We start from the raw sequence: 56599 nt of genomic DNA, 5'->3' as shown, positions 1-56599 counted from the left end.
AAGAACATCCCGATGTGGATATCTATGTAGCGGTTCTTGATGATCATCTTAACGAAAAAGGATATATTGTTCCCGGTCTGGGCGACGCGGGCGACAGAATCTTCGGCACTAAATAAAAAAGCTGCGCAAGCAGCTTTTTTATTTTACTTTATGTGAAATCAAAAGCTTTGCCGGGCAATGTATACTTATTAAAAATAATTTTGCGAGACGATATCAAAAAGGTAAAGGACTGTGGTATAATGAAAAATCATAAAACGAGGAGGTCCACCATAATGGCGGAGCGGACATTAGCGCAGTTGCGCCCGGGAGAAACGGGCGAGATTACACGTGTCGAGGGGCGCGGTAATGTGCAGCATCGATTGATTGATATGGGAGTTGTACGAGGGGCTCGGGCAACGGTGATGAAAGAGGCACCCCTGGGCGATCCGATCGAAATTAAAGTCAAAGGTTTTAACTTATCTTTACGCAAGGCAGAAGCCGAGATGATTTACGTAAAGACGCAGGAGGAACAAGATGAAAGCGATTAAAATTGCGTTGGCGGGCAATCCAAACTGCGGCAAAACGACGGTTTTCAATAATCTCACCGGGGCGCGTCAACATGTGGGCAACTATCCCGGTGTCACGGTGGAACGCAAAGAGGGCCATAAACGTTTTGCAGGCATTGACATGCTGTTTTTGGATTTGCCGGGCACGTACAGTTTGACCGCCCGTTCTTTGGACGAAGTGGTAGCTCGTAACACCATTATTAACGAACGTCCCGATGTGATCGTCAATGTCCAGGATGCTTCCAACCTGGAGCGTAACCTGTACTTGACCGCACAGCTTGTCGAGTTGGGACAGCCGGTCGTGATTGCGTTGAACATGGTCGACGTGGCAGACCAGATGGGCATCCATATCGATTTACGAAAATTAAGTGACGCATTGGGCATCACTGTCGTACAAACGGTAGGCAGCCGCAACGTCGGAACCGTTGCGTTGCTGGAAGATGTGGCGCGTGTTGCCAAGGAAGGCAAGGCGCCGCAGATTAAGATCGACTACGGTCCGACGCTGGAACATTTGATCACTACCATGACAACAGCGATCCAAGCCCAGACGGATATTCAGTATCCGATACGCTGGCTGGCGATTAAGCTGTTGGAAAATGATCAGGAAGTACAAGAAGCGTTGCAACAACGCGGCGGTATGGAAGACGTACTCAACTTGGCGCATTGTTTACGAAATTCATTACCGAAAGAAATTGACGCAGAATTTATTTTTGCGGAAAAGCGCCACCAATTTGCAGTACAGATATTTCAACAGGCGGTAACGGTAGACCCCACATTACATGAAACACGTTCGGATAAAATCGATAAAGTATTGACGCATCGCTTTTTCGGACCGCTTATTTTTGCGGGTATGATGTGGCTGCTGTTTAACGCGGTATTCACATTGGGGGCGTATCCGCAGGAATGGCTCGATGGAGTGATTACAGACTTCGGCACTTGGCTTACCACCGTTTTGCCGGAAGGAGCCATCCAATCGCTTGTTGTGGACGGAATTGTTGGCGGCGTCGGCGCGGTTTTGAGTTTCTTGCCTTTGATTTTAATTTTATTCGCTGGCATTGCGCTTTTGGAAGATAGCGGTTACATGGCGCGTGCCGCGTTTATTTTAGATCGCATGATGCATGCGGTAGGTTTGCACGGCAAGTCGTTTATTATGTTGCTGCTGGGTTTCGGTTGTACAGTGCCGGCCGTCATGGGCACACGTTCGCTGGATAATCCGCGGGATCGTATGGTGACGATGTTGGTCGCGCCGATGATGAGTTGCGGCGCGCGTTTGCCGGTATATACGCTGTTGATCGGTGCTTTCTTTACCGCGAAGTGGGCGGGGACAGTGCTTTTCGGCATTTACATGCTGGGCATCGTGCTGGCGATTGTGCTGGCGCTGGCTTTCCGTAAATTTTTATTCCCGGGAGAAAGGGAACCGTTCGTTATGGAAATGCCGGAGTACCACGTTCCGACGCTAAAGGGTGTTTTGCTTCACATGTGGGAACGAGCGGTGCTATACTTTAAAAAAGCAGGCACGTTTATTTTGGCGGCTTCTGTGGTTGTTTGGTTTATTACCGTATATCCGCAAAATGTCCCGCTTGATCAGGATTATGACGCGTTGCGTGCCGCCGCGACACAGGAATATCAAACCCAAGCGGAAGCAGTGCTTGCGCCGTTTGCCATTAACGAAATCAATGAGAATCCGGCACTTTTCCAAGCGGTGGCAACGTTGGAAACCTTGCAGACGCAAAATGAGGAAGCGCTGGCCGCGGCGCAAGAAGAAGGAAACGCCGCCGAAGAAGAAACGCTTGCCAAGTCGTTTACCGCATATGGTCGGGAATTTCCGGTGGCGTTGCAATCGGTGGCCGAGACACAGCCGCAATACTACCCGTATGCGTTGGAATATTTTGCCTTAACGAAAGATCACGAAGAAGAAATGGCGGCGATTGATCGTGCGGAAAGTGCCGATCAACTTGCTCACAGCTATGCAGGACAATTCGGACACATGATCGAACCTGTCTTGCAACCGCTCGGCTTTAATTGGAAAATCGGCGTTTCGCTGGTAGCTGCTTTAACGGCGAAAGAAGTGTTGGTAAGTTCGCTCGGCACGATCTACAGCATGCAAGCCGATCCGGATGACAGCAGCGGTTTGATGGAACGTCTTGCCGCGGATCCCGCGTTTGATCCGTTGATTGCGCTCAGTCTGATGGTCTTTGTTTTGTTATACTGTCCGTGTCTGGCCGTACTCGCTGTGATGCGTCGGGAAACTGACTCGTTTCGTTGGCCGGCATTTGTCTTTATGTATTGTACGTCGCTTGCCTGGGTGTGCTCCTTTGTGGTTTATCAAGGCGGTCGGATGCTCGGATTTTGAGGTGAGAATATGCAAACTGTTTTTATAGGGGTGGCAGTGCTGGCGGCATTTGTCTACCTGACATGGCATTTTTGGCACGGTCTGCACGAAGAAAATTCCTGCACAAATTGCCCGGGGTGCACCGGTGACAAAAAAATGACAGGTTGCTCGTGCTGTTCCGCCGCTACTGGGGCACGCAAACAAAAATTATCGAAATAAAAAGAGCTGCGCAAAGCGCAGCTCTTTTTATTTATAAACGATCGACCGTCATTTTACTTTCTTTATGACGAGCTTTGAGTGGTCTCATCGGTTCGCCGATGGCAAGCGCTCCCATGGGCACGAAATTGGCCGGTACACGTGCTCCGTTGAGATAACGGGCATCTTTGCCGAGTTGCTGGATGGCACCGCAAATGTAGCAGGACCCTAAACCGAGCGCAGTGGCGGCCAGATGCATTTGGGTAACGATACAACCCGTATCGGCATTACGCAAACCGGAGGTCACTTTTTCATCAGCGAAAACAACGATCAGTGCCGGGGCATCATAAATCGGATTGCCTGTATTGCCGCGTTCTAACCATTCTTCCTCGAGCTTTTTCAACACACCTTCGGCCGTGATGACAGTCAAATGATAGGATTCATAACGACTCAACGAAATCGGCGCTGTGACACCGGCGTGCACAATATTCTCTAAAGCGTCGGCAGCTACGGGATTCGTCCGGTAATTTCGGGTAGATTGACGCAGGGCAAGCGCTTCTTTAAACTCCATATAGTCCTCCTATTTAAGTAACGCGGCTTCCCATTCCGTTTGGCGAAAACCGGTTAGAATATGGTCATCATCAATCACCAAGAGGGGCCGCTTGATCAGCATGCCGTCACGGGACAGCTCTTTGGCAAACTCTTCATCGGAAAGTGTCAGACGGCGTTTGGCCAAGCCGCTTGACCGATATAATTGACCGCTCGTATTGGCAAATTTTGTCAGCGGCTGATTGGTTTTTTTACTCCAGCGGAGAAGATCTTTTGCGGTCGGCGGATCTTCCACGATCAGTCTTTCTTCATAACGGATATTGTTATCGTCCAACCAGGCTTTGGCGCGTCGGCAGGTACTGCATTTCGGATAATAAATAAAAAGCATATCTATACCCCCCCCTTTTGCGTATATTATACCATGTTCATTTTTGCGATATAATGAAAACAGGAACACAAAGGAGGAATAGTAATGTCCAAAATTCGTGTTTATTTCGATTTCGTTTGCCCGTACTGCTACCATGCTTGGGGCAGTTTACGAAAATTACAGGAGCAAAAAGATATCTGCCTGGAGTGGTACGGCTGGGAAATTCATCCTGAATGGCGTAACCGTAAAGCCAAAGAAAAATATGCCGGCGAACGCGCGCGCGAACAGTTTGCTGAACTCGGTAAAGAGGCCGGCATTAATGCGACGACTGCCAGATGGGATGCGTCGAGCTTTGACGCCTTGCGTGTATTGGAACTCGCGCAGGAGCAGGGTAAAGCCGATGCCTGGGTCGACCGTGTTTACACGGGCGCGTACCAGGAAGAGGGCGACATGAGCGACCGCGCAACGCTCGCAAAGTGGGCGGAGGAAGTAGGATTGAGCGGCGCTGCCGAAGTGTTGGTGGGAGAGCAATATGCTGACACCTTGAAAGAGCATGATCGGCATTGTATGGAGATTGCGTTGGAGTATGTCCCCACACTCGAAAAAGACGGCGAGATCATTGCCGATGGCGTTTTAACTTATACCGATATCGAAAAAGCACTGGCACAATGACAATAAAAAAGAGAGCCTTTCGGCTCTCTTTTTTTGTTTAAATGCGGTTCGAACTGTTAAGTACGTGTTTGATTTTATGTTGTACCATGCCTTTAATGGCGGCACGACCGGCGCCCAAGTATGTACGGGGGTCAAAATCAGCCGGATGATTTTGCAAGTGTTCACGAATCGAAGCCGTCATCGCTAAGCGCAAATCGGTATCGATATTAATCTTGCAAACGCCCATGGTACCGGCTTTACGCAGCATTTCTTCCGGCACACCGCGTGCACCGGCGACGTCGCCGCCGTATTCATTACACTTCTCGACAAATTCGGGAATGACGGTGGAAGCGCCGTGCAAAACGATCGGATATCCGGGCATCAGTTCAGAAATGTGTTGCAGACGTTCAAAATCAAGATACGGTTCGCCTTTGAATTTGTACGCGCCGTGGCTGGTGCCGATCGCAATCGCGAGCGAGTCGCAACCGGTGCGTTCGACAAATTCTACAGCCTGATCCGGATCGGTGAACCGGGCGTCACGCGCGGATACGGAGATGTCGTCTTCGACACCGGCCAAGCGCCCGAGCTCCGCTTCGACGACAACGCCTTTCGAATGCGCGTATTCAACGACCTTTTTGGTCAACGCGATATTTTCTTCAAAGGGATGTTTGGAGCCGTCGATCATGACGGAATTAAAACCGCCATCGACGCAGGCTTTACAAATTTCAAAATCTTCGCCGTGATCCAAGTGCAGACAGATCGGCAGGCCCGTATCACTGACAGCGGCCTCCACCAATTTGACAAGGTAAATATGACGGGCATATTTACGGGCGCCGGCGGAAACCTGCAAAATTAACGGTGACTGTTCTTCTTTCGCGGCATCGACAATGCCCTGGATGATCTCCATATTGTTGACATTGAATGCGCCGATCGCGTATTTCCCTTCATACGCTTTTTTAAACATTTCAGTAGAGCTGACAAGCGGCATGAGATAACCTCCTTAAGGCTAACGGAAATAATGAGATAAATGCCGTTCAAGAACGGCGTTCATATCCGGTGCAAGCGGCGCGCTGACGCGAACCGTTTGGCCGGTATATGGCTGCATGAAAGTAAGGGTAGCGGCATGTAAGGCTTGCCGCGCAAGAATATCTCGGGATCCTCCGTACAAATCATCTCCCAGCAGCGGGTAGCCGAGATGGGCGAGGTGCACCCGAATTTGATGCGTTCGTCCGGTTTTCAGACGGATACCGAGGTAGGAAAGTTGTTGATTCGCAGCTAAGCGTGTGACATAGGTAACGGCGGGTTTGCCTGCCGTCAGATTCACTTCACGTAAAATGATACTGTCCTTACGGCGGGCAATCGGCCAGGCAATTTCGGCGTACGGTGTAAAGAATCGCCCGGGCACTAACGCCCTATAGGTACGCTCGACCGACGCCAAGTGGTTGCGGTTGAGCGCATGCTGCGCCTGTGGCGATTTTGCCACAAGAACCAATCCTGAAGTATTTTTGTCCAAACGTTGTACGAGATGCGGATATGCATCCGTATCATGCCGTTCGAAATACGCGGAAAGCGCATGCAGAAAGGTCTTTTCACGCTCCTTTGCCGTCGCGTGAACCAACATGCCCGCGGGTTTATTGACGACGATATATTGCGCATCTTCATAGCGAATATCCAACGGTATATGCCAGGCCGGCGGTCGCGCGGGAACGGGCCACTCCAGCGAGATTTCCGCGGCGCACGGAGGAAGTGTGTGGAAATCGACACGTCCCCCGTTGCAAAAGACCGTTGCTTCTCTGCGTAAGCGTCGTCGTTCGCGTTGGGAGATACCCAATAAACGTAATTGCTGACTGACGGTCTTACCCGCCAGGGCATCCGTCACTATCCATTTCATCGGCATAACTCTATTATAATATGAAAAGCCTTTGTTTGCGGTATTTTTCGCATCGATGTGCTGACATGTGACAAAGTCGCAAAACACGGTTCGCGGTTGCAAATATGGTATAATGACATGTATTTGAATATAGTATAGCATAATGGGAGGAATCTATGAGCAAACCTCGCCTTGTCTTAATTGACGGTAACAGTTTACTGTATCGCGCGTTCTTTGCGCTACCGGCGTTAACCGATCCGCAGGGAAATCCGACGAATGCGGTATACGGTTTTTTACTGATGTTGGCCAAAGTATTTGAGGATCTTAAGCCGACTTACTTAGCGGTGGCATTTGATAAAGGAAGAGTGACGTTTCGCAATGAGCTGTATGCGGACTATAAGGGAAATCGACCGGATGCCCCCGATGATCTTGCACCGCAGTTCGGTCTGATCCGGGAAGTGCTGCAGACACTCGGGATCGCGCAATACGAAAAAGAAGGCTACGAGGGTGACGATCTGATCGGCACGCTCAGTAAACGCTACCGCGACGAATGCGATGTCGCTATTATCACCGGAGATCGCGATACATTGCAGCTGGTCGACGATGCCACTACCGTGTACCTGACGAAACGGGGCGTGACGCAGTTGGAAGCGATGACGCCGGAGACGGTGTTGGAAAGCACGGGCGTCACGACCGAGCAAATCGTCGACTGGAAAGCGCTCATGGGCGATACCTCCGATAATATTCCGGGCGTCGCTGGTATCGGTCCGAAAACGGCTTCGAAATTGTTACGGCAATTTCCGACGCTCGATGAAATTTTTGCCCGTTTGGACGAGGTCAGCGGCAAAAAACTGGTCGAACGATTGACGGAAAATAAAGACATCGCCTACATTTCTCGCGAACTTGCGACGATTAAAACGGATGTGGAGATTTCGACCGACCTATCCGAGATGGAACCGCAGGGGCGTGTCGATGAAGCTCGTACGCTGTTTGAGCGACTCGGTTTTCGCAGCATGCTCGAAAAAATGCAGGCAGCGCATATTATCACCGGCGACGAAGGCCTTTTTGCGCAACCGTTGCAGGAAGAACCTGCCGACATGAATGTCGTTACCGATGCGAAACCGAGCGTGTTGCAAGATGCGGATCGCGTGGCGGTCAGCGTGACAACCGCGGGTAAAATTCCGCATCTTGTATTGAAAGAACTCGCGGCGCTGGCAGATGATACGCTCTACTATTGGCAGGAGGAATCCGCCACGGAAGCGCTCCGCATCCTTCTCGGCGGCGAAGCGCAGATTATTACCGACCACGCTAAGTTGCTGTACCAGGCGGCGGGCATTTTTACTTCGGTCGCAGAATTATTTGACGTCACATTGGCCGCGTACGTATTAAACCCGACGCGCACCTCGTATCCCGTCACTTACTTAGCGGATGCCTACCACGTACCGGCGCCGTATCCGTATGAGGACGGGGGAAAAATGCTGGCGGCCCGCGCTCAAATGTTTGCACAACTGGTAGAGCCGCTTACGGCGGAATTGAAAGCGAACGGCGCATGGGATCTCTATATGATGTTTGAGATGCCGTTGACGCAAGTGTTGGCGGCAATGGAATGTACGGGGATCGCGATTGATCAGAAAAAACTGGTCGCGTTAAAAAAAGAATTTACTGCGCAGGCGGAAACTCTAGCCGCTGAGATTTATGAATTGGCCGGGGAAACATTTAATATTTTAAGTCCGCAACAATTGTCGAATGTTTTATTTACCAAACTGGAGTTACCGCCGGGACGCAAAACGAAAACCGGTTATTCGACAGACGCCGAAGTTTTGAACGGCTTGCTTAAGAAACACCCGATTGTGTCGAAAGTACTCAACTATCGCACGATCACTAAATTGATTTCAACATATCTTGACGGGATCGCGGAACTGGTGGATCCGGAGACCGAGCGGGTGCATACGACCTTTAATCAAACCGTCACGGCAACGGGACGGCTCAGCAGTTCCGACCCGAACTTGCAAAATATTCCCGTGCGCACGGAGGAAGGTCGTCGGATTCGTTCGCTCTTTGTGCCGGGCGAAGGGGTTAGTGGCTTCATGTCGGCCGACTATTCACAAATTGAATTGCGTATTCTCGCGCATCTTTCCGGGGATGAAAAACTGCGGGAAGCCTTCTTACATCAAGAGGATATCCACCGTCGCACCGCCGCGGAAGTGTTGCATAAAGATCCGAAAGATGTAACGGCGGAGGAACGTTCACATGCCAAGGCGGTCAACTTCGGAATCATTTACGGCATTAGCGATTACGGTTTGGCGCGCGATCTCGGCATCAGCCGCGAAGAGGCGGGCGCGTATATTGAAAAATATCTCGAGCGCTATCCCAAGGTTCGCCAATACATGGCGGATTCGATTGCAGCGGCGAAAGAATCGGGGCGCGCAGAAACGATGTACGGTCGTTTTCGCGTCTTACCGGATATTCACAGCCGCAATTTCAATCGGCGTTCTTTTGCCGAACGCACGGCTCTCAACACGCCGATCCAAGGGGCCGCGGCGGATATTATCAAGCGCGCGATGAATAATGTGTATTGGGCGCTGGTTCGTAACCAGCTGAAAAGTCGCATGCTGCTGCAGGTGCACGATGAACTCGTATTGGAAGTCGTCGAAGAAGAGCGTGAAATCGTTACGCAAATTTTAGAAATGCACATGCCCGGCGCCGCGGAACTGGCGGTGCCGCTGGTAGTAGATATTCACTACGGCACGAATTGGGAGATGGCGAAGTAATGCCGGAATTGCCGGAAGTGGAAGTCATTTGTCGCCAGCTGAACGAAGTGTTGCCCGGCCAGGAAATTACAGAGATAAAAGTTCATCTCGCCAAAGCCTTTGCGGATCCGCAAGGCTTACTCCCGGAACTGATCGGGACCCGTTTTACCGAGGTAAAGCGGCGTGGAAAATACTTGCTGCTCTATACCGAACGGTTGGTGCTCGTAGGGCACTTGCGAATGACGGGCGCGCTTTTATATCGGACGCACGACGCTTCGATTTCGCATGTACGCGTTGAAATCCGGCTCGCGCCGCCGGCTGTATTGTATTTTAAAGATGTGCGCACGTTCGGCGGCCTGACGCTGTTGCGCCGCGCCGATCTTACCATGTATCCGCCGCTGCTGAAATTGGGACCGGAGCCATTTTCTTCGCAGACATCGGAGCTTGTTTTATACACGGCTTCACGAGGACGCAAGGTGGCGCTTAAAACCTTGCTGTTGGATCAGCGGGTCATCGCCGGCGTCGGCAATATTTATGCGGATGAAGCATTATTTCTGGCCGGATTGCGACCGCAAATGCGCGCCGATCGTTTGACACGACCGAAAGCGCGGCGCTTACTGGCAGCACTCAAAACGGTCTTTACGGAAAGTATCGAGGACGGCGGCACGTCATTTCGGGATTACCGCGACAGTGCCGGTAAACGAGGCTTGCATGTGCAACGCCTTGCCGTATACGGGCGCAAAGGTTTACCTTGCAAACGGTGTCAACATCTGTTACAAAGCATTCATTTAGGAGGCAGAACGACAGTGTATTGTCCTCACTGTCAAAAATAAAAATGAAGAAAATCGGTCTCACCGGCGGCATTGCTTCCGGTAAAAGCGAAGTCAGTCGTTGGCTGCAACAACATGACGTACCGATCCTGGATGCGGATTGGGCCGCTCGCCTGGTGGTAAGACCGGGGCATGCGGTTTACGATGCCATAGTTGAAGAGTTCGGCGTGGGAATTTTACAACCGGATCAGCAGGTGCATCGTGCCAAATTAGCGGATGTCATTTTTAATGACAGCGCGGCCCGCAAAAAGCTGAACGCGATTATGCATCCGGCGATTTTGGATTGGTTTGAACAGGAGTCGGACCGACTTGCTGCGGCGGGTGAGCCGTTTATGGTGTGGGACATTCCGCTTCTGATCGATCTCGGCTGGCAAAACAAAGTCGATCAGGTGTGGGTGGTGCGCGCTACGCGGGCGCAGCAGATAGAACGCTTGCGTCTGCGCAACGGCCTTTCGGCAGAAATGGCGAAGCGGCGGCTGGCGGCGCAACTGGATCCGCAGCTGCGGGAAAATTTTGCCGATGTCATCATCGATAACAGCGGCAGCTTATTGGACACGCATCAGCAATTGGAAAGATTATTAAAAGACTTACGGGAAGAAACTCATGCGTAAACGAACTTGGTGGTCGCTTTTCATGCTCGTATTCGGCGTTTGGTATTTTTTATATGGAGCCGACTACATCGCGTACAACTATTTTCATAAAGTATCCTACCCGTCGCTGGTGGAAACCTATGCGGAGCAAAATGACTTGCCGCCCGAACTGGTAGCCGCCGTGATTTTTACCGAAAGCCGTTTTCAGGCGAATGCGGTTTCGCCCCGCGGCGCGATCGGTTTGATGCAGCTAATGCCGGTGACGGCTCATTGGATTGCCGAGCAGCGAGACACAAAAGTACGAAACCTTACCGATCCGGAGGAAAATATTGCCAACGGGACATGGTACTTACGTTATCTGTATGATCATTTTCACTCTCCCGTACTTGCCCTGGCGGCCTATAACGCGGGACGAGGTCATGTGGAGGAATGGATGGATACGTACGGGTGGCACGAACGTGCTCCTGCGGTAGAAGAAATTCCGTTTCCGGAAACACGTGAATTTGTAACGAGCGTATTACATTACCAGTCCATTTACGCGGATTATTTTCACCAACATGAGGACGAATAACATGGATAGTGCGACATATGAAAATCTATTAGCGGAAATGGAAAATGCGGTTGATTTGCCGACCGCGATTGGTTCATGGAAACGCCGCGAGCTTTCCGCGGAAGAGCGGGAGCGGCATATTTTATTTTGCTATGAAGAAGCTTCTTTCGGCTGGCGTATTTTAGGCTTGTATGCAGATGAAACCGCCGACTTTATGGTGAAATATGATTTGGGCCTTATCGTGCTGACGGATATTCGATTTACATATGACAGCGCGGCGGATTTTTGGAAGATTCTCCAAGCCGATTTTGTGCGAGTGGTCACAGATCGTTTTGTACGTCGCGATGAAACCGCATCCATATTAGTGAAAAACGCCGGTATTTTGGATTGGGAGAGCGAACATGGCATACCGGAAGCGTACCGCCGCTACCGTCGCGTTATTGTGCCTTCGGCGCCGATTCTCGGCTTAAACGGATCCTATATTATTTTGGCGTATGCCGATGCGACCAATACGAAGGGGATACTGTTTTTCTACAATGTATTTCGTGATGATTTTTTTGCCGAGACGAGAAATCAAGGTGTCCCCGGTATCGTGCACGATTTTGATGCGGCCACGGTAAAAGAACTTTCGCAAAAAATCGAGGCGCATTTGGCGGCGACTTTGTCCGCCTTGGACGGATGAAATTTGCGCTGCTTTTTTCGATATGATATAATGACATAAATAATTAATGGTTTTTTATGGGAGGAGTGAGCCGCGGCTCACTCTTTCTTGCAGTTACACACTTTGCAGGGAGGGATAACATGGCGCAGAAAAAAGTCGCAGTATGCGTAGAAGAATTGGCGGAACCGTTGGTGAAAGCGGCCGGAATGGAACTTGTCGATGTGGAATATGTGCGGGAGCAGGACTGGATCTTGCGAGTCTACATCGATAAAGAGGGCGGCGTGGATCTGACAGATTGCCAGACGATGAGTGAAGCACTCAGCACCGAGCTGGATAAGGCGGATTTTATTGCCAACAACTATTTACTGGAAGTATCGTCTCCCGGCATTGACCGTGTATTAAAAAAAGACCGTGATTTCGATCGTTATGCCGGTAGCGAAGTCGATGTGAAATTATACAGTGCCCGTGCCGGTCATAAAGAATTTACAGCGACGCTTTTAGGCTATACGGAGGCGGCGCTGCAATTGGAAACCGAAGCGGGAAAAGAAGAAATTCCACGTGCCGACATAGCGACGGTACGGTTGCACGTGTCATTTTAGCAGGGGGGAAGAAATGAATCAGGAACTATTACAAGCGGTGCAATTCTTGAAAACGGAAAAAGGTTTGCCCGCGGACGTTATATTCGAATCGCTTGAAGCGGTATTGCTCAGCGCATACAAACGCGAAACCGGAACGCATGCCGAAGCGACGGCGACGATTGATCGGGAAACGGGCGTGTACCATATTTTTGTGACCAAGACGGTGGTGGAAAACGTCGAAGATCCGGAATTGGAAATTTCGCTCACGGATGCGCAGGCATTAAACTCGGCATATGCGGTGGGCGATCTTGTGCAGCAGGAAGTGACGCCGAAAAATTTCGGTCGCATGGCGGCGCAGACCGCAAAACAAGTCATGACGCAACGTTTGAAAGAAGCGGAACGCAATGTGATCTACGATGAATTCGTCGGCCGTGAAGGAGATGTCCTGACCGGCATGATCGAACGAATTGACAATAAGACCGTATACGTCAGCTTGGGCAAGACGGAAGGCATTTTGCCTTCCACCGAGCAGATCCCCGGCGAACGGTACCGTCCGAAAAATCGATTGAAATGTTATGTGGTGGAAGTAAAGAAAACGTCCAAAGGACCGCAGATCATCTTGTCACGGACGCATCCGGGACTGTTGAAACGCCTCTTTGAACTGGAAGTACCGGAAATTTATGACGGTACGGTGGAAATCAAATCCGTGGCTCGCGAAGCGGGTTCACGTTCGAAAATATCGGTGTACTCCGTGGATGGAAACATCGATCCGGTAGGTGCCTGCGTCGGTCCGAAAGGACAACGCGTGCAAAATATCGTGGATGAGTTGCATGACGAAAAGATCGATATCGTGCGCTGGGATGAAGATCCGGCGCTGTATATCGCCAACTCACTCAGTCCGTCAAAGGTCATTTCGGTCAGCGTCTGGGATGAAGAAAAAACATCCCATGTTATTGTTCCGGATTACCAATTGTCGCTGGCGATCGGTAAAGCCGGTCAAAACGCACGCTTGGCGGCCAAACTGACAAATTGGAAGATTGATATTAAGAGTGAATCCCAAGCCGCGGAAGACGGTTTTGAAGACTTCTATGATGACGATGAGGAAGATTTGCTTGCGGAATTGGATGCGACCATGGGAGCGGCGCAGTCCGAAGAAACGTTGCCTGGCGATGAGGTGACCCCGCATGATGAAGAAAACTAAAAAATTACCGCTGCGACGTTGTGTCGGTTGCGGCGCGATGAAAGATAAACGGGATATGGTTCGCATCGTGGCTCCCGCGAGCGGAGAAATTAAACTGGATCCTACCGGCAAAGCGCCCGGACGCGGCGCCTACATTTGTCCCAGCGCGGAGTGTTTGGCAAAAGCATATACTTCGCACGGTTTAGAACGGTCGTTGAAACGCAATGTACCGGAGCAGGTGTACAAAGATCTGGAGGAGCAACTGGCATGAACTTGGAACGTGCGTTATCCCTATTGGGAATTGCTCAGCGTTCCGGAAATGTGATTTCGGGGAGTGACACCTTAATTAAAACGTTGCGCAATGGCGACGGAGAGCTCTTGATCATTGCTGCGGACTGTGCCCGTAATAATCGTGAAAAGCTGGTCCATTTGGCCGAACGCGAACAGATCGATTATTGCTTCACGGCCACGGCAACGGAACTGGGAGATGCGATCGGGAAAAACCGACGTGTCGCTGTGTTGATCATGGATCGGGGGTTGGCAAGGGCCGTTCGTGAACGACTGGACGAGTAAGGAGGAGTTATATGCAGAAATTTCGAGTCTGGGAATTAGCAAAACAATATAACAAGACAGATAAAGATATCATTTCGACATTGAAATCGCATAATGTGGAAGTCAAAAGCCATTTGAGTGTCGTAGACGAAAAAACCAAACAACTGTTGGATCGGGTGTATGCAGGTAAGCCGGCAACAGGTTCGACGGAAACCAAAGCCGCAGCGACCAAATCGGCGGCAGCCGCATCTCCCTCGACCCCAAAACAACCGCGTCGGCGTCGTCCGGCACGGACCGTGCGGTTTGATCAGCAATCGGGCAAGCCGAAAGAAGAGTTTTTAGTGGACGGCAAGGGACGTAAGCTGGAAACAAAGCCGAAAGTGCAACCGCGCCCGCAAAAAGTTGCGGCAAAGCAGGCGGCGAAATCGGCGCCTGCGAAGCAGGTCGCCGTTAAGCGTGCGGAATCGGCCAAAAAACAGGAACGCAGCGTCAATGTGCAGCAGCATGGCGGCGCCGATATCCGGCGTTCACCACAGAAAAAAGCACAACCGACGGTACGTCCTGAAGAAAAACTGCGTGCGGACGAAGGACAGCGTTCTTCCCGACCGGTTGAAAAGCGTGCGCATAAAGCGGCGCAACGCACGCAATCGTCGAGCCGCAATATGGCGGATCACAATGCGGTAGCGAATCTGGAAGAGGGCTCCGGCAAGGATCGCGGCGGGCGTAAAGCCAATCGTAATCAACGCCGCAATCAGCGCGGTCGGAATCAAAACAAAAATGATCGTCGCGGCAAAGAACGCGGCACATCGCTGTTGGCGCAATCCATCAAAAAATCACGCGCCAAAGGCAAAAATAAAAACGAGCATGCTCACGACAATGCGGAGGCCGTTACTGAAGTAGCGATGCCGCCGTCCGTAACCGTAAAAGAACTTGCCGAATTATTCAAAAAAGAAGTCGGTGATGTCATCAAACGGTTGATGCTGCTCGGCATTATGGCAACGATCAACCAGGAAGTCGATCGTGATGCGGTTGAATTGTTGGCGGAAGAATATGGTATTACGTTGCTCGAGATGGAACCGGAAGAAGACGGTACGGAAATTCCGGAAATCGAAGACGCGCCGGAAGATCTTCTGCCGCGCCCGCCGGTAGTGACGATCATGGGACACGTCGACCACGGTAAAACATCGCTTCTGGACACGATCCGCAAGACCCACGTGACAGCGCGCGAAGCGGGCGGTATCACGCAGCATATCGGTGCGTATCAGATTCGTTACCAAGGAAAGAAAGTAGTATTCCTGGATACGCCTGGACACGAAGCGTTTACGGCGATGCGCGCGCGCGGCGCACAGGTGACGGATATTGCCGTTCTCGTAGTCGCCGCCGACGACGGTGTTATGCCGCAAACACTGGAAGCAATTGACCACGCGAAAGCGGCGAAAGTGCCGATTATTGTCGCGATCAATAAAATGGATAAACCGGCCGCCAACCCGGACCTTGTCAAACAGCAGCTGGCGGAACACGGGCTGTTGCCGGAAGACTGGGGCGGCGATACCATCATGGTACCGGTATCCGCGAAAAAACATCAGGGCATTGATGACCTGTTGGAAAATATTTTGCTGGTAGCGGAGGTGTTGGAACTGAAAGCGAATCCGAACCGTAACGCGATCGGCGTAGTCGTCGAAGGGGAACTGGACAAAGGTCGCGGTCCGGTCGTTACCGTTCTGATTCAAAACGGTACGTTGCGTACCGGTGACGGTATCGTTTCGGGTACGGCATTCGGTCGTGTCCGCGCGATGAACAACGAACGCGGCGATCTTATTAAAAAGGCGGAACCGTCGACACCGGTCGAAGTACTCGGTTTGTCCGATGTTCCGACGGCGGGTGAACTGCTGTACGCCATGGATGAACGGGATGCGCGCAGCATTGCGGAAAAACGCATTGCCAAACAGAAATACGAAGAACAAAATCGTTCGCAGAAAGTCACTCTGGATGATCTTTTCAATCAGATCAAAGAAGGCGAACTGAAAAACTTGAATATCGTCATCAAAGCGGATGTACAGGGGTCGGTCGAAGCGCTGCGCCAGTCCTTTGAAGGGATTAAAAATCCGGAAGTACGGATTGATGTCGTGCACGCCGGCGTCGGCGCGATTTCCGAATCGGATATCATGCTGGCTTCCGCGGCGAATGCGTTGATCATCGGCTTTAACGTACGGCCGGATGCCAATATCCGTAAAATTGCCGAACAGGAACAGGTTGATATGCGCACTTACCGTGTCATTTATGATGCGATTGACGATATCAAGCAGGCAATGCAGGGCATGTTGGCACCGAAGTTCCGTGAAGTTGTCTTGGGACGTGCGGAAGTGCGTCAGGTGATTCCGACGCCGAAGGTGATTGTCGCCGGTTCGTACGTTACGGAAGGCAAGATTACCAACAATGCGGAATTGCGTTTAATTCGCGACGGCATCGTTATTCATGAAGGAAGCATAGCATCGCTCCGCCGCTTTAAAGATGACGTTAAAGAAGTGGCGGAAGGATATGAATGCGGGATTTCGATTGAAAGCTACCGCGATGTCAAAGAAGGCGATGTTTTGGAAGCCTTTACCCAGGAAGAAATTGAACAAACGATCGACTAAAGGGAGGTGCTTGTAATGTCCCAATTACGCGTGCGTAAGATGCAGGAATTTATCAAGCAGGAGATTGGTCAAATGCTGCTCCGTGACTTGAAAGACACCCGACTCGGATTTGTCACGGTTACGGAAGTAGCGGTTACCGGTGATTTGCGTGAGGCGACTGTCTACGTAAGTTTGTTCGGCAACGATGAGGAAAAAGAAAAATCCTTTGCCGCACTCCAAAATGCCACCGGCTTTATTCGTACCGAGCTCGGTAAAAGGCTGCAAGTGCGTCATACCCCGGAAATTACGTTTGCCGTAGATCGATCGATTGATTACGGTGATCATATTGAACGGGTACTGAAGTCGATTAAGGACAAAGAAGAATCGAAAAACAGACGGGAAGGTGCGGCCGATGAAGATCAGTGAAGACAGATTGCGTCAGACATTGGAGAGTGTCAAGTCGGTACTGGTAGTCGGCCACGTTAAACCGGACGGTGATTGTCTCGGTTCGGTTTTGGCGATCACGGAAGCATTGCGCGCCCGTGGTGTGTCGGCTGATATGCTGGTCGACGACACCATTGCGGAAAAATATCTGTTCTTACCGTTGGCGAAAGAAATACACCGTGAAATTCCCGACAAAAAATATGATCACATTTTGTTCATGGATTTAAGCACGCCGACACGCGCCGGCGATTATGCCTGGCCGGAAAACGTGCCGATTGTGAATATCGATCATCACGTTTCGAATCCTGATTATGCGGACATGCTTTATCTCGACGAGCATGCCGCCGCGACGGGCGAAATTTTAACCCGTCTCTTTATGCAATGGGGCTGGGATATTACGCCGTCCATGGCGAATGCACTCTACATGGCGATTGCTACCGATTGCGGCTTTTTCCGCTATGGCAATACGACGGCGCAAACGCTTGCAATGGCGGCCGAGTTGGTAGATCGCGGCGCACGCCCCGACCGTATTTCGCAGGCCATGGATTCGTTGCCGAAAGAAGCGTTGACGATTTTGGGGCCGATCATGTCCACATTGCAATTTGCGGCCGATCACCGATTGAGTTATATCGTTATGGATAAAGCGGCTATCGAGTCTGGTCGTCATTATGTCGACACCTATCTCGATTTGGCTCGCAACATCGAAGGTGTGGAACTCACACTGCAATTTAAATATGATGAGCCGCAAAAAACGTATGTAAGCTTCCGTTCTAAAAACAGTGTCGATGTATCGAAGTTGGCAGCACAATTCGGCGGCGGCGGACATATTCGCGCGGCAGGGTGCACCATGTACACCGACCTTGCGACGGCGATCGCCGAAGTGTTGCCGAAAGCAGAGGCTGCGTTGACTTATGCAGGGAATCATTAATGTACTGAAGCCGGCCGGTATGACATCCCATGATGTCATTTACGTTTTGCGAAAAATTTACGGCATTCGTAAAATAGGCCACTCCGGCACATTGGATCCTTTGGCCGCGGGCGTTTTGCCGGTATTTCTGGGCAAAGCGACGCGGCTTTTGGCATGGGCGCCGACAGAGCCGAAAGTGTATCTTGCGGAGTGGTTGGTGGGCATCGCTACCGATACGGAAGATACGAGCGGCACGATTGTACAACAAATGAGCGCTATCCCCGAACTTACGGCAGAACAACTCGAAACCGCCGCCGCCTCATTTCGCGGGACGATTTTACAACGACCGTCGCAATATTCCGCGATCAAAGTGGATGGACGTAAAGCCTACGAACTGGCGCGGAAAAATCAGAAGGTGGAATTGCCTGCGCGTGAAATCACGATCCACGAGTTTACGGACATTTCTTACCAATTACCGTATTTGCGCGCGCGCATCGTTTGCTCGCAGGGAACGTATATCCGCGCATTGGGAAGAGATTTCGGTAAGGCCTTGGGTATACCGCTGACGATGTCGTTTCTGGTGAGGGAGCGGGTCGGCAATTTTACGCTGGAAGATGCGTGGACACTCGAAGAAATTCGGGCGGCGAAAGAGGCGGCGCTACGTCCTGCGACGGATGCTATACGCCATTTGCCGCAATATCGGGTGCCGACTGCAGCTGCGGAACGCTTTCGCCACGGTCAGACGATTCGCGGTACGATCAGTGATGTAACGGCTCTGTGGTGTGATGGACAATTCATCGGTCTCGGCAAACCGGCGGCAGAAGGGGGCATACGGCCTTATAAAGTGTGGGTGGAAGAATGAAACGAGCGATATATGAAACGGCGGCGCGCCGTACCGTTTTAACTATCGGCAATTTTGACGGCGTGCATCGCGGGCATATTGAAGTCCTTCGCACCGCCCGCGCACTCGCGGATCGAGAAACGGCGCGGCTGGTGGCCGTGACGTTTACGAAAACCCCGAAAGCGGCATTAACGCCGGAGGCGTATGCCGGTGATTTATTGACGCTTGCGGATAAAGAAAAATATCTGCGACTGCAGGGCGTGGATGAAATTATCTGGCTCCAACCGACGGTTGCGCAGATGCGGCAAAGTGCGACGGAGTTTTTGCACATGCTGCAAAACAATCAACACATCGTCGGTGTGGTAGTGGGAGAAAACTTTCGCTTTGGCGCCGACGCGCAAGGGACGGTTACGACCTTACATAATTATGCCAAAGACGCCGGCTGGGAAGTTATTTCCGTACCGCTACTGCAAGATGCCGGCGGCGTGGTCAGCAGTTCGGAAATTCGCGCGGCCATACTGGCGGGTGAACCGGGACGGGCAGCGACATTGCTCGGACGGTATTGGTCGATTGATGAAGTAGTTTTGCACGGTGACCAACGCGGCCGCACACTCGGTTTTCCTACCGCCAATATGGCGTTGCATGAAGATCGTGTCGCACCGCGCAACGGTGTGTATGCTACTGTGGCCCGTTACGACGGTACCCTTCTTAAAGGTGTTACCAATGTCGGTACCAATCCGACATTTACCGATGTACCGACGCGGGTGGAAACCTATTTTCCCGATTTTTCCGCTAATTTATACGGAAAACGCTTCCGTCTGTTCTTCGTTGCGTATCTGCGTCCGGAAGAAAAATTCTCCGAGGTCGCCGCTTTGATTGCGCAAATGTATAATGATACCGATCGTGCGCTGCACAATTTAACAGAGAAATTAAATATTGACATGTGTCGGTAAGATTGTTAGAATAAGTGACAATACCCGGGCAAAGTTATGAAACCGCCGTCTTGGCGGTTTTTGTTTATCGAAAAAGGAGGGATTTCATGAAGTCGTACACCGTTAATATTCCGGGGTTCACGATCGGCGGAGATGATGCGTATGCAGCCATTGAAACCGTTTGTGCAACGTACGGGAAAACGGTCGCCATTTTAGGCGGCGAAACAGCGCTTGCAAAAGCGCGGCCGGCATTAGAAGCGGCTCTTCAAAAGACATCACTGGAGGTAACGGATTGGCGAATGTACGGCAAAGAATGTTCTTTTGCCAATGCCGAACGACTGGCGGAAATTCCTACCGTTGCCGACGCGGATATGTTGTTTGCGGTCGGCGGGGGCAAAGCGATTGATACGGTTAAGGTCATCGCCGGTGAATTGCAAAAACCGTTTTTTACGTTCCCGACCATTGCGGCGACCTGCGCGGCCGTGACGAGTATCGCGGCCGTTTATTTGGAAGACCATCGTTTTGATCGCGCCTATGACGCCAATCATCCACCGGTTCATACGTTTATTAATGAACGTATTATCGGTTCCGCACCGGCGCAGTATCTTTGGGCGGGGATCGGAGATTCGGTAGCTAAGTATTATGAAAGCCGACTGTCCGCGCGCGATCGTTCGATTCTTCATTCCAATCAGGTGGGCGTGACGCTCAGCGGCATGTGTGCCGAGCCGTTGATGCAGTCGGCTGTCACCGGTTATAAGGACGCGCAGGCGGGTAAAACCAGCGAAGCGTTGCGGCAAACAATCCTCAATGTGATTGTCAGCACCGGTTTTGCTTCGATTTTTCTGGAACCGGATTACAACACTGCCGTGGCGCATTCGCTTACGTACGGCTTGGTGGAACTGCCGCAAGTGGAAGCCAACCATATGCATGGTGAACTCGTTTCGTACGGAGTGTTGGTGTTGCTTGCGATGGACGGCGCGGACGACGAGTTGGCGAAAGTATATGACTTTAACCGCGCCATGCAATTACCGACCTGTCTTGCCGATATCGATGTGACGGTCGATGAATTGGAACCGGCTCTGACACGGGCGTTGCAAACTTTTGATTTGAACGTGATGCCGTACAAGGTCGATAAAGAAATGTATCGAAACGCGATCTTGGCGTTGGAAGAATATGACCGCTCGCGAAAAGAAGTGGTTGGAGCATGAAGTTTTCTCGATTAACGCAGAATTTTGCCCTGTCGGATATTGATATGCTGCTCAAATTAACGGCGCAACCGGAAGTGATTTCATTCGGGGGCGGTTTACCCGCACCGGAAACATTTCCGATTGAAACGTTAGCGGCCGTCACGCAGGAAGTATTTGCTAAAGACGGTGTGGCCGCCTTGCAATACGGACCTTCGCGCGGCTACTTACCCTTACGTGAATATCTGTCCGATTGGTTCCAAAATCATTTACAGGCAACCGTAGTGCCGGACGATATTTTAATTACAGCCGGTTCGCAACAGGGATTGGATCTTTTAGCTCGTGTCTTTCTGGATCCCGGCGATGTATTGTTGGTGGAAGGACCGTCTTACATCGGCGCTCTGAATGCTTTTGATCTGGCGCAGCCGACGTACGTGGAAATGCCGATGGATGAAGAAGGTGTAATTCCGGAAGCGCTGGCGGAAATTCTCGCCACGCAAAAAAAAGTAAAGGCTATTTACGTAATTCCGGATTTTCAAAATCCGACCGGCATTACCTGGTCACTTGAGCGCCGGCAAAAGTTCATGGAGCTTGTCAATCAATACGAAATTCCGGTGTGGGAAGATCATCCGTATGGTGAATTACGCTTTTCGGGAGAAGCGTTACCGACGTTAAAAGCGCTGGATACGAAGCATCTTGTTACTTTTCTGGGAACATTTTCCAAAACGTTATCACCCGGTTTACGGATCGGCTATTTAGCGGGACCTGCGGAAGTCATCGAACGCGCTGACTTTATAAAACAGGCGGCGGATCTTTCGACTTCGTCATTGGTGCAGCGGCAAGTGGCCGCGTTTTTGCAGAAAGCGGATTATGAAGGTCATGTCGCGGCGAATGCGGATTTATATCGGCAACGTCATGATGTGATGCTGACCGCTATGCAGCAGCATTTTCCGGACAATGTGCAGTGGACGGAACCGCGCGGCGGCTTGTTCATTTGGGTGGAACTGCCAAAAGGTTGTGATGCGCGTGACGTGTTAACCCAAGCGTTGCAAGAAAATGTTGCGTTTACGCCGGGAGAAGGATTTTTCCCGGTGACCAAGCAGAAAAATTATTTCCGACTGAACTATTCAAGTATGGACGAAGCGCGCATTCGTAAAGGCATTCGCAAGATCGGCGAAGTGTTACACAGAATGTTGCATTCGTAAAAAGAGGAATCCGCGGATTCCTCTTTTTGCTTGGGAAAATACTGCTGTGGGTTATAATACAGACAGGAGGGAATATGACGGAGCTCGAACAATGGCGTAATGAAATTCGTGCGCTGGATGCACAGATCAAGCCGCTTTTTTTACAACGGCTCGCGCTGGCGCAGGCGATCGGCCGCTATAAAAGCAAGCACGGTCTGCCCGTTTACGATCCGGAGCGTGAGGCGCAAAATCGCCAAGCGCTCAGCGCGGATGTAAATCAAATAGAAAAAAAGGCGTATGAAGAATTTTTGCAAGCGGTCATGACCATTTGTCGAAAGGCGCAGGAGTCATGAACGGCCAGTGGGAAGAAACGTTTGCCGGTACCGTGGAAAGTATTGTTTTTGCAGCAGCTGACGATTCTTTTTGCGTGTTCAAAATGCGGCCGTCTCAGCAGTATAAAAGCTGGACACTGGTCGGTAACGTAAGCGCGCCGCTTGTCGGTGAAGAGGTCGAAGTCAGCGGTACATGGGGGGAACATCCGCGCTTCGGACGACAGCTGCGCATTGCCGCGTTGCGAAGGGTGCGTCCGCAAAGCACCGCCGGCATCGTTCGTTATCTCGGCTCGGGTCTGTTTCGCGGCATCGGTCCCGCGCTTGCCAAACGAATTGTGGATCATTTCGGTGAGGAAACGCTTGCGGTTTTGGATACATCACCCGAACGGTTAGCGGAAGTGCGCGGTATCGGTGAAACCACTTGGCGTAATTTTGCGCAGACATACCATGAAGTAAGCGACTTGCATGCGCTGACATTGGCGCTGGAAGAAGCGGGCGTGGCCGGACGATTTGCCGCGCTATTACAAAAGCAATACGGGGAATCGGCTCTGACGGTATTGGAAAATGATCCGTATCGACTGGCGCGCGATGTGGAAGGATTTCCGTTTCGCAGTGCCGATGCGCTGGCCATGCATGCGGGAATGCCGCAAGATTCCATGGATCGGGTGGAAGCGGGTGTGAATGAAGTACTTCTGCGGGGAGCCGAACGCGGTCACAGCTGCTTGAAGTTGGCAACTCTGGCACGGGAAACGGCGCGTCTTTTAAAAGTTGATGAAGACCGCATCCGCGAAGCGTTGGGAGAACTTTTGGAGTATGGCGTTTATCCCGTGACGATTGTCGACGATACAGCCTACGTGTACCATCTTTCTTTGTATGAAGCGGAAACGGGTGTAGCTCATCACATTGAGCGTCTGCAGACGGTAGAACCTCTGACGGTAGTCGGCGCGGAAATGATTTTGGAAAAATGGGCGGAAAAAGAAGAGGTGACGTTGGCCGCCGAGCAAATTCAAGCCATCCTTGCCGCGCTGGAAACCGGCGTGCTCGTGATTACCGGCGGCCCGGGTACGGGCAAAACGACATTGGTGCGGGCTCTTTTGGCAGTTGTTTCGCAAGCCCGCTTACGAACCGTTTTAGCTGCGCCGACCGGACGCGCCGCCAAGCGACTCGCGGAAACTTCCGAGCAGGACGCGTCCACTTTACACAAATTGTTGGAAGCGGGTTTGGTAGAGGACGCAAGTGTTTTTCAGCGTGATGCGCAAAACCCTTTAAAAGGGGATTTATTCATTATCGATGAAGCGTCCATGCTGGATGTTGGCTTGATGTATCATTTTTTGGAGGCGGTGCCCGATCACGCCCGCGTCATTTTTGTCGGTGATGTCGATCAGTTGCCGCCGGTTGGTCCGGGAAATGTGTTGCGCGATATCATCGCATCGGATACGGTGCCGGTCGTGAGGCTGGAGCATATTTACCGACAGGAGGAAGGCAGCGGGATTGCGTTGGCCGCCGCGGCCATACGCCAAGGACAGATGCCGGTGTGGCGTGATGACGTTACTTTTATCGACTGCGCCGAAGAAGAAGCGCTCGAGAAAGTTTTGTCACTTTGTCGCACACTCCGTTACGCGGATCCGGAGCGTCAGTTTGCCATGCAGGTGCTGACGCCGATGTACCGCGGTGTCTGCGGTGTCGACGCATTAAATCAGGCGTTGCAGCGGCAGGCGCACGGATACACGGGAAAATCCAATCGCGGTTTGCAGGTCGGCGATAAAGTCATGCAGCGGAGAAATAATTACGAAAAAGGCGTTTATAACGGCGATTTGGGCGAGGTATATGCAGTCGGTGAGGAGCATATTGCGGTCGATTTTCGTATCAAGAACTCCACCTACGAGCGCGGTGAGTTACAGGAACTCCAACTGGCATATGCACTGACTGTGCATAAGAGTCAGGGGAGTGAGTACGAAACGGTAGTGCTGGTACTGCTGCCTTCGCAACAAATCATGTTGCAACGCAATCTTGTGTACACGGCGGTGACCCGTGCCAAATCCCATGTGTATATTGTCGGTTCGCCGGCGGCGTTCAAGAAAGCCTTGCGCACCCAACACACCGCCGGTCGCACCAGCCTTTTGCGCGCGCGCTTAACGGGAGAAATCGATGCCTAGTTTTTGGCAATATTTTTTGTCTTTTTTATACCCGCCGCGTTGCCCCGGATGTCACGCGGCGGTCAGTCGGCATGGCGAATGGTGTCGGTATTGCCGTGACGAGGTATGGCAGCCGCGGCAGCTTGGTGGAAGTCATCGTGGCAAACTTGCGGGATGTTACGCTTGCACGGATTATCGCGGCGGCGTGCGCAGCGCTTTGCTGCGCTATAAATTCGGCCGCAAGCATTTGGATCCGCTGGCATTTCAGAATTTGTTGCGTGATTTTCCATGGCCGGATGCGTTTCCGGATGACGCGCTGTGCGTGCCGATTCCACTTTCGCGGGAGCGCTACGCCGAGCGCGGCTTTAATCAGGTGGCGGAAATTTTCGCACCGCTCGCGAGAGAGCGCGGTTGGCAGTGGTCAAAAGACCTTGTCAAAATACGTCACACCCCGGCGCAATCCACATTGAGTCGTACGGATCGTCATACCAATATAAAAAACTCCTTCCGGTGGGAAGGAGCTCCATTGACAAGTTGTACGGTGATTCTTGTGGATGATATCTATACTACGGGCGCTACGCTGGAAGAAGCGGCACGTATTTTGCACCGCGCCGGTGCCGCGCAAATCATCGGTTGGGTAATCGCGTCGGGCGCACGTTAACTTAAAATGTCGATAAACACACGGACAATCGACGGATCGAACAGAAGACCGGAGGCGCTGAAGAGTTCATTCAACGCTTCCTGTTTTGTTTTCGCCCAATTTTCCGCCGAGGGATTGGTGATTTGTTCATAGTAATCGGCGACGGCAATGATGCGGGCGCCCAAAGGAATATTTACGCCGCGCAGATGTTTGGGAAAACCGGTGCCGTCCCAGCGCTCATGATGATGTCGGATATAAGGAATAATATGCTGGCAAGCCGGAATCGTTTCGAGCATATTGCTGCCGAGATCCGGATGTTTTTTGTAAAGGGCTTGTTCGCGTCTCGTTAAGAAAGGCATCTTGTGCAACGCCACTGTCGGCAAGGTCAAAAGGCCGATGTCATGCAGCAGGGCGGCCGATTGAATCGTTTCAATTTCGGTGGCCGGTAAACCCATTTGAGCAGCGATGCTGGCTGAGTAATGCGCGACCTGAATCGAATGCGAGTAGAGTCGGTGGCTTTTTTGGCGCAGCAAAAAAAGCATGGGCTCCATGACTCGGCCCAATTCGCGTCGATCTTTTTGGTACACTGCCGCCGTATGCATTAAATTTAAGGTAAACATGCCAAACACCCTTGCTCGTTTATGTAAAGAGTATGTTTCTTTAAGCCTTATTTCATTATACCCTTTTTTTCGGTTTGGACGAGACAAAATCTTCGATTTTCGTATGCCGATTTTATATAGAAGAAACGATCTTTTTAGCTTGACTTTTTGTAATCCTGTTTGTAGAATGAGGCAAACTGTTTACGGGTCTGTGGTTGCAAGTCGAGGCCAGTCGCAGGCAAAACGACCCACGTAAGAAAACAAAAATGTTTTTGAGCATGGTGCGGCTTAGAAGTAAGACCTGCCGGTAAAACCGAGAGGGCGAATAGTGACGAGAGGAGCGAAAGTTCCAGCAGGCGAGTGTGGGGGCAAAGACCAGGTCAGCCGATAAACAGTTTTCAAGTTGACAAAATCATCGTTTTTCGTTACACTGGATTATATTGAAAATACACGATGAACGGAAAAAGTAAACGTCGGTGTTGTCTTAAGAGAGAGCGGATCGTGGCTGTGAGTTCGCTTGGCAACCAACGTTGAAGTGCCTCCCGGAGTGGTGCTGCAGAAAATGAGTACGCAGCAACGGTAAAGTCCCGTTACGACGATCGAGATACAGCTATCTGTAAAGCAGAGTGGAACCGCGTTAAAACGCCTCTGCAGCAGGTGGTTTTTTTATTTTAAGGAGCGGCAAGTGAACTTTTTGCAACAATGCCAAAATGATATTCGCGTCGTGTTCGCGCGCGACCCCGCGGCAAAAAATTTTTGGGAAGTCATTTTTTGCTATCCCGGTTTGCATGCATTATGGTGGCATCGTGTATCGCACTGGTGGTATCGGCACAATTGCTTTTTTATCGCGCGCTTGTTGTCCCATTGGGCACGTTTTTATACGGGCATTGAGATCCACCCCGGCGCGCAGATCGGTAACGGTGTTTTTATTGACCACGGCGGCGGAGTGGTGATCGGTGAAACGGCCATTGTCGGTGATAATGTGACACTTTACCAGGGAGTAACCTTGGGCGGTACAGGGAAAGAAAAAGGCAAACGCCACCCGACGCTCGAAGATTACGTGGTAGTCGCTTGCGGAGCCAAGGTGCTCGGTTCGTTTACTGTAGGCGAAGGTGCCAAAATAGGCGCCGGTTCGGTGGTGCTTAAACCGGTGCCGCCGCACAGTACCGTTGTCGGTATTCCGGGCCAGGTGATTTCCAGCCTCGGGATCAGCCCGCTGCATATCGATAACGATGAAGAGGAAGTTGATTTGGATCATTCGGAATTACCGGATCCGATCAAAGAGAAAGTTACGAATTTGAAAGAGCAAGTCGCACTTTTGGAAGAACGTTTAGCAAAACTGGAGGAAAACCATGCAAGTCGATGAAACGGATTTAAAAAATATTTATGTATATAATACGCTTTCCAAGCAAAAAGAAGAGTTCAAGCCGATTACTCCCGGGGAAGTGAAAATGTATGTGTGCGGTGTCACTCCGTACAATCATTCGCATATCGGCAACGCTCGACCGTTTGTGACCTGGGATGTGATTCATCGCTACTTGGAATATCGCGGTTACCAAGTGACACACATTCAAAATTTCACGGATGTGGATGACAAAATTATCAATGCGGCGAAACTGGCGGGCGTGCAATGGAGCGATATTGCTGAGCAATTCATCGCGACGTATTTTGAAGTGATGGATGCGCTGCACATTCGCCGCGTAGATCGCTATCCGCGCGTATCCGAGCATATGGATGACATCATTCGCATGGTCGAAGGACTGATTGCGGAAGGACACGCCTATCCGTTGCATGGTGATGTGTACTATGACATCTCCACGTTTGCACCGTACGGCAAACTTTCCGGTCGGAATGTGGAAGACATGCTGGCGGGCGCGCGTGTGGCAGTCGATGACGAAAAACGCAATCCGGGAGATTTTGCTTTGTGGAAAGCGGCTAAACCCGATGAACCGTCGTGGGACAGCCCCTGGGGTAAAGGTCGCCCGGGTTGGCACATCGAATGCTCCGCGATGAGTACTAAATATCTCGGTGACACATTTGATTTCCACGGTGGCGGAAGTGATCTTATTTTCCCGCACCATGAAAATGAAATTGCGCAGTCGGAAGGCTGTACAGGTCACGCTTTCGTTAATTACTGGCTGCATAACGGATTTATCACAATCGATCAGGAAAAAATGAGTAAATCGCTGGGCAATTTCTTCCTCGTTAAAGACATTTTGGCCAAATACAGTCCGGACGCATTGCGCTTTTTCCTTATCTCCACGCATTATCGCAGCCCGCTGGACTTCAGTGACGAACGTTTGGAAGAGGCGGAGCGGACGGTGGCTCGTCTGGCGGCAACGGTGGCAAAATTGCGGCAGGCGGTCAATCGCGGTCATCGGGAAGAAGATTTCACCGCGCAGGAATTGCGTACGGCGGCGATTGAAGCGCGGCACGCGTTTATCGCCGCGATGAATGATGATTTCAACACAGCACTGGCCATCGGCGCGATGTTTACGTTGGTGAAAAATACGAATATCTATCTTGCCGGAAATAACGGTGAAGATGCCCGCGCGCTGAATACGGTACTGGATGTTTTGCATGAAATGATGGATGTACTCGGTATTTTGCCGCAGATCTGGGAAGAGCCGCAAGTGGACGACAACGAATTCAAAGAGCTGCTGGAAATGCTCGTCGGCGTTCGCCAACAGGCAATCGAGGAAGATTTGCCGGAACTGGCTCAAGAAATGAGTGAGCGATTTGATGCTCTCGGAGTCGAACTTGAAGCAGAACCGCCGCAACATGCGCCGGAAGCACGTTACCAGGCTGTGATGCAATCCGTTTTGGCGCTGCGGGAACAGGCGCGCACCGAGAAAAAATACCAATTCGCCGACTTGCTGCGGGATCGACTGGCCGCGATCGGAATTGTGGTTGAAGACGGACCGGAAGGTTCGACGTGGCATCGTCGTGAAGTTTAAACAATATTTATATCTGCGTGACGAAGCGATCGAGCGTTTGGCGCAGGGGACGACGAGCGAAGAGGAGTGGGACCTGCAGACGTATGCGTTCGTCGGTGACGCCGTCTACAGTGTTTTTGTACGCACTCGTCTCGCCGCGACCGGAATTGCCAAAACGCGTGTGTTGCATGATCTGGCGGCACGTTTGGTGGCGGCGAGAAATCAAAGCGCGGTATTACGGACTTTATGGGAGACGTTGACAGAAGCAGAGCGGGATCTCTGCCGCCGCGCCCGTAACCTTTCTCTTCATGCGCCCGCCAGCGCGACGCTTGTCGAATACCAACAGAGTACGGCGTGGGAAGCATTGCTTGGGTATTGTTATCGTCATGATCAAAAAGAACGCCTTGAGACACTTTTACAAACAGCCTGGCCGATTGCGCAGGAGGTAATGCGACATGAGATCCAAAGCCAAACCTAAGTTCGGCGGTAAACGTCGTGAGCATACCGACGCTTTCGCTCATTATATAGCCGGCCGTCGCGGCGCTGTTGAGACAATGGCCAGCGGGCGCGCTCGCGCGCTCTATGTGCAGACGCCGGTGCGCGGTGATGTGAAAGCGTTGGTTGAAACGGCGCGCAAGGCGGGAATTGCCGTTCATGAAACGGATGCTAAAACCTTGCAAGAAATGGTGCCCGATGTGCGGCAACAAGGTATCGTAGTGGAATTACCACCGTATGAATACGCCACACTGGAAAGCGTACTGGCGACGGTACAAAATATGGAAAATGCGTTGGTCATACTTTTGGACGGTGTCGAAGATCCGCATAATCTCGGCGCGATCATTCGCTCCGCGGACGGTGCGGGAGCGGCCGCCGTCATTATTCCCGAGCGACGCAGCGCGGCCGTGACAGAGGTCGTTCATAAAACATCGGCCGGCGCGGTGGAGTGGCTGCCGATTGTGCGTGTCACCAACCTAGTGCAAACATTGACGGCGTTGAAACAAGCGGGATTTTGGGTAGGCGGCGCCGATATGGAAGGAGATTTGACGTACACAAAAGCGGATTGGCGCGGCAAAATAGTGATCGTGCTGGGTAATGAAGGTAAGGGCATTTCACGGCTGGTACGTGAAAATTGCGATTTTATGGTGCAGATTCCGATGTGGGGGAAAGTATCCTCATTGAATGTATCGGTCGCCGGAGCGCTGATGATGTTTGAGGCGGCGCGGCAACAACGGTCGCAACATGCCTGAATACAATTTGAAACCGCTGTGGCTGGTGGACGGCTACAATGTAATTTTTGCCGATCCTGTGTATTGGCGCTTTGAAAAAGATGATCTGGAACACGCCCGGGAATTTTTAGCGGATACCTTGCTCGACTTGGCAAAGCACACGGGGATCGAAGTGGTCTTGGTATTTGACGGCAAAAAGATCGGGCATGCCAGCAAAATAATCGAACGTGCACCCGGTTTTCATATCGTGTATACGACGGCGCAAACCACTGCCGACAGCTATATCGAAAAAGCAGCATTTCGCCAGCGTGATAATTACCGCTACATCTATGTGGTGACGTCGGACGGACCGGAGCAGTCGCAAGTCAGCGGCAGCGGCGCGTACCGCAAATCGGTGCGGGATTTGATGCATGACATACGTGCCGATAAAAAGGCGCAAAAAGAAGAACATTCAAATTTCACGCAAAAACAGCGCGTCGCATTGGCAGAGCAGTTGTGTCCCGACGCACGGGATTTTTTAGAGCGACTGCGCCGCCGCAAATGAATTACGGTGCTTGCGCCGCTAGTTTTATTTAAGTATAATGATTTTGTATGTATTGGGTGAGGAGGCGTTCGCATGGAGGCGACGGAGTATTCGTCGGAAATGCCGACGGATGAAGAGTTGGTACTCCGCAGCCAAGCAGGAGACACCGAGGCTCTGGAAGCGATTATTGAACGCTATCGAGGCTTAGCCAAATTGAGAACCCGCTCGTACTTTTTAGCCGGAGCGGAAAGCGACGATTTGGTGCAGGAAGCGATGATCGGTCTGTTTAAAGCGGCGCGCGATTACGACCCTAAATACGGTGCAAGCTTTAAAACGTTTGCCAATATCTGTATTACCCGGCAAATGCTGACGGCGATCAAAGGAGCTACTCGGTATAAACACCAGCCGCTCAATTCCTATATATCTCTCAATCGATCGGTATTTGAAGAGGATGACGGCGGTCGTCCGTTATTGGAAATACTGGCAACAGATAACGACAGCGATCCCGAGTCGATTTATTTACGTAACGAGTGGATGGTATCGCTTTCACAAGCGGTGCCGCGCGTTTTGAGCAAGCTGGAATTGCGGGTGCTGCTCTACTATTTACGAGGACTTCCTTATGAAACGATTGCGCAACGCATCGGTCGTCCGGTAAAAACAGTAGATAATGCGATTCAGCGCATGAAGCGTAAGATGGAATTATATTTTCGAAATCATTAAAGGAAAGGATGACAACTGTTTTGAAGATGACGTTGATGTTTGCAGAGATGATCATCGCGGTATTATTGATTACCGTTGTGGTTCTGCAAGAAAGCAAGACAGCCGGTATGGGAAGTTCTATCGGCGGCGCGGCAGATACCTTCTTCGGTGGTAAAGCGCGTGGCAAAGATGCGATTTTATCGCGTTTGACAGTCATTTTGGGTATTGTTTTCGCGTTGACTACGTTAGCGCTTGTGAAATACTTGAATACGTACTAACAAAGTCCGCTAAGGCGGGCTTTTTGTTTCCAGAGGTGGCGTATGGCAAAACGAGTGATTGACCGAATGCAGGGATACAGTCCCGGGCAAATGGTAACGGGCGTATACAAAGGATACGCGACAAATTTCGGATTTTTGATTACCGACGATAAACATGAAGATATTTATATCGGCAAAGAACGTCGCGGTAATGCCATGCACAACGATACCGTACAGGTGGAAGTGCTCGAACGCAAATCACAGGCCGGTAAGTACGAAGGGCAGGTAGTACGGGTCGTCACGCACGCGAATGAAACGGTAGTCGGTACATTTGAATTGCAGAAAAATTTTGCGGTTGTAACGCCGGACGATGAGCGCATGGGGACGGACATTTATATTCCCGCCGATCAAATGCAAGATGCCAAAAGCGGTGCCAAGGTGCTGGTACGCATCACTAAATGGCCGGAAGCAAAGCGCATGGCGGAAGGCATTATCGAAGAAGTGCTCGGTTACGAGGGCGATAAAGGGTTGGATATCAGCTTGATTATCGCCAGCCACCATATCCCCAAAATATTTCCGAAAGAAGTTCTTGACGAAGCGGAACAAGCTGCGAAAATACCGATTACACCGGGGGATCGGATGGATTTCCGAGATCAGCCGATTATCACGATCGACGGTGCGGATGCCAAAGATTTTGACGATGCCGTATACTGTCGCAAATTGGACAACGGCAATACGGAGCTGGGCGTTCATATCGCCGATGTCAGCTGGTATGTGAAACGCGGTTCGGAATTGGATAAAGAAGCATTTCGCCGCGGTACCAGCGTGTATTTGGCAGATCGCGTTATTCCGATGTTGCCGGAAGTGCTTTCAAATGGTGTCTGCAGCTTAAATGAAGGTGTCGATCGCTATACCATGTCCGTCGTCATGGAAGTCAACAAAGCGGGCGAAGTGGTGAACTCTAAAATAGGCCCCGGCATCATTAAAAGTGCTCGCCGTTGTACCTACGCGGAAGTTCGTAAAGCACTGTTGGAAGATATTTATCCGGACAATTTAGAACCACATCTTACGATGCTCAAAACCTGGCAGGAACTGGCGGAACGTTTGATTCGCATGCGTACGGAACGCGGCGCGTTGAGTTTTGATTTCCCTGAATTCAAAATCTTGCTGGATGAAGAGGGTAAGCCGATCCAGATCGCCAAACGTGACCGCACCATTGCCGAAAAAATGGTTGAAGAGGCTATGTTGTTGGCCAATGAAACGATCGCACAGTTTATATCGAAAGAAAATCGGGTCGCCATTTTCCGTGTGCACCAATCACCGGACAAAGAAAAACTGCAAATGGTTTTGAACCTGTTGCAGGTTTGGGGTGTGCAAATCGAATTGGGCGCGGAAGTAGAGCCGAAAGACGTTCAAAAAATGTTGGCCGTTGCCGAAGAACACGGCATCCAACCGATTATTGAAACAATGACGCTGCGTTCGTTGCCGCAAGCCTATTATGACATCGTTAATTGGGGGCATTTCGGTTTGGCCTCCGAATGTTACACACATTTCACATCGCCGATTCGACGTTATCCGGATCTCGTGGTGCACCGTTTGGTCCGTGAAGTTTTGGCGGGCAAATCGCAGCCGGCGCGCGATAAACAATGGCTAGGGCGCGCGGCGGAGCAGTCTTCGATGGCGGAACGCAGAGCGGTAGAAGCGGAACGTGAAACCAACGATTTGAAACGGACGGAATACATGGCACCGTTTGTCGGCGAAGCGTTTGATGCGACCGTCACAGGACTTGCCAATTTCGGTATATTTGTCGCCCTGGATAACGGCGCGGAGGGATTGGTCCATACCGACGTGATCGATAATGGGCAAGGCCATTTTGAGGAACGGGATTATACGTTTAAAGATCATGGCGGACAAACGATTTTCCAGTTGGGTGATACCGTTCGCGTGACATTGGCGAAAGCCGATATCGAACATCGCACACTCGACTTCCTGCTCGGAGAATTTAACTCGCTTGAAGAAGTCGCACAGGCATCGGCGGCCATCCGCAGTCGCAATAAGGGCAAGAGTAAGACGAAAGCGGCGAAAAAGCTGGCCAAGGCGAAACGACTAAAAAATAAAAACGGTAAGCGAGGCAAACGCCGCCGTCGCTAGTAAACGGAGGAAATATGGCGCGCGAGAATACACGACAAATTACAGATAACCGCAAGGCAAGACACGATTACTTTGTGCACGAAACGTATGAAGCCGGCCTTGCTCTTTTTGGAACGGAAGTTAAATCCCTGCGTGCCGGCAAGGTGAATTTAAAAGACGGGTTCGTCAGGATACATCAAGGCGAGCTGTGGCTTTACAACGTGCATATCAGCCCTTACGAACAGGGCAATCGGTTCAATCAGGACCCGTTGCGTAACCGCAAGCTTTTGATGCATAAAAGTGAGATCCACCGCTTGTTCGGCAAAGTGCAGCAAAAGGGTTACACGCTCATTCCGCTCTCGTTATATTGGTCGCGTGGCAAAGTGAAAGTTAAATTGGGCCTTTGCACCGGTAAAAAGAATTATGATAAACGCCGCGACTTAGCGGAAAAAAGTGCGAAGCGCGATATGGATCGTGCCCTTGCCGCGCGGCATGCTTGAACAAACAAAACGATTGTGGTATGCTACACTTACTACTTCGGGGACGCACTGGTTTCGACAGGAGTAGTTGTGCTAATGACAGCGGGTCGGGATCCCGGTCATCCCGTTAAACACCGGACTTAACTTACACGCAAACAACGAATTTGCACTGGCAGCTTAATGCCACGCCGCCTTATGTTTTCCTACGGCATAAGCTCGGCGTCAACCGGTAGGATACGTTAACGCGCGCGACTGACGCACGTTAGCGGAAACTCTTCAGTCTAGCGGCGGTCGGCTTGTTCATGAGCGAAGCCGCTGCGAAATCCCGATCATGAACTGCACCCGGAGCGGTTGTTAGGGCAATACTTTTGGACAGGGGTTCGACTCCCCTCGTCTCCACCATGCAATTACACGCCAAATGCATTTGGCATAGGATAAATCGATAAAAATGGAAAGAAACAATTCTTTTGCGGAACCGACGTAAATGAATTGTTTCTTTATTTATCGCCATTGCGAAACTTTTGTGAGAGCACAAAAGATGGTAAAATAAACTCGAATATAAACCTTCCCTTTGCGGGCAGGTAAACTATACAAGCGTGCAAGAGGAAAGGAGAGCGGCATGAAAGCGTTATTGCGCAAAAATCATGACGGTTTACTCTACGACCATCATATGCACATCGCCTATGAAGGGTTCAAAAAACTGGGAGATGTGGACTTTTACACCACCGTGCATGCCTTACAAGCGGTGGATCCGGCCACGGTCATTGTCGGCAGTGAACAGGATTTGCACGATCTCTTAACGGGCTGGGACATCGAATGTCCGAATTTGGATTATCCGGAAGAACTGCAGGAATTTCTCGGGCGGAAAATTTGGCCGTCCACGCTTTTTACGATTACGAATGATCCGTCATTGTGGCGCGTATTTATCAAGCCGCGCAAAGAAACGAAACGCTTTATCGGCACTGTCCTAGAAGAAACAAGTGATTTGGTAAAGCTCGGCGGTTTTGTTTCGGATATTGACGTTTGGTGCAGTGAAAAAGTGGAATTTGTTTCGGAGTGGCGCGTCTATGTTTGCGACGGAGTGCCGCTCGGAATGTTCTGGTATAAAGGTAAATGGGATATCACGCCGGATGTAGATATTATTCAGCGCGCGATCGCAGCGTACCACTCCGCACCGCGCGGTTATGCCATCGATTTCGGTGTGGACAGCGAAGGCCGCACATTACTGGTGGAAGTTAACGACGGTTTCGGGTTAGGAAATTACGGTTTGCCGCCGGTACCCTATGCGCAGCTTCTGACGGCACGTTGGCAGGAGCTGACAGCCGATTTGGCAAGGGAATATCAAAAGGAAACAGAAACGCAGGATAGCGATACAGAATCCGCTGCGGAGCAATAAAAAAAGACGCGCAAGCGTCTTTTTTATTGCTTATCAATCAATCACGGAAGTACGGTTCAAAACCGGAGGTGAATTTCTTTTTCTTGCCGCCTTTGCGCGAAGTGGATTTGTAGCCGCGGTCGTTACGATCATTGCGATCACTGCGATCACTGCGATCACTGCGTTCGCGACGTTTGCCGCGACTGAAATTGCGCTTTCCGCCGCTACGCTGATTTTGTCCCGAGCGCGGGCCGCGATGCGCAAAATTACCTTTTTTGCGGACGAGCGGACGTTCCGCCGTGATGTTGACCGGCGTAGTGTCCGGTTCTTCCGTCAGTAACTTAATCGCCGCCGCGACCAATGTAACGGAATCCAACTCACGCAATAATTCCTCCGCAGAGGCATGGAAACCGTCCAAGTTGTCCTGTTCCGCAGTACGCACCAAATTGGTCAACGCATTTTTACGGTTGCTTTCAATAACTTGAGACAGACTGGGAATAGCGCGACGGGCAATACGACGACGAATCAAATGTTCGATCGCGCGCAAATGTTCCATTTCGCGCGGTACGACAAATGTCGTTGCCAAACCGGCCTGACCGGCGCGACCGGTACGTCCGACGCGGTGCACGTAGCTTTCCGGATCCTGCGGCATATCGTAGTTGTAGACATGCGTTACGCCGCTGATATCAAGACCGCGCGCCGCCACATCGGTAGCGACCAAAAGATCAATCGTATTTTCACGGAATTGACGCATGACTTTATCACGTTTCGCCTGCGACAAGTCACCGTGCAAACCTTCCGCCGTATAACCGCGTTTCTTTAATGCTTCGGTTACTTCATCGACGCGCCGTTTGGTGCGGCCGAAAATAATCGCAAGCGTCGGATCCTGCATATCCAAAAGGCGGCAGAGTACATCGAATTTCTGGCGTTCCGCTACTTCAATGTAGTCCTGGTCAATCAGATCAATGGTCACTTCTTTCATCTTCATAGTGACATGTTCCGGTTCCGTCAGAAATTTGTCAGCCAATTCACGAATGGCATTCGGCATCGTGGCGGAGAACAGCAGCGTTTGCCGATCCTCCGGCGTAGCGCTGACGATTTTGTTAATGTCATCGATGAAGCCCATGTTGAGCATTTCATCCGCTTCGTCAAGCACAACGAGCCGGATATTGTCGAGTGAGATGGTTCCGCGCTCCATGTGATCCATCAGACGACCCGGTGTCGCAACAATAATCGGCGGACGTTTGTTAAGACTGCGCAATTGACGGCCCATGTCCTGACCGCCGTAAATCGGCAACGCCCAGTGCGGCAAGTGTTGCGCCAAGCGATTGATTTCTTCTGCCGATTGAATGGCAAGCTCACGTGTCGGCGCCAGCACAAGGGCAAACGGACCTTCCCCTTTGGCCGGTACACGTTCCAGCATCGGAATACCGAATGCCGCCGTTTTACCCGTACCGGTTTGTGCCTGGCCGATCATATCACGGCCGCTCAAAGCGATCGGAATGGCCTCGCGCTGGATCGGTGTCGGCTCTTCAAAACCCATTTCATTCAGGGCGGTAATAATCGGTTTGGATATTTTCAAATTGATAAATTCTTCTAACATCTATTTCCTCCTTTATTCATCAAATATCTATTATATCATGAGATGAGATAAAATCATGCATAAATTCATATATTAATTTGTGCTATACTGAAAATATAAACTTTCCAAAGGGGTGATACGATGCGACGGTGGAAATATTTGGTATTAGCGGTTGGTTTGTCTTTTGGTGTAACAATGACAACAGGCGCGGTAAATTTCGGGATCGGCATCGGTTTCGGTCATCATCACGGCGTCAGCGGTGGAATTTATACCGACATTCCGAGTGAAAGAGATCGTTATGACACGCGCTACCCGCAGTTTGAAAAAAGCTTTACCATTTTACAACAAGCCGGTTTGCAAGGCGAACGCGTCGGTCGCAATGCGTATGAAGTGACGCTTAAAACCGAACCGCAGAAATGGGTGCCTTGTCTGTTAACGGCGCTGGAGCAAGCCGGTTATACAGCGGTGACGCTTACCACAATGGGGGATGAGAACAATCCTTTTTGGATGATCGAGTACCACGACCCGCAAGCGGAATCATTGTGGCGCGAACATCCGGATCTTGCCCTTACTATACCGCAGCGCCTTTTGGTCTATCGGAGCCATGACAAAACACGGCTGCTTTTGCCGAACACGGAAGCGTTGGCATATGATCAGCGCAACGGTAAAGTGTCCGCGGCAACGGAAGTACAAACAAGATTATTGGAGACAATCGTTTTAACATTGTCATAAAAAAATCCCCTTCGGGGGATTTTTTATAATCGTATTTTAGTAAATCATAAGTTATTCATCATTCCCACGCATCGGTAAAAGAGCCTCGATGATATAATAAAAAAAACACATTAAAGGAGCTGCTATGCGCATTATTCATACGGCCGATTGGCATTTAGGACGAATTTTTTATGAACGTTACTTGACGGAAGATCAGGCGTACACGCTGCAAGATTTCAGCGCATTGGTGCGTGACTACCGACCGGACGCTGTGGTGGTGGCGGGCGATATCTATGACCGCGCAGTGCCGCCTACGGATGCCGTGCATTTATGGGATGATATGGTTACGGAATTAAGCTACGCCGATATTCCTTTGATTGCGATCAGCGGTAATCACGACAGCACCGATCGCTTGTCGTACGGGTCGCGGCTTTTGCGCGAAAGCGGTGTCTATATTTACGGCATGGCCGAAGCCGATACCGCGCCGCTTGTGCTTCATGATGCGGCGGGACCGGTGTATTTTTGCCCGTTTGCGTTTGCCGATCCGGCTACGATACGAATCAAATACGATGAACCGCAGGTGCGTGATTATGACAGCTTATTCCGCGTGCAGGCAGAGCGTCTGTTGCAGCAGGTACCGTCATCGGCCCGGCGTATTGCCGTGGCGCATGCCTTTGTGGCCGGCGGCAGTCCGTCGGATTCGGAACGGCCGCTTTCCGTCGGCGGATCGTCACAGGTAGGAACGGATGCATTCCAACACTTTCACTACACGATGCTCGGACATTTACATCGACCGCAAACTATGGCGGAGGGTAAATTGCGTTACAGCGGCTCTTTGTTAAAATACTCCTTCAACGAAGCGGAACAGCAGAAAAGCGTTGATTTGGTCGAGATTGATGCGGCGGGAGCGGTGCGGCGGGAGAGTGTCACCTTGCGCAAGCGTCGTGATTTGCGCATCATCACGGGCGCGTTTCAGGAACTTATGGGCGACCTTACGCCGTCGAGTGATGATTACTTGCTATTACGACTGACGGATGAAGCGCCGGTGCTGGCCGCGATGAGCCGGCTGCGCGAAAAATTTCCGAACGTGCTGGCCCTGGAACCGATCGGCCTCAAAGCGCAGCAGGGGGAACGCACCACAGCGGACATTCGTCGGTTAACCTATACGGATATGTTTGCGCAATTTATCGAGGATGTCGGCGGTCGGCCGCTCGATGAAACCGAGGCGCAGGTTATGGCCGAAGTGTGGCAGGAGGCGGAGTCATGAGACCGTTACGTTTGATGATGCAGGCGTTCGGCCCCTATGTGGCGGCGCAAACAATTGATTTTACGCGCCTCGGTGAGCGGCAGTTCTTTTTGGTGCACGGACCGACCGGTGCGGGCAAGACGACGATTTTCGACGCGATTTGTTTTGCGCTTTACGGCAAAACCAGCAGCGAACGTGACGCGCGTAATATGCGCAGTGCGTACGCACCGACATCGTTACCGACACGGGTGGAACTTGATTTTGCGCTTGGCGATACCTGCTATCGTGTCGTGCGTGAGCCGGCGCAACGCCTGAGCAAACAACGGGGGACGGGAACAACGGAGCGCCCCGCCAAAGTGGAATTTGTCAAGATCGCAGGTGACGGCAAGGAATTGGAATCGATGGGCGATCGCAATGTGCAAGGCAAAATTTTGGACCTGATCGGTTTTGATGTCGATCAGTTCCGTCAGGTCGTGCTTTTGCCGCAGGGGAATTTTCGTCAACTTTTATTGGCGAGCTCGGCGGAACGAGAGCAGATTTTGGCCAAACTTTTTGCGACGGAAATCGCCGCCCGCGTAGCGTCGTTATTGAAAGAGCGCGCTCAGGCGCTCGCGTCATCTTTTGAAGAGGCGAAGCGCGATCGGGAACGCGATTTGGGGGCGGAAAATGTTACCACGGAAGAAGAATTGCAATCTGCCATACAAATAACCCAAGCGGAATGGAACGAAGCGAAAGACGCGGAGCTCGTTTTGGCAAAAGCTCGCCAAGAAGCACAGCAGTCGGCGCAAGCAGCGCAGACATGGCAAGACCTTAAAAGCAAAGAAAAAATCGCGCTCGCTGTGCAGAAAAAGCTTGCCGACGAGTCCGAAATGATGCAAGAAAAGGCCGCAGAACTGGAGCGTTGGCAAAAGGCAACAACAATGGCCGACAGCATGCAGGCGCTCACCGATGAACAAACGAAGGGATCCCGATATCGTAAGCAGCAAAGCGAGTGGGAACCGGAATTAAAACAACTGCAAGAGGAGACTCTTTACTGGGCAAAAGAGGAAGAATTTTTAGATGCGGAACGTTCTGCGCAAAGTGAATATAAACTGGAACAAGAGCGGTTAACGAGAGTCATCGGTTGGTTTGATGAAGTAGCGCAATTGACACGGCAAGAAGAAGAGAATCAAAAGAAACACGCTGCGGCGGAAGCGCGGCAAAAAGCGGCGCAGGCGGAAGCGGAACGGATCGCGAAAGCCATCACGGATCTTTCCGAGCAAGGGAATGCGCTTCGTGAGTTGGCAGAGAAAGAGCCGATTTGGGAAGAAAAATTGGCGTCGCATAAACGACGGCAAAAGGAATACCAAGCGTATCGGAAACGTCAGCAAGACCATGACGCGGTCAGAGGGGATATTGAAACCCTGAAAAACACGCTTGCTTTGCAGCAAACCGCTTTGCAAAACGTTGTTAAAAAGCGGGAACACTTGGCCGATCTGCGTGAAAAAAACTGGGCGGCATGGTTAGGCGCGGAACTTACGGCGGGCACTCCCTGCCCGGTATGCGGATCTCTGCATCATCCGCAACCGGCGGTGACCGATGAGGAAATGCCGGATGAAGCAACGTGGCAAGATGCGCAGGAAGAAGAAAAGCTGGCGCAGGAAAAATTAGCGGCAACGCAACAGCTTTTGAGCCAGCTGACGGAACGTGAATCCCTGTTGGCACAGGAGTTGAACGCGGCGGATGCTTTGTTGGCATCGCTTACCGATACACAACTTATAGAGCAGGAGACCGAACTGCAGGCGAAGCATCAAGAGGCAACGGCTGCGCAAGCGGAATTTGAACGTGTTAAAGTGCAGTTGACCGCGCAACAGGAGCAGGAGAAAAAAGCGAACGAAACACTGCAAAAAATCAATGAAGAACTTGCGAAAATCGAATCGGCGGGAACGGTGGTAACGACCAAACTTGAGGAAGCGCAACGACAGATTCCGCCACAGTTCACAAATGCGGAGTCGGTGAAAGCGCAAGTTGTGCAGTTGCGAGAGAAAATAGAAAACTACGAACGGCGCGAAAAGGCATTTTCGTCAAAGGCGAAAGAGGTTCAAAAAAAGGAGCAGGATCTTCGTCAAGAATACGAAAAAGTGACAAGGCTATTGGAAGAATGCCGTCATAACTATAAAACGAAACGCGACGGATTGCTCGAGCGCGCCAAAGCATCGGGCTTTACCGATATGACGCTGTTGGCCGAGGCGATTGCGCAGGGACCCTCCATTACCGAACGTCAGCAAGAAATTCAAAAATATCAAGCGGATTGCATCGCTAACCAAACCCGTTTGGAGGAAATAAAAAAAGAACTGGACGGCATGACGACGCCCGACTTGGAAAAAGTTATGGCGGCCGTCAGCCAAGCCGAAAAGGAACATAAAGCGGCGGTGGAGCGGACGACGATGCTCGGCATAAAAGCCAAGCGATTGGCGGACGCCGCGCAAAAAATGAAGAACTACGCGCAGACATTTGCGAAACTCGATCAGAAACAGGCTGTCGTGGGACGTTTATCCGAATTGGCGAATGGCAGCAGCGTGACCGGTGAACAGGGTCGCTTGAGTTTTCAGCGTTATGTTTTACAGACGTTGCTTGACGATGTCATCATGGCCGCCAACGTACGCTTGGAAAAAATGAGTCACCGACGGTACCAGCTTGTGCGTGCACAAGCGGCGACCGATCAACGTCGCGCGGCGGGTTTGGATTTAGAAGTCAACGATTTTTGGACCGGAGATCGCCGGCCCGCCAATACACTTTCGGGTGGTGAAACTTTTCAAGCATCGCTCGCGCTTGCGTTAGGGCTTGCCGATACGGCGCAGGCCTATGCCGGGGGATTGCGTTTGGATACCGTGTTTGTCGATGAAGGTTTCGGGACATTGGATGCGGACGCGTTAAACGAAGCGATTCGTATTTTGACGGATTTACGTGAGGGAGGTCGACTTGTCGGCATTATCAGTCATGTGGAAGAATTGCGTCAGCGTATTGATACGCGTTTGGAAATCGAAAAGACGGAAACAGGCAGTCGAGCCCATTGGGTGTTAGGATAATTGCAGAGTATAAGAAATTTTGTTACAATAAGTATATCGAAAATGTTCGAATAACGATTTCAGCAAAGGAGCGATGTCGATGTCGTTTCGATTTGACCATAATAACTTAAATGTTTTCGACTTGGAAAAAAGTCTTGCCTTTTATGAAGAAGCGCTGGGACTTACCGAAGTTCGCCGTAAAACAGCGGAGGAGGACAGCTTTATCATCGTCTATTTGGGAGATCATCAGACGGACCATAAGCTGGAGCTTACTTGGTTACGCGACCGGAAAGAACCGTACAACTTGGGCGACAACGAATTCCATTTGGCGTTCGTGACAGAAGATTATGAAGCCGCTCATGCCAAGCATAAAGCGATGGGCTGTATCTGCTATGAGAATCCTAAAATGGGTATTTATTTTATCGAAGATCCGGACCACTATTGGCTGGAAATCGTGCCGGCGAAAGACTGATGGAAGAATTTACACAACGCACTTCATACTTACTGGGGACTGACGGCGTCGATCGGTTGGCCCGCGCCGCGGTGGCTGTGTTCGGCATCGGGGGTGTCGGTTCCTATGCGGTGGAAGCACTGGCGCGGGCCGGCATCGGTCGCTTGGTGTTGATTGATCCCGACCGCGTCACGGCCAGCAATCGCAACCGACAATTACCGGCTTTAGTGTCGACACTGGGGGCATCAAAAGCGCAGGTGATGGCGGCACGTGTCAAAGATATCAATCCGGCGTGTCAAGTAGAAGTTCGTGAAGAGTTTTACTTGCCCCGGGAGGAATCGTATCTGGCAACATTGCATGTTGATTATGTAATCGATGCGATCGATACAGTGACGGCGAAAGTGGGCCTTGCCCGCGAAGCGCAAGCATTACATATACCTATCGTTGCGGCGATGGGCTTAGGTAATAAATTACATCCCGAGCAAATTGAAGTGGCGGATATTTATGCCACCTCCGTGTGCCGCCTGGCACGCGTAATGCGTCGGGAATTAAAACAGGCAGGCGTAGCAAAATTGACCTGCGTATATTCTAAAGAGAAACCGATTGCGCCGCAGTATCCCGAAGGAGCGGAACAGGTTCCGGGCTCCGTTTCCTTTGTGCCGCCGGTGGGCGGAATGATACTGGCGGGGCTCGTGATTCGTGCCATTGCACAGAAAGAAGAGGAGTTGCTATGAAAGCTATTATTACTCTTGAAAATAAAGCGGAAATTACGATTGAGTTATTCCCGAAAGAAGCGCCGGGCACGGTGAAAAATTTTGCGAAACTGGCCGGCGAGGGATTTTATGACGGTTTGATTTTTCATCGTGTGATTCCGGGTTTCGTCGCCCAGACGGGGTGTCCGAACGGTAACGGTACCGGCGGTCCGGGCTACACCATTCCTTGTGAAACCGAAAATAACCCCCATAAGCATACGCGCGGGGCCGTATCGATGGCGCATCGCGGCAAAGATACGGGTGGCAGCCAATTCTTCATTTGCTTTGAACCGCAGCCGCACTTGAACGGCGTGCACACCGTGTTTGGTCAGGTAACGGACGGTATGGATACTGTAGATTCGATTTTACAGGGCGACCGGATGGAATCAATCCGGATCGTGGAAGAGTAAGAAGGAAAACAGATGTCCATATATTCGTTACAAAAACCCGACCAGCTCGATTTTAAAATCAATGGTCGGATTTGGTACGGGTATTCACAAGATTGGTATCAGGATGAATGGCGCCAACGCGCCGGTTGCGGTCCGACCACCGCGACATATTTAGCGGCGTACTGTTTGCATCGGGATGGCATTTGGAAGGATTTGCAGACTACGAATGCGGTGTTAACGCAAATGAATCGGATTTGGGATTATGTGACACCGCGCCAAGGCGGACTTTTTAAAACGCGTTGGTTACGTGACGGTTTGGAAATGTTTTTTCGGGAAGCGGGAATGCAAAATTATCATGCCCGGATGCTCACGGTGTCGGTAGTCCCTCGTTTTCGTCCTTCGAGCGAAGAAGTATTGAATTTTATCAAGGCAGGCTTGGACTGTGATTCACCGGTTGCTTTTTTGAACCGCCATCGCGGTAACCAAGAGACGATTGATTCGTGGCATTGGGTGCCGATTGTGCGTTTGGATACCGATCGGTCGCCCACCATTGCCGATGTTTATGACGAAGGCATCAAAAAAAGTTTTGCGCCGGCGGAATGGGCGAAAGAAACCATGCTGGGCGGCGGCTTTGTGTATTTACAAAAAACGGAATAGTACATTATCTGTACAATGACATAGATGGGAAGAGGTTTTAGAATGAAAATTGCTACATCGATTTTAGATCTTGTGGGCAAAACTCCTTTGGTAGAATTGAAAAAATGGTCGGCTAAACGTAATCTTGCGGCGCAGATTGTCGTAAAATTGGAACGACAAAATCCGGCCGGATCGGTAAAAGACCGCGTGGCGCTGGCGATGATTGACGAAGCGGAAAAAGACGGTTCGCTTGTTCCGGGGATGACCATTGTGGAACCCACGAGCGGTAATACGGGCGTCGGCTTAGCGTTTGCCGGCGCCGTCAAAGGCTACCGTGTGATTTTGGTTATGCCGGAAACGATGAGCGTCGAACGTCGCCAACTGGCTCAGGCGTACGGCGCTGAGATTGTATTGACACCGGGCGCGCAGGGAATGCAGGGAACGGTGGATAAAGCCAACGAGCTGAAAAAAGAATTGGGGAACGTATTCATCCCACAACAATTTGAAAATGCGGCGAATCCGGCGATGCATGAGGCGACTACCGCACGAGAAATCTGGGAAGATACCGACGGTCATGTCGGTGCTTTTGTTGCCGGCGTCGGTACGGGCGGCACGGTGACAGGTGTCGGACGCTTCTTGAAAGAAAAGGATGCCGATGTGAAAATTTTTGCGGTGGAACCATCGACTTCTCCGTTGCTCACGGAAGGCAAAGCCGGCAGTCACAAAATTCAGGGCATAGGCGCCAACTTTATCCCGAAAGTTTTGGACCAAGCCGTGTATGATGAAGTGCTCACAGTAACGAATGAAGACGCGATTGCGGCCACGCAGGCACTGGCACGTGAAGAAGGAATTCTGGTCGGGGTATCTTCCGGTGCCGCGTTGGCAGCAGCAACGGCCTTGGCGCAGCGTCCGGAATTTGCCGGCAAGCGTATTGTTGCTTTATTGCCGGATACGGGTGAACGGTATCTTTCGCTCGGCATTTTCGACACAGTCGACAAATAATTTTTATAAAAAAAGAACCTCCGAGGAGGTTCTTTTTTATTTCATTCAGTTGCTCTCGAAAAATGCTTTATACGCAAGGTAAGCGCAATAGGCATCCGTTTTTTCCACGAGTTCCAGCGGCGCATGCATGCTGAGCATCGTCACGCCGCAATCGACCACTTCGCAACCCCAGGCTGCCAGGTACAAAGCGATGGTGCCACCGCCGCCCTGATCGACTTTACCGAGTTCACCAATCTGCCAAGGCACATTATTTTCATTGAAAATGCTGCGAACTTTGCCGAGAAATTCCGCATTGGCATCATTGCTGCCGGATTTACCGCGCGCGCCGGTATATTTAGTTAAAACGATTCCGAAGCCGGTTAATGAGGAATTGTTTTTCTCCATGGTATCAGCAAAGGTAGGATCAAAAGATGCGGTGACATCGGCGGAAAGAATTTCCGTATGCCGTAATGTATCGCGTAAGGCACGATGGCTGCCGTCACCTTGCAATTCCAGCAAATCCATAATGAAGTCGGTGACGTAGGAAGAGTTGACCCCCGTGTTGCCATACGATCCGATTTCTTCCTTATCGGTAAATAACGCGACTTGCGTTTTGGTGCTCGGCTTCGCGGCGAGAATGGCGGCGAGATTGCCGTAGGAGCAGACGCGATCGTCCTGACCGTGCGCCATGACAAACGCGCGATCGATGCCGACGTCGCGCGCACCCTGTGCCGGAATAACCTCCAGCTCTGCACTGGCGAAATCTTCTTCCGTAATGCCGTATTTGTCGCCGAAAATTTTCAGCACCATTTCCTTGGCGGATTTCTTGCCTTCACCGTGACCGCCGATTACCGGTAACAGCATCTCGCCGGTGATGGCTTCGTTGAGCTTTTTCTGCGCCTGTGTCTGTCCCAGGTGCGGCAAAATATCGGTGATGTACAATACCGGATCCGCCGCATCCAGACCCATTTCCACGTTGATCAGACTGCCGTCGGTTTTGGCGATCACACCGACGAGAGCAAGCGGCATGCAGACCCATTGGTATTTTTTGATACCGCCGTAGTAATGCGTGCGGAGAAATACCAAGCCGTCTTTTTCATCGAGCGGGTTCGCCTTTAAATCGAGACGAGGTGAGTCGATATGAGAGCCGATCAATTTCAGACCTTGACGCATGTCGTCGCGGCCGATAACCGCCATGATGACAGCTTTGCCCTTGTGATCCAAGTACACTTTGTCGCCCGCGTGCAATTCGCTGAAAGAAGACAGCGGTCGGTACCCCGCCGCTTTTGCCTGACGAATAATTTCTTTATTGGCCAGGCGTTCCGTGCGCGCCGCATCCAAAAATTTCTTGTACTCCTCCGCATATTTATGGCATTCTTTTTGTTGCGTTTTGTTGAATCGATTCCAAACCGGAGTTTTACGTGAATAAGTTTCCATTGCTTACATCCTTTCTCGTAAAGATTTATATCATCATACTAACAATACTAACCGCAAGCCCAGCAAGAGTAAAGCCAGAGCCAGCAAGTTAATAATGATGGGCCCTTGAACACGCTTGGCGAGGCGCGCACCTATCTGCGCACCGACGATTGAACCCAGGCCGAAGACAATCGCCAGGGGCCAATGAATATGTCCGGCCACGGCGTGCGTTGCGACACCGAATAAAGCGGAAACCGCCAGGACAAAATGACTGGTAGCGGTTGCAATATGAGTCGGAAACCCCAGCAGATAAATCATAGCCGGCACATGAATGACACCGCCGCCGATCCCGAAAATACTGGAGATGAAGCCGACGACGAAACTGATGGCACAGCCAAGCGGCTTCGAATACGCAAAGTGGGTGTCGGTGTGCTCAACGCGAGTCGCTTTTTTACGACGATTTTGCCAAAGAATAAAAAGCGAAAGCAGCGTTAAAAAACTGCCGAAGGTGAGCTTGAATAATGCGCCCGAAAAGTAATCGGTGAGGATCGCACCCAAAATCGCACCGGGCAAGGTGCAAACGGCAAACAGCACAGCGGCCTCGTAATGAATACGCTTTTGCCGCATGTACGCGACAGTACCTGAGGCCGCATTACAAAAAACGATCGCCAGCGAGGTACCGGTGATCATTGCCGGTGACCAGGGGAACATAAATAAAAAAAGCGGGACAAATATAATGCCGCCGCCGGCACCGATCAATGTTCCAAATGCCGCTACGAGTGCCCCCAGCAAGAGGTACAATAAAAATTCCAATCCGATCATCCTTTCATTCTTTTTTGATTATAGCATGAATGGATTCGATTTTGCAGAAAGAAAGGTCTGTGCGATAATATGTACGGAGGTTACCATGATTCGTAAACATAAAGATTACCGTTGGGATGATGTTTCCCAATTGGTATATAAAGAAGACAACAGTCCGTTTCGCTCCGTTACCCGACAGGTATTATTTGACGGTGCCGAAGATATTCCCTGCCAGTGGCGCTACTTTGAGGTGGCACCGGGCGGATATTCCACACTCGAGCACCATCAACACACGCATTGGGTAATGATTTTTAGGGGCAAAGGCACGGCGCTGTTGGGGGATGAAGTGCAGGCGGTGTCATTCGGTGATCTGATTACCATTCCTGCTTGGCAATGGCATCAATTTCGCGCGAACCGCGGCGAAGCGCTCGGCTTTTTATGCCTGGTTAATCAGGAGCGAGATAAAGTCACTTTACCGACTGACGCAGAGCTTACCGCGATGAAGGAAAATCCTGCGATTCGTGATTTTTTGGAGGAGCTATGAAAGAAAAGCCGAGCCAACTGGCGCATCTGACCGATATGCAGTATCGTGTTACGCAAGAAAATGCGACCGAACCGCCGTTTCAAAATGAATTTTGGGATCAGGAAGCACCGGGACTGTACATAGACGTGGTCACCGGAGAGCCGCTTTTTTCGAGTGAAGATAAATTTGATGCCGGCTGCGGCTGGCCGAGCTTTGATCGGACGCTTGGCGATGCGCCGGTCAGCGAACATCGCGATACGAGCATCCCGTTCATGCCCCGTACGGAAGTGCGCAGCAACGGTGGGCATTTAGGACATGTATTTCCTGATGGGCCGACAGAGACCGGTTTGCGGTATTGTATTAACTCCGCCGCATTACGATTTATTCCGTATGAGCAGCTGGATGAAGCGGGTTACGGCAAATATAAAGAAATATTTACCAAATCATTTGACAAATAAAATTTCGTTTGTTACAATATGAAAAATTTACAAGTCAATGGCAATGAAGGAAAAAAGTACGCTATCAATGAGTCACAGAGAGCCGGCGGATGGTGCAAGCCGGTACGAATTGGTCGCCGAAGTTCTTTCCGGAGCTTTCCCGCTGAAATAAGTAGGCGGGAACGGCGTGACGGTCGTTAATGCGTCATGAGTTGATCAAATGATAATTAGGGTGGTACCGCGGAGTTTTCCGTCCCTGGGTGCCATCCTTTTTTGTTTGATAATTAGGGTGGTACCGCGACCGCGTCCCGTCGTCCCTTCTTGGCGAAGGGACGTTTTTATTTAGAGGGAGCGTGAAAAAAATGCAATGGAGCAGTAAACGTTGGGCAGTTATTTTGGGAGTGGTAGGCATAGTCGCGGTGGGCACTCAATTTTTCGGCAAAACGACGGATGTGCAAGGCACAGACAATCCGGTCGTAGGCATTGTTCAAATAGCGCAACATCCGTCGCTGGATGAGGCGAATCGCGGTTTCGTTGCAGCGCTCCAAGAAGCGTACCCCGCTAAAGCGATTACCATTATGCAGGAAAATGCGCAAGGCGAACAATCCAATCTGAAAGCGATCGCGCAGCGTTTTGTCAGCCAAAATGTGCATCTGATCGGAGCGATTTCGACACCGGCGGCGCAGACAATGGCGAACGAAACGGCGACGATTCCGATCGTCGGGACAGCCGTTTCCGATTATGAATCGGCGAAACTCGTGAAAACAAATGCAACGCCGGGTACGAATGTCACCGGGACAAGTGATCGGACACCGGAAGCGGAGCAGGTACAATTGTTGCAACGATTATTGCCGACTGCCAAACGGGTTGGGATCATTTATAATTCCGGCGAAATCAACAGTGAGTTACAGGCGAAAAGTTTTGTGACCGCAGCGCAAGCCAAAGGGCTCAGTGTGACGGAGGCAACGGTTAGCAATGTCAACGATTTGGCACAAGTCGCACAGGCATTGTGCGGTCGTGTCGATGTGATTTACGTACCGACGGACAACGTCATTGCATCTGCCTTACCGACGTTGATTAACGTGACGAACGCCGCCCGCATTCCGGTCATCGGTGCGGCCGCAAGTTATGTGCAGGAAGGCGCACTGGCAGCCCTTTCCGTGGATTATTATCAGATCGGTTATCGTGCCGGTAAAATGGCGGTTAAAATTCTGAAAGGAACTGCGCAACCGCAAACGCTTGCCATTGAGTTGCCGGCAGCGCAAGCCCCGTTGATCAGTCGTTCGGCTGCCAACACGTTGGGAATTACTATTGATGCGGAGCTGGCGAAGACGGCGCAGCTTTGCGACTAACCAAAAAGCACTTGCAATCGCAAGTGCTTTTTGGTGCCAAATGCAAGTTGACATCTGCGGATGGATATGACCTGTGTTTTCAAAACAATAAAAAAGAGGAAATTGTTACGATTTCTTCTTTTTGTTTTGTCACTGTTGGCAATAGTTGCTATAATAATCTGTGATATAGTCGTATATATTAGGAAGTGAAACAGTAAGGAATAAAATAGAGGAAGGTGATGAGATGACGGATATCGCCGCGAATTTGGAGGCGGTGCGTGAAAGGATTCGTAACGCACGGATTCGCTCGGGACGTGTCGATCATGTGCAATTGGTCGCCGTGACCAAGTTTCATCCGGTTACCGCGGTGCAAGAGGCCGTTCGCTTGGGAGTGACCGTTGTCGGCGAAAATCGTGTGCAGGAAGCGGTACAAAAGCAGGCGGAATATACCGGTGCACCGATTTCCTGGCATTTAATCGGGCATCTGCAACGAAACAAAGCCGCACAAGCCGTGCAATATTTTGATTTAATTGAATCCGTCGACTCGGCGCGTATCTTAGAGGCGATTCAAAAGCAGGCCGAGAAAATAGATAAAGTGCAGGACATTTTGCTGCAGTTCAATATTGCGGAAGAACCGCAAAAATACGGACTCAAATTGTCGGAATATGAAGATATATTGGCCGCGGTAGAGGGGGCGTCTCATATCCGTTTGCGCGGGCTGATGTGCATGGCACCGCTCGTGGAAAATCCGGAAGAAGTGCGCCCGGTCTTTCGCGTCGCGTATAATGTGTTTGATGATTTGCGTCAGCGTTATGGTGAAGAGGATATACGCTACCTTTCCATGGGCATGAGTAATGACATGGAAGTGGCGATTGAAGAGGGAGCGAACCTGGTTCGCGTCGGCACCGCGATTTTCGGTAGCCGTGAACAATAAGGAGGAGAACAATGGGCTGGAGAGATAGTTGGAATCGTATGGTGGATAGTGTTTCGGGTAATCATGACGAGTATGATGATGAATACATGGATGATGATGAAGAATACGAAGACGACCGTGTGAACTATCGCACACCGGCAGCAGCAACACCGGTGCAGCAGTCGAAAGCGTATCGGATGATTGTCGTAGAACCGTATACTTTCGGTGACTCTGAAAAAATTGCCGATCATTTGAAATCGTATCGTCCGGTAGTCATCAACTTGGAAAAAACGGAAGATGAAATCGGCCGTCGTTTGATTGACTTCGTCAGCGGTGTTACTTATGCACTTGAAGGTCATATCGAACAAGTCAGCAATGCCATTTTCCTCGCCGTGCCGAACAACATGACAGTCGATACGGAAAACTATACCTATACGACAACTCCGAACTTAAGCGCTGACGTAGCACCCACCTGGGGCAGTCGTCAGCAATGACAAAACTGGGAATTATTGGCGTAGGCGCCATGGGGGCGCGATTTTGCGCGGCATTTTAGCCGGCAAAGTTGTCGCGACTAATGATGTTTACGTGCGGGAGCATACTCCTGTCAAAACGCAGGAAGTGGCGGAACGCTACGGTGTTAACAAAGCGGATTGGTCGACACTTGCGGCCTGCGATGTAGTTATCATCGCGGTCAAGCCGTACAAGGTGAAAGAAGTATTGTCGGAACTTGCGGCGGCGAAATCGCAGGGTGTCATCGTGTCGATTGCCGCGGGAACGACGCTTGCGAAACTTCACGAATGGGGTACAACGAATCTGTCCGTCATACGTGTGATGCCGAATACACCGGTCGATGTGGCCGCGGGAATGATTTCCATCGCACCGGCGGACGATGTAGCAAAAGACGATGTCGCACTGGTAGAATCCATTTTTGCCGCGTTGGGCGAAACGGTTGTCGTTAGCGAAGCGGAATTAACCGCGATGATGGCGCTGGCAGGTGCGGGTCCCGCGTATGTCTACGTCATTATGGATGCGCTGGCGGATGCAGGCGTACGAATCGGCTTGCCGCGCAAGCTGGCCATCAAAGCCGCGGCCCAGACGTTGTTCGGTGCTGCCAAAATGCAATTGACGAGCAATACCCATCCAGCGATCTTGCGGGACCAGGTAACCTCTCCCGGCGGCACGACGATTGCGGGTATTCAGGCGATGGAACGAAACGGTTTGCGTGCGGCTTTGATCGAGGGCGTTGTAGCCTGCTATGAGCGTGATCGGGAGTTGGCGCAGACGCATGAATGAACGCGAAAAGATCAGCCGCTATTTTAGCGGATCGGGTAATGGAGAATTAGCCAATCGACTTTTGGATTTGGCGGATCAGGTACGGACGCGCCGACCGCTTGCCGTCAGTGATTTTGTCAGTCCGTATGCCGGCCAGATCGCGACCACGATTCGCGCGCACTTTCCCGGCTTGGAAGTTGAGGAAAACGGTGGATATCATGGCGCGGAACGTATTAAAATCGCATTCTTCCGACCGGAATTCGCCGGTAAAATAGATTGGAATCTGAGTGCTGTGGAAGCAAGCTGGGATCCGCGTTTTCGGCTGCTTGGTCACCGTGATGTGCTGGGAGCACTAATGGGGCTGGGGTTGGAACGGGAAGTGTTCGGCGATATTTTAATGCAGCCGACGTGCGCGCAGGTGGTGGTTGATCGCGCGATTGTGCAGTATCTGCTGCAAAACTGGCAAAAGATTGCCATGGTCAATGTAACGCCGCGAGAGATTCCGCTGACCGACCTGGTTCCCAAAATAGAAAAAGTAAAAGAAGTCCGTACGACGGTTGCTTCGTTGCGTCTTGATGCGATCGGAGCTGCCGGTTATGGTATGTCACGCGCCAAAATGGTAGCGGCCATTAGTGCGGAAAAAGTACAAGTCAATTGGCAACGGGCCAAAGGGCCTGCACAAATTGTCGCACAGGGCGACGTTATTTCAGTACGAGGGCGTGGTCGTTTGGTCGTGGCAGAGATTGCCGGTATCAGTCGTAAGGGGCGGACCGGTTTGCGTTTGGAACGATATCAGTAACGGGAGGAAACCAAATGTTAACACCGATGGATATTCATAATAAAACTTTTTCCAAAGGCCTGCGCGGCTATGCTCAGGAAGAAGTCGAACAGTTTCTGGAAGAAGTCGTAAACGACTATGAGAAAATTTATCGTGAACATCGGGAGATGGAAGAAGAAACCGATATGTTGCGCACGAAATTGAAAAATTATGAAACGATGGAAACGACCATGACGTCTACGTTGATGATGGCGCAGGAAACAGCGGAGAATGTCAAAGTCAATGCACGTAAAGAGGCGGAATTGATCATTGCTAAAGCGGAGACCGAGAAAGAGCAAATGCTCCGTGATACGGCAGACTCATTACGCAGCGCACAGGAGCAATATAATCAAATCATGGCCGACATCAGCGTTTTTCGTGCAAAATTACGCTCGCTGCTCGAATCACAATTAGCGTTGGTGGACACCATGGTAGCGGATCCCTCCCAAGCCATGGCAAACTATGAAGCTGTGTCCGAGGTGGAAGAAAATAGCGAGGAAGAACTTTTCACCGTTACCGATGCAGAAGAAACGGAACCGGAAGCAGTACAAGAGGCGGAAGAGGAGGCGTTGGATTCCGCAGAAGGTGAAATCGATAGGGAGGCGTAAGATGGCGACAACGCAAACTGCGTGGGTCACAGAAGAGCAAAGTCCGTTCGTCAAACTATCCCTTGCGGCACGGGAAATTTTACATGAGGAGCAGTCTGAATTTCAGCATATTGTCGTGGCCGACAGTATGCAATTTGGCCGTATGCTGATTTTAGACGGAATTTTTCAAACCTCCATCGCCGATGAGTGGGTGTATAGTGAAATGATTACCCATGTTCCTTTGTGCCTGCATCCGGATCCGCGTCGCATCCTGATTGTGGGCGGCGGTGATGGTGGTACAGCGCGGGAAGTATTGCGTCATGCTACCGTCGAGTCGGTGGAAATGGTCGAGATTGACCCCGCTGTAATTGCCGTTGCTAAAAAATATTTGCCCGAGATTGCTGTCTCTTTATTGCAAGATGACCCGCGCTTAACCGTTACCGTTGGCGACGGTATTGCCAAAGTGCAAGCGGCCGAGAATGAATATGATGTGATTATTGTCGATTGCTCGGATCCCATTGGCCCCGGGAAAGGCCTTTTTACTGCCGAATTTTATGCCGCTTGTGCACGGGCTTTAAAGGCAGACGGCATCATGGTGCAGCAAACAGAATCGCCATTTTTTCATCAACGCTTAATTGGGAATGTTCAACAGGCGGTGGCGAAAAGCTTTCCGGTGACTCGTTTGTATACGGCGCCGGTTCCATTGTATCCCAGCGGCTACCATTCGTTTACGTTGGGAGCCAAAACGCGGGATCCTTTGGCGGCGGAATGGAGAACTCCTAATTTGCAGCATTGTCGTTACTACAATACAGAGGTCGGTAAAGCTGCATTTGTGCTGCCGGAATTTGTACGCCGCCTGACAACAGGGGACGTACCGCCGATGACCGATTCTAAATAAATATTGACAGTAACCAAACAAGATGGTAAACTATTAACTGTTCCGATTTATTCGGGCATGGTGGGTATGGTGAAGTGGTTAACACGGCGGATTGTGGCTCCGTTATGCGTGGGTTCGACTCCCACTACTCACCCCATAGGGGTATCGCCAAGCGGTAAGGCAACGGACTTTGACTCCGTCACACGGTGGTTCGAATCCACCTACCCCTGCCAGTATGATCCATTAGCTCAGTCGGTAGAGCACCTGACTTTTAATCAGGGTGTCCCGCGTTCGAGTCGCGGATGGATCACCACATCAAGCCTCTGCTTAGCAGAGGCTTTTTACTTATAGGTAATTATTGTCTACTGATAATAGGCAATTGGCCTGTTTCCGTTGACAGTTCAATCGTTAAATTATACAATATAAGACGTGCATGGTATTAGATGAAAATATTTTTAATAATATCATAAAATATTATCATGAGGGGTTGAGGCGGAGTGTTTAGTGCGTTTACAGTGTCGATCTTAATATTTGTGATAACTTACGCTGTAATCATGACGGAGAAGTGGCCGCGAACAATTGTTTCACTGGTCGGCGGCATGACAATGATTTTGGTGGGCTTTGTCACGCAGGAAATGGCGATCACCCGTTTTATAGACTTCAATACACTCGGTCTTTTAATCGGGATGATGATGATCGTTGCTGTCGTTAAAAAAACAGGGATGTTCGAAGCGTTCGCCATTTGGGCCGTCAAATTGACACAAGGCCGTTCGCTGCTGCTGATGTTGATGTTTGCATTTTTGACAGCGATTTCGGCAGCGTTCTTGGATGTTGTTACAGCGGTACTCTTAATCGCGCCGATCACTATTTCGTTAACAAAGTTCTTGCGTCTTAATGCCTATCCTTTTCTGATCATGGAAATTCTGGCTTCCAATATCGGCGGTACAGGAACTATGGTAGGCGACCCGCCGAACGTCATGATCGGCAGCGCCGTCGGATTAACGTTTATGGACTTTGTTACCAACACCGGTCCGGTCGCTGTATTAGTGCTGCTTCTCTGTGTACCTTCTTTACTGCTTATTTTTCATAAAGAACTTAAACATGAACCTTTTGAAAAATCGCTTTTAGACAAACTGGATCCGAAAAAACAGATCGCCGATTGGCGGTTATTCCATATTTCGCTAACCGTCCTGGTTTTAACGGTGTTCGGGTTTGCCATTCATAATTTGATTGGATTCGAAACGGCGACTATCGCTCTTACCGGCGCGATTGCCATGATGGTTTTTACAGGCGAGACGCCGGAGGAAGCGTTGAGCGGTGTGGATTGGAGCACCATCTTCTTCTTTATCGGCCTCTTTGTTCTTGTCGGTGGTATTGAGGCTACCGGCGTTATCGGTTGGGTCGCGAAATGGGCAGTAGAACAGACGCAGGGCGATATCGAAATGACATCTTCGCTGATTCTCTGGATCAGCGCCATAGCGTCCGCTTTTGTGGACAACATTCCGTTTACTGCTACCATGATTCCTATCATTAAGGAAATGGAAAACGTGATGGGACTGGACCCCAATGTATTGTGGTGGTCGCTTTCCATCGGTGCCTGCTATGGCGGGAACGGCACGATTATCGGTTCTTCGCCGGGGGTTATTATTGCGGCCTTGGCAGCGCAAAACGGTTACGATATGAGTTTTAAAAAATACTTTATAGTCGGTTTTCCGATGATGCTCTTTACCGTATTTGTCGGGCAAGTATATATTTGGTTGCGATACTTTTAAAGGCAAATCAAAAAAGACGCCTGTACAGGCGTCTTTTTTGTGTAAGAAAGCGACGAGTGAATGTTGACTGTTTCTTGACAACGTATATTTTGCGTGATATGATAATCAAGCATCAACGATTCGATGGTTGTAGGGCCTGTCTGAGAACTTGAAAAAAAGGTGAAGAAAAGGCTTGACACCAGAAAAAAGAGATGCTATCATAATCAAGTCGCATGAAGCGACGCGGTTCTTTGAAAACTGAACAATGCAAAGAATTAACGCCAATGTGCGGGTCTGATATCAGACCCGAGTCAATTACAAAAAGTCCTTGGCAACAAGGCAAACAAATGAGCAATCAAACTATCATGGAGAGTTTGATCCTGGCTCAGGACGAACGCTGGCGGCGTGCCTAACACATGCAAGTCGAACGGAGAGATATGA

General features: G+C 50.8%; 59 protein-coding genes, 3 tRNA genes, 1 rRNA gene, 1 other RNA gene and 2 other annotated features (1 of these 66 cut by a window edge). Of the genes, 56 read left to right on the top strand and 8 right to left on the bottom strand.

Annotated elements, in window-relative coordinates; genetic code table 11:
• From upp to feoB, 3 genes are all read left to right on the top strand, one after another.
• Window positions 1–116, top strand: the final stretch of a protein-coding gene (gene upp / locus KIB08_RS03960) for a uracil phosphoribosyltransferase (RefSeq protein WP_024048533.1). The gene continues 511 nt to the left of window position 1, outside the view; 116 of the gene's 627 nt are visible here — the last part of the coding sequence; its start codon lies off the left edge, out of view; its stop codon occupies window positions 114–116.
• A gap of 156 nt (window positions 117–272) precedes the next feature.
• The gene (locus tag KIB08_RS03955; protein ID WP_024048534.1) at window positions 273–527 is read left to right on the top strand and encodes a FeoA family protein; all 255 of its coding nucleotides are present in this window, start codon (window positions 273–275) and stop codon (window positions 525–527) included.
• Window positions 514–2898 (top strand): ferrous iron transport protein B, encoded by a 2385-nt coding sequence (gene feoB, locus KIB08_RS03950; protein ID WP_024048535.1) that lies wholly within the window; start codon window positions 514–516, stop codon window positions 2896–2898. Before KIB08_RS03955 ends, feoB begins: the two co-directional genes overlap by 14 nt.
• Window positions 2899–3127: 229 nt before the next feature.
• On the opposite strand, the gene KIB08_RS03945 is transcribed toward feoB, so the two are convergent.
• Both KIB08_RS03945 and KIB08_RS03940 read right to left on the bottom strand, forming a co-directional pair.
• Window positions 3128–3643, bottom strand: a complete 516-nt coding sequence (locus KIB08_RS03945; RefSeq protein WP_024048537.1) for a nitroreductase family protein — start codon at window positions 3641–3643, stop codon at window positions 3128–3130.
• A 9-nt stretch (window positions 3644–3652) separates the two neighbouring features.
• Entirely contained in the window at window positions 3653–4009 is a 357-nt protein-coding gene (locus tag KIB08_RS03940) for an arsenate reductase family protein (RefSeq protein WP_024048538.1), read from the bottom strand.
• Between the two features lie 84 nt (window positions 4010–4093).
• Here KIB08_RS03940 and KIB08_RS03935 point away from each other — a divergent pair, with 84 nt between their 5' ends.
• Window positions 4094–4660, top strand: coding sequence for a DsbA family oxidoreductase (locus KIB08_RS03935; protein WP_024048539.1), 567 nt, complete (start codon window positions 4094–4096; stop codon window positions 4658–4660).
• A 37-nt stretch (window positions 4661–4697) separates the two neighbouring features.
• On the opposite strand, the gene fba is transcribed toward KIB08_RS03935, so the two are convergent.
• Window positions 4698–5627 carry a class II fructose-1,6-bisphosphate aldolase gene (gene fba / locus KIB08_RS03930; RefSeq protein WP_024048540.1) on the bottom strand — a complete coding sequence of 310 codons (930 nt, stop codon included), beginning with the start codon at window positions 5625–5627 and terminating at the stop codon, window positions 4698–4700.
• 18 nt (window positions 5628–5645) lie between these two features.
• Entirely contained in the window at window positions 5646–6530 is an 885-nt protein-coding gene (locus KIB08_RS03925) for an RluA family pseudouridine synthase (protein ID WP_024048541.1), read from the bottom strand.
• A 155-nt stretch (window positions 6531–6685) separates the two neighbouring features.
• Between KIB08_RS03925 and polA the strand changes: the two genes are divergently transcribed.
• The 19 genes from polA to KIB08_RS03830 all read left to right on the top strand — a co-directional run bounded on the left by polA (window position 6686) and on the right by KIB08_RS03830 (window position 25435).
• Window positions 6686–9280: a DNA polymerase I gene (gene polA / locus KIB08_RS03920; RefSeq protein ID WP_303989889.1), complete on the top strand. Its 2595-nt coding sequence runs from the start codon at window positions 6686–6688 to the stop codon at window positions 9278–9280.
• Complete coding sequence (gene mutM, locus KIB08_RS03915; RefSeq protein WP_303989886.1) at window positions 9280–10092, top strand: bifunctional DNA-formamidopyrimidine glycosylase/DNA-(apurinic or apyrimidinic site) lyase; 813 nt, start codon at window positions 9280–9282, stop codon at window positions 10090–10092. The genes polA and mutM overlap by 1 nt, the downstream gene beginning before the upstream one ends.
• 2 nt (window positions 10093–10094) lie before the next feature.
• On the top strand, window positions 10095–10700 hold the full coding sequence (gene coaE, locus KIB08_RS03910) for a dephospho-CoA kinase (RefSeq protein ID WP_303989882.1): 606 nt from the start codon (window positions 10095–10097) through the stop codon (window positions 10698–10700).
• Window positions 10693–11250, top strand: a complete 558-nt coding sequence (locus tag KIB08_RS03905; protein WP_303989879.1) for a lytic transglycosylase domain-containing protein — start codon at window positions 10693–10695, stop codon at window positions 11248–11250. Before coaE ends, KIB08_RS03905 begins: the two co-directional genes overlap by 8 nt.
• Window position 11251: 1 nt before the next feature.
• The gene (locus KIB08_RS03900) at window positions 11252–11911 is read left to right on the top strand and encodes a hypothetical protein (RefSeq protein WP_303989876.1); all 660 of its coding nucleotides are present in this window, start codon (window positions 11252–11254) and stop codon (window positions 11909–11911) included.
• Window positions 11912–12030: 119 nt separating this feature from the next.
• Window positions 12031–12489, top strand: coding sequence for a ribosome maturation factor RimP (gene rimP / locus KIB08_RS03895; protein ID WP_303989873.1), 459 nt, complete (start codon window positions 12031–12033; stop codon window positions 12487–12489).
• Between the two features lie 13 nt (window positions 12490–12502).
• Window positions 12503–13669 (top strand): transcription termination factor NusA, encoded by a 1167-nt coding sequence (gene nusA / locus KIB08_RS03890; RefSeq protein ID WP_303989870.1) that lies wholly within the window; start codon window positions 12503–12505, stop codon window positions 13667–13669.
• Complete coding sequence (gene rnpM / locus KIB08_RS03885) at window positions 13653–13919, top strand: RNase P modulator RnpM (protein ID WP_303989867.1); 267 nt, start codon at window positions 13653–13655, stop codon at window positions 13917–13919. The genes nusA and rnpM overlap by 17 nt, the downstream gene beginning before the upstream one ends.
• A complete protein-coding gene (locus KIB08_RS03880; protein ID WP_303989865.1) occupies window positions 13916–14221 on the top strand; it encodes a L7Ae/L30e/S12e/Gadd45 family ribosomal protein in 306 nt (101 codons plus the stop codon). Before rnpM ends, KIB08_RS03880 begins: the two co-directional genes overlap by 4 nt.
• A gap of 11 nt (window positions 14222–14232) precedes the next feature.
• Window positions 14233–16836, top strand: coding sequence for a translation initiation factor IF-2 (gene infB, locus KIB08_RS03875; protein WP_303989863.1), 2604 nt, complete (start codon window positions 14233–14235; stop codon window positions 16834–16836).
• Between the two features lie 15 nt (window positions 16837–16851).
• Window positions 16852–17241: a 30S ribosome-binding factor RbfA gene (rbfA, locus tag KIB08_RS03870; protein WP_303989859.1), complete on the top strand. Its 390-nt coding sequence runs from the start codon at window positions 16852–16854 to the stop codon at window positions 17239–17241.
• The gene (locus tag KIB08_RS03865) at window positions 17228–18187 is read left to right on the top strand and encodes a DHH family phosphoesterase (protein WP_303989856.1); all 960 of its coding nucleotides are present in this window, start codon (window positions 17228–17230) and stop codon (window positions 18185–18187) included. Before rbfA ends, KIB08_RS03865 begins: the two co-directional genes overlap by 14 nt.
• The gene (gene truB / locus KIB08_RS03860) at window positions 18171–19028 is read left to right on the top strand and encodes a tRNA pseudouridine(55) synthase TruB (RefSeq protein ID WP_303989853.1); all 858 of its coding nucleotides are present in this window, start codon (window positions 18171–18173) and stop codon (window positions 19026–19028) included. The genes KIB08_RS03865 and truB overlap by 17 nt, the downstream gene beginning before the upstream one ends.
• The gene (gene ribF, locus KIB08_RS03855; protein ID WP_303989850.1) at window positions 19025–19960 is read left to right on the top strand and encodes a riboflavin biosynthesis protein RibF; all 936 of its coding nucleotides are present in this window, start codon (window positions 19025–19027) and stop codon (window positions 19958–19960) included. Before truB ends, ribF begins: the two co-directional genes overlap by 4 nt.
• An 86-nt stretch (window positions 19961–20046) precedes the next feature.
• Window positions 20047–21147, top strand: coding sequence for an iron-containing alcohol dehydrogenase family protein (locus tag KIB08_RS03850; RefSeq protein WP_303989848.1), 1101 nt, complete (start codon window positions 20047–20049; stop codon window positions 21145–21147).
• Window positions 21144–22328: a PLP-dependent aminotransferase family protein gene (locus KIB08_RS03845; RefSeq protein ID WP_303989846.1), complete on the top strand. Its 1185-nt coding sequence runs from the start codon at window positions 21144–21146 to the stop codon at window positions 22326–22328. The genes KIB08_RS03850 and KIB08_RS03845 overlap by 4 nt, the downstream gene beginning before the upstream one ends.
• A 74-nt stretch (window positions 22329–22402) precedes the next feature.
• Window positions 22403–22660, top strand: coding sequence for a chorismate mutase (locus tag KIB08_RS03840; RefSeq protein ID WP_075938935.1), 258 nt, complete (start codon window positions 22403–22405; stop codon window positions 22658–22660).
• Window positions 22657–24795 (top strand): SF1B family DNA helicase RecD2, encoded by a 2139-nt coding sequence (gene recD2, locus KIB08_RS03835; protein ID WP_303989841.1) that lies wholly within the window; start codon window positions 22657–22659, stop codon window positions 24793–24795. The genes KIB08_RS03840 and recD2 overlap by 4 nt, the downstream gene beginning before the upstream one ends.
• Window positions 24788–25435 (top strand): ComF family protein, encoded by a 648-nt coding sequence (locus tag KIB08_RS03830; protein ID WP_303989838.1) that lies wholly within the window; start codon window positions 24788–24790, stop codon window positions 25433–25435. The genes recD2 and KIB08_RS03830 overlap by 8 nt, the downstream gene beginning before the upstream one ends.
• On the opposite strand, the gene KIB08_RS03825 is transcribed toward KIB08_RS03830, so the two are convergent.
• Complete coding sequence (locus KIB08_RS03825; RefSeq protein WP_303989835.1) at window positions 25432–26034, bottom strand: HD-GYP domain-containing protein; 603 nt, start codon at window positions 26032–26034, stop codon at window positions 25432–25434. The genes KIB08_RS03830 and KIB08_RS03825 overlap by 4 nt on opposite strands.
• 423 nt (window positions 26035–26457) lie before the next feature.
• Window positions 26458–26666, top strand: a binding site (T-box leader).
• 32 nt (window positions 26667–26698) lie between these two features.
• On the opposite strand from KIB08_RS03825, the gene cysE reads away from it, so the two are divergent.
• The 11 genes from cysE (at window position 26699) to KIB08_RS03770 (ending at window position 35659) form a co-directional block, all read left to right on the top strand.
• Window positions 26699–27379 (top strand): serine O-acetyltransferase, encoded by a 681-nt coding sequence (gene cysE / locus KIB08_RS03820; RefSeq protein WP_368487380.1) that lies wholly within the window; start codon window positions 26699–26701, stop codon window positions 27377–27379.
• Window positions 27366–28970, top strand: a complete 1605-nt coding sequence (gene cysS / locus KIB08_RS03815) for a cysteine--tRNA ligase (RefSeq protein ID WP_303989832.1) — start codon at window positions 27366–27368, stop codon at window positions 28968–28970. Before cysE ends, cysS begins: the two co-directional genes overlap by 14 nt.
• On the top strand, window positions 28960–29427 hold the full coding sequence (locus tag KIB08_RS03810; RefSeq protein ID WP_303989829.1) for a ribonuclease III domain-containing protein: 468 nt from the start codon (window positions 28960–28962) through the stop codon (window positions 29425–29427). The genes cysS and KIB08_RS03810 overlap by 11 nt, the downstream gene beginning before the upstream one ends.
• A complete protein-coding gene (gene rlmB / locus KIB08_RS03805) occupies window positions 29405–30196 on the top strand; it encodes a 23S rRNA (guanosine(2251)-2'-O)-methyltransferase RlmB (protein ID WP_303989826.1) in 792 nt (263 codons plus the stop codon). The genes KIB08_RS03810 and rlmB overlap by 23 nt, the downstream gene beginning before the upstream one ends.
• On the top strand, window positions 30189–30719 hold the full coding sequence (locus KIB08_RS03800) for an NYN domain-containing protein (RefSeq protein WP_303989823.1): 531 nt from the start codon (window positions 30189–30191) through the stop codon (window positions 30717–30719). The genes rlmB and KIB08_RS03800 overlap by 8 nt, the downstream gene beginning before the upstream one ends.
• 72 nt (window positions 30720–30791) lie before the next feature.
• Window positions 30792–31418, top strand: coding sequence for an RNA polymerase sporulation sigma factor SigH (gene sigH / locus KIB08_RS03795; RefSeq protein ID WP_303989820.1), 627 nt, complete (start codon window positions 30792–30794; stop codon window positions 31416–31418).
• A gap of 26 nt (window positions 31419–31444) precedes the next feature.
• Complete coding sequence (gene secG / locus KIB08_RS03790; protein WP_034437929.1) at window positions 31445–31675, top strand: preprotein translocase subunit SecG; 231 nt, start codon at window positions 31445–31447, stop codon at window positions 31673–31675.
• 42 nt (window positions 31676–31717) lie between these two features.
• Entirely contained in the window at window positions 31718–33805 is a 2088-nt protein-coding gene (gene rnr / locus KIB08_RS03785) for a ribonuclease R (RefSeq protein ID WP_303989817.1), read from the top strand.
• Window positions 33806–33819: 14 nt separating this feature from the next.
• Window positions 33820–34284 (top strand): SsrA-binding protein SmpB, encoded by a 465-nt coding sequence (smpB, locus tag KIB08_RS03780; protein WP_024048403.1) that lies wholly within the window; start codon window positions 33820–33822, stop codon window positions 34282–34284.
• Between the two features lie 39 nt (window positions 34285–34323).
• Window positions 34324–34665, top strand: a transfer-messenger RNA (tmRNA) gene (ssrA, locus tag KIB08_RS03775).
• 217 nt (window positions 34666–34882) lie between these two features.
• On the top strand, window positions 34883–35659 hold the full coding sequence (locus KIB08_RS03770) for an ATP-grasp domain-containing protein (protein ID WP_303989812.1): 777 nt from the start codon (window positions 34883–34885) through the stop codon (window positions 35657–35659).
• A gap of 37 nt (window positions 35660–35696) precedes the next feature.
• Here KIB08_RS03770 and KIB08_RS03765 read toward each other — a convergent pair whose 3' ends face one another.
• A complete protein-coding gene (locus KIB08_RS03765; RefSeq protein ID WP_303989809.1) occupies window positions 35697–37241 on the bottom strand; it encodes a DEAD/DEAH box helicase in 1545 nt (514 codons plus the stop codon).
• Between the two features lie 120 nt (window positions 37242–37361).
• Between KIB08_RS03765 and KIB08_RS03760 the strand changes: the two genes are divergently transcribed.
• The 8 genes from KIB08_RS03760 to cysK all read left to right on the top strand — a co-directional run bounded on the left by KIB08_RS03760 (window position 37362) and on the right by cysK (window position 45454).
• Window positions 37362–37952, top strand: a complete 591-nt coding sequence (locus tag KIB08_RS03760) for a hypothetical protein (RefSeq protein WP_303989807.1) — start codon at window positions 37362–37364, stop codon at window positions 37950–37952.
• A 124-nt stretch (window positions 37953–38076) separates the two neighbouring features.
• A complete protein-coding gene (locus tag KIB08_RS03755) occupies window positions 38077–39198 on the top strand; it encodes an exonuclease SbcCD subunit D (protein ID WP_303989805.1) in 1122 nt (373 codons plus the stop codon).
• On the top strand, window positions 39195–42245 hold the full coding sequence (locus tag KIB08_RS03750; RefSeq protein WP_303989803.1) for an SbcC/MukB-like Walker B domain-containing protein: 3051 nt from the start codon (window positions 39195–39197) through the stop codon (window positions 42243–42245). Before KIB08_RS03755 ends, KIB08_RS03750 begins: the two co-directional genes overlap by 4 nt.
• Before the next feature lie 79 nt (window positions 42246–42324).
• Entirely contained in the window at window positions 42325–42696 is a 372-nt protein-coding gene (locus tag KIB08_RS03745) for a VOC family protein (RefSeq protein WP_303989800.1), read from the top strand.
• The gene (locus KIB08_RS03740) at window positions 42696–43409 is read left to right on the top strand and encodes a tRNA threonylcarbamoyladenosine dehydratase (RefSeq protein WP_303989797.1); all 714 of its coding nucleotides are present in this window, start codon (window positions 42696–42698) and stop codon (window positions 43407–43409) included. Before KIB08_RS03745 ends, KIB08_RS03740 begins: the two co-directional genes overlap by 1 nt.
• Complete coding sequence (locus KIB08_RS03735) at window positions 43406–43837, top strand: peptidylprolyl isomerase (RefSeq protein ID WP_303989794.1); 432 nt, start codon at window positions 43406–43408, stop codon at window positions 43835–43837. The genes KIB08_RS03740 and KIB08_RS03735 overlap by 4 nt, the downstream gene beginning before the upstream one ends.
• 12 nt (window positions 43838–43849) lie before the next feature.
• Window positions 43850–44473, top strand: a complete 624-nt coding sequence (locus KIB08_RS03730) for a hypothetical protein (protein WP_303989791.1) — start codon at window positions 43850–43852, stop codon at window positions 44471–44473.
• Window positions 44474–44515: 42 nt separating this feature from the next.
• Window positions 44516–45454, top strand: coding sequence for a cysteine synthase A (cysK, locus tag KIB08_RS03725; protein WP_303989788.1), 939 nt, complete (start codon window positions 44516–44518; stop codon window positions 45452–45454).
• Between the two features lie 45 nt (window positions 45455–45499).
• Here the strand turns inward: cysK and KIB08_RS03720 are convergent, their stop codons facing one another.
• Both KIB08_RS03720 and KIB08_RS03715 read right to left on the bottom strand, forming a co-directional pair.
• The gene (locus KIB08_RS03720; RefSeq protein WP_303989784.1) at window positions 45500–46870 is read right to left on the bottom strand and encodes an aminopeptidase; all 1371 of its coding nucleotides are present in this window, start codon (window positions 46868–46870) and stop codon (window positions 45500–45502) included.
• Between the two features lie 33 nt (window positions 46871–46903).
• Window positions 46904–47671, bottom strand: coding sequence for a sulfite exporter TauE/SafE family protein (locus KIB08_RS03715; RefSeq protein ID WP_184327572.1), 768 nt, complete (start codon window positions 47669–47671; stop codon window positions 46904–46906).
• Window positions 47672–47756: 85 nt separating this feature from the next.
• On the opposite strand from KIB08_RS03715, the gene KIB08_RS03710 reads away from it, so the two are divergent.
• The 14 genes from KIB08_RS03710 to KIB08_RS03645 all read left to right on the top strand — a co-directional run.
• Window positions 47757–48194, top strand: coding sequence for a cupin domain-containing protein (locus KIB08_RS03710; RefSeq protein ID WP_024049190.1), 438 nt, complete (start codon window positions 47757–47759; stop codon window positions 48192–48194).
• Entirely contained in the window at window positions 48191–48631 is a 441-nt protein-coding gene (gene msrB, locus KIB08_RS03705; protein ID WP_303989779.1) for a peptide-methionine (R)-S-oxide reductase MsrB, read from the top strand. Before KIB08_RS03710 ends, msrB begins: the two co-directional genes overlap by 4 nt.
• A gap of 34 nt (window positions 48632–48665) precedes the next feature.
• Window positions 48666–48932 (top strand) — a binding site (T-box leader).
• A gap of 40 nt (window positions 48933–48972) precedes the next feature.
• On the top strand, window positions 48973–49962 hold the full coding sequence (locus tag KIB08_RS03700; protein ID WP_303989777.1) for an ABC transporter substrate-binding protein: 990 nt from the start codon (window positions 48973–48975) through the stop codon (window positions 49960–49962).
• A gap of 223 nt (window positions 49963–50185) precedes the next feature.
• Complete coding sequence (locus tag KIB08_RS03695; RefSeq protein ID WP_024049193.1) at window positions 50186–50875, top strand: YggS family pyridoxal phosphate-dependent enzyme; 690 nt, start codon at window positions 50186–50188, stop codon at window positions 50873–50875.
• 11 nt (window positions 50876–50886) lie between these two features.
• Window positions 50887–51348 carry a cell division protein SepF gene (locus KIB08_RS03690; protein ID WP_024049194.1) on the top strand — a complete coding sequence of 154 codons (462 nt, stop codon included), beginning with the start codon at window positions 50887–50889 and terminating at the stop codon, window positions 51346–51348.
• Window positions 51349–51391: 43 nt separating this feature from the next.
• A complete protein-coding gene (gene proC, locus KIB08_RS03685; RefSeq protein WP_303989772.1) occupies window positions 51392–52147 on the top strand; it encodes a pyrroline-5-carboxylate reductase in 756 nt (251 codons plus the stop codon).
• Window positions 52140–52925, top strand: a complete 786-nt coding sequence (locus KIB08_RS03680) for an RNA-binding protein (protein WP_303989770.1) — start codon at window positions 52140–52142, stop codon at window positions 52923–52925. The genes proC and KIB08_RS03680 overlap by 8 nt, the downstream gene beginning before the upstream one ends.
• A gap of 14 nt (window positions 52926–52939) precedes the next feature.
• Window positions 52940–53551, top strand: a complete 612-nt coding sequence (locus KIB08_RS03675; RefSeq protein WP_303989767.1) for a DivIVA domain-containing protein — start codon at window positions 52940–52942, stop codon at window positions 53549–53551.
• Between the two features lies 1 nt (window position 53552).
• Window positions 53553–54428: a polyamine aminopropyltransferase gene (gene speE / locus KIB08_RS03670; RefSeq protein WP_303989764.1), complete on the top strand. Its 876-nt coding sequence runs from the start codon at window positions 53553–53555 to the stop codon at window positions 54426–54428.
• Window positions 54429–54488: 60 nt separating this feature from the next.
• Window positions 54489–54564: transfer RNA gene (locus KIB08_RS03665), tRNA-His, on the top strand.
• Window position 54565: 1 nt separating this feature from the next.
• Window positions 54566–54640 (top strand) — tRNA-Gln (locus tag KIB08_RS03660).
• A 4-nt stretch (window positions 54641–54644) separates the two neighbouring features.
• Window positions 54645–54720 (top strand) — tRNA-Lys (locus tag KIB08_RS03655).
• Between the two features lie 184 nt (window positions 54721–54904).
• The gene (locus KIB08_RS03650) at window positions 54905–56179 is read left to right on the top strand and encodes an ArsB/NhaD family transporter (RefSeq protein WP_303989761.1); all 1275 of its coding nucleotides are present in this window, start codon (window positions 54905–54907) and stop codon (window positions 56177–56179) included.
• A 341-nt stretch (window positions 56180–56520) separates the two neighbouring features.
• Window positions 56521–56599 (top strand): 16S ribosomal RNA (locus KIB08_RS03645); the annotation flags it as partial.

Source organism: Negativicoccus succinicivorans (genome assembly GCF_018372215.1).
GTDB lineage: Bacteria > Bacillota > Negativicutes > Veillonellales > Negativicoccaceae > Negativicoccus.
Note: the sequence above shows the minus strand (reverse complement) of the source record. Positions and strands in the feature narration are given on the sequence as shown.

Bases quoted from the DNA above. Each gene is read 5' to 3' on its own strand.
- ribF (WP_303989850.1), top strand. From the start codon at position 19,025: ATGAAACGAGCGATATATGAAACGGCGGCGCGCCGTACCGTTTTAACT.
- KIB08_RS03840 (WP_075938935.1), top strand. From the start codon at position 22,403: ATGACGGAGCTCGAACAATGGCGTAATGAAATTCGTGCGCTGGATGCA.
- KIB08_RS03700 (WP_303989777.1), top strand. From the start codon at position 48,973: ATGCAATGGAGCAGTAAACGTTGGGCAGTTATTTTGGGAGTGGTAGGC.
- infB (WP_303989863.1), top strand. From the start codon at position 14,233: ATGCAGAAATTTCGAGTCTGGGAATTAGCAAAACAATATAACAAGACA.
- rbfA (WP_303989859.1), top strand. From the start codon at position 16,852: ATGTCCCAATTACGCGTGCGTAAGATGCAGGAATTTATCAAGCAGGAG.
- KIB08_RS03800 (WP_303989823.1), top strand. From the start codon at position 30,189: ATGCCTGAATACAATTTGAAACCGCTGTGGCTGGTGGACGGCTACAAT.
- nusA (WP_303989870.1), top strand. From the start codon at position 12,503: ATGAATCAGGAACTATTACAAGCGGTGCAATTCTTGAAAACGGAAAAA.
- KIB08_RS03675 (WP_303989767.1), top strand. From the start codon at position 52,940: ATGTTAACACCGATGGATATTCATAATAAAACTTTTTCCAAAGGCCTG.
- rimP (WP_303989873.1), top strand. From the start codon at position 12,031: ATGGCGCAGAAAAAAGTCGCAGTATGCGTAGAAGAATTGGCGGAACCG.
- KIB08_RS03745 (WP_303989800.1), top strand. From the start codon at position 42,325: ATGTCGTTTCGATTTGACCATAATAACTTAAATGTTTTCGACTTGGAA.
- KIB08_RS03945 (WP_024048537.1), bottom strand. From the start codon at position 3,643: ATGGAGTTTAAAGAAGCGCTTGCCCTGCGTCAATCTACCCGAAATTAC.
- KIB08_RS03905 (WP_303989879.1), top strand. From the start codon at position 10,693: ATGCGTAAACGAACTTGGTGGTCGCTTTTCATGCTCGTATTCGGCGTT.
- KIB08_RS03900 (WP_303989876.1), top strand. From the start codon at position 11,252: ATGGATAGTGCGACATATGAAAATCTATTAGCGGAAATGGAAAATGCG.
- KIB08_RS03940 (WP_024048538.1), bottom strand. From the start codon at position 4,009: ATGCTTTTTATTTATTATCCGAAATGCAGTACCTGCCGACGCGCCAAA.
- cysK (WP_303989788.1), top strand. From the start codon at position 44,516: ATGAAAATTGCTACATCGATTTTAGATCTTGTGGGCAAAACTCCTTTG.
- KIB08_RS03770 (WP_303989812.1), top strand. From the start codon at position 34,883: ATGAAAGCGTTATTGCGCAAAAATCATGACGGTTTACTCTACGACCAT.
- polA (WP_303989889.1), top strand. From the start codon at position 6,686: ATGAGCAAACCTCGCCTTGTCTTAATTGACGGTAACAGTTTACTGTAT.
- speE (WP_303989764.1), top strand. From the start codon at position 53,553: ATGGCGACAACGCAAACTGCGTGGGTCACAGAAGAGCAAAGTCCGTTC.
- KIB08_RS03695 (WP_024049193.1), top strand. From the start codon at position 50,186: ATGACGGATATCGCCGCGAATTTGGAGGCGGTGCGTGAAAGGATTCGT.
- KIB08_RS03925 (WP_024048541.1), bottom strand. From the start codon at position 6,530: ATGAAATGGATAGTGACGGATGCCCTGGCGGGTAAGACCGTCAGTCAG.
- smpB (WP_024048403.1), top strand. From the start codon at position 33,820: ATGGCGCGCGAGAATACACGACAAATTACAGATAACCGCAAGGCAAGA.
- KIB08_RS03935 (WP_024048539.1), top strand. From the start codon at position 4,094: ATGTCCAAAATTCGTGTTTATTTCGATTTCGTTTGCCCGTACTGCTAC.
- KIB08_RS03825 (WP_303989835.1), bottom strand. From the start codon at position 26,034: ATGTTTACCTTAAATTTAATGCATACGGCGGCAGTGTACCAAAAAGAT.
- KIB08_RS03750 (WP_303989803.1), top strand. From the start codon at position 39,195: ATGAGACCGTTACGTTTGATGATGCAGGCGTTCGGCCCCTATGTGGCG.
- truB (WP_303989853.1), top strand. From the start codon at position 18,171: ATGCAGGGAATCATTAATGTACTGAAGCCGGCCGGTATGACATCCCAT.
- KIB08_RS03680 (WP_303989770.1), top strand. From the start codon at position 52,140: ATGAATGAACGCGAAAAGATCAGCCGCTATTTTAGCGGATCGGGTAAT.
- KIB08_RS03755 (WP_303989805.1), top strand. From the start codon at position 38,077: ATGCGCATTATTCATACGGCCGATTGGCATTTAGGACGAATTTTTTAT.
- KIB08_RS03760 (WP_303989807.1), top strand. From the start codon at position 37,362: ATGCGACGGTGGAAATATTTGGTATTAGCGGTTGGTTTGTCTTTTGGT.
- KIB08_RS03710 (WP_024049190.1), top strand. From the start codon at position 47,757: ATGATTCGTAAACATAAAGATTACCGTTGGGATGATGTTTCCCAATTG.
- rlmB (WP_303989826.1), top strand. From the start codon at position 29,405: ATGAGATCCAAAGCCAAACCTAAGTTCGGCGGTAAACGTCGTGAGCAT.
- rnpM (WP_303989867.1), top strand. From the start codon at position 13,653: ATGATGAAGAAAACTAAAAAATTACCGCTGCGACGTTGTGTCGGTTGC.
- KIB08_RS03865 (WP_303989856.1), top strand. From the start codon at position 17,228: ATGAAGATCAGTGAAGACAGATTGCGTCAGACATTGGAGAGTGTCAAG.
- KIB08_RS03690 (WP_024049194.1), top strand. From the start codon at position 50,887: ATGGGCTGGAGAGATAGTTGGAATCGTATGGTGGATAGTGTTTCGGGT.
- KIB08_RS03880 (WP_303989865.1), top strand. From the start codon at position 13,916: ATGAACTTGGAACGTGCGTTATCCCTATTGGGAATTGCTCAGCGTTCC.
- KIB08_RS03830 (WP_303989838.1), top strand. From the start codon at position 24,788: ATGCCTAGTTTTTGGCAATATTTTTTGTCTTTTTTATACCCGCCGCGT.
- msrB (WP_303989779.1), top strand. From the start codon at position 48,191: ATGAAAGAAAAGCCGAGCCAACTGGCGCATCTGACCGATATGCAGTAT.
- KIB08_RS03765 (WP_303989809.1), bottom strand. From the start codon at position 37,241: ATGTTAGAAGAATTTATCAATTTGAAAATATCCAAACCGATTATTACC.
- KIB08_RS03850 (WP_303989848.1), top strand. From the start codon at position 20,047: ATGAAGTCGTACACCGTTAATATTCCGGGGTTCACGATCGGCGGAGAT.
- rnr (WP_303989817.1), top strand. From the start codon at position 31,718: ATGGCAAAACGAGTGATTGACCGAATGCAGGGATACAGTCCCGGGCAA.
- KIB08_RS03845 (WP_303989846.1), top strand. From the start codon at position 21,144: ATGAAGTTTTCTCGATTAACGCAGAATTTTGCCCTGTCGGATATTGAT.
- sigH (WP_303989820.1), top strand. From the start codon at position 30,792: ATGGAGGCGACGGAGTATTCGTCGGAAATGCCGACGGATGAAGAGTTG.
- mutM (WP_303989886.1), top strand. From the start codon at position 9,280: ATGCCGGAATTGCCGGAAGTGGAAGTCATTTGTCGCCAGCTGAACGAA.
- KIB08_RS03735 (WP_303989794.1), top strand. From the start codon at position 43,406: ATGAAAGCTATTATTACTCTTGAAAATAAAGCGGAAATTACGATTGAG.
- feoB (WP_024048535.1), top strand. From the start codon at position 514: ATGAAAGCGATTAAAATTGCGTTGGCGGGCAATCCAAACTGCGGCAAA.
- cysS (WP_303989832.1), top strand. From the start codon at position 27,366: ATGCAAGTCGATGAAACGGATTTAAAAAATATTTATGTATATAATACG.
- KIB08_RS03730 (WP_303989791.1), top strand. From the start codon at position 43,850: ATGTCCATATATTCGTTACAAAAACCCGACCAGCTCGATTTTAAAATC.
- fba (WP_024048540.1), bottom strand. From the start codon at position 5,627: ATGCCGCTTGTCAGCTCTACTGAAATGTTTAAAAAAGCGTATGAAGGG.
- coaE (WP_303989882.1), top strand. From the start codon at position 10,095: ATGAAGAAAATCGGTCTCACCGGCGGCATTGCTTCCGGTAAAAGCGAA.
- KIB08_RS03720 (WP_303989784.1), bottom strand. From the start codon at position 46,870: ATGGAAACTTATTCACGTAAAACTCCGGTTTGGAATCGATTCAACAAA.
- secG (WP_034437929.1), top strand. From the start codon at position 31,445: ATGACGTTGATGTTTGCAGAGATGATCATCGCGGTATTATTGATTACC.
- recD2 (WP_303989841.1), top strand. From the start codon at position 22,657: ATGAACGGCCAGTGGGAAGAAACGTTTGCCGGTACCGTGGAAAGTATT.
- KIB08_RS03955 (WP_024048534.1), top strand. From the start codon at position 273: ATGGCGGAGCGGACATTAGCGCAGTTGCGCCCGGGAGAAACGGGCGAG.
- KIB08_RS03740 (WP_303989797.1), top strand. From the start codon at position 42,696: ATGGAAGAATTTACACAACGCACTTCATACTTACTGGGGACTGACGGC.
- KIB08_RS03715 (WP_184327572.1), bottom strand. From the start codon at position 47,671: ATGATCGGATTGGAATTTTTATTGTACCTCTTGCTGGGGGCACTCGTA.